The following is a 57,671-nucleotide window of genomic DNA, read 5'->3' as shown; positions in this document are numbered from 1 at the left end:
ATTCTCTACTAATGCGGAAAATAAATTTCTAAAGACAGTTGCTCCCACATCTGTTTCGGGCCAGTTACTCCTGGCTCCTGCGCACTCGCACCCTGGGTGCATGTCTGGAGAATGCAGAAGAGCAGCAGCGCTACCTTCGATATCGTGTCGTACAAACAAGGGGTCGCGCGCGCCAGGCACAGAAGAGACTGGCCCGAAACAGATGTGGGAGCTGGCTTGCCGGCGATGCGCCGCGCGGGCGGCGCTCGGTCTCACAGGCGCAGAAAATGTCGAGACAGGCACCTGGTTGCATTTACCCCCCAGCTAGCCCAAGCTCTGCCCTTCCCGCCGCCCCGGATCGTCCGATGCCCAGACGCAACCGCTACCTGATCGCCCTGCTGCTGTTGATCCTGGTATCGGCCCTGTTCGGCTACCTGTGGCGCGACGCTCCGCCAGCCCCGCCTACCCTGCCTGCGCACAGCTACGCCAAGGCCCTGCGCCAGGCCCATGAGGGCCAACCCGGCGCTGCACGGGTGCTGTACCAGCAACTGCAGCGCACCGACCTGCCGCCCATTCGCCGTGCGGCCTTGTATGCCGAACTGCCAAACTACCCTTCGCCCCAGGCATTGAAACTCGCCCGTCAGGACCTCGAGCATGCCGACCCGCAGGTGCGCCGTGCAGCCATTGCCGGTATTCGCCGCCTGCTGCCGGCGGCGCAGCGCAGCCTGGTACTCGGCCCACTGCTGGACGACGACGAGCAAAGCGTGCGCTTTGCCGCGGTAGATGCCCTGCTCGGCCTTGCTCCGGATGACATCGGCCTTTATTTCGGCCCGCTACAGGTCGCCCTGGAGCAATACCAGCAGGCACTCGAGCAACAACCCGAAGACGCCGACGCCCAAGTCCACCTGGCGCGCCTCTACCTGCACGAAAACGACTACACCCTGGCCGACACCGCCCTGCAGCGAGCCCTGGCGGTAGCGCCAGGCAACCTCGACGCACTGGCGACCCAGGTACGCCTGCTGGAGCGCCAGGGCCATCACGACGCCTCGCGTCAGGTACTGGGCAAAGCCCTGGCGCTAAGCCCCGATTCGGCCTTTCTGCAGTACGAACTGGGGCTCTGGCTGAACCGCCACGAGCAGCGCGAATACGCCTTGCTGGCCTTGTCCCGCGCGGTCGAGCTGGACCCGGACAACGCCGACTACCGCTATACACTGGCAGTCACCCTGCATGAACTGGAACAACTCGACGCCGCGCAAAAGCAACTGGAAACCGTGCTCAGCCGCCAGCCGGCCAATCGCCGGGCACGGGTGTTGCTGATTAAGTACTGGAAGGAAACCGGCCAGTTGCAGAACGTGCAGGTGCTGCTGGCCGAGCTGGAGCGGCAGAACCCGGATGACCCAGTGCTGCAACAGGGCCTGTAGGCAACGTCCGAAAATTTGTTGAACCCTGGGGCTGTGCCCAAGGTCCAGTGGATATCAGACCACCCTGCAGGAGAGTCGTTTTGGCCAGTTCGTTGGCGCTGGACGAACGTGCATTGATCCTGGCGCCCCCGCCAATAGCCGCAGATACTGCTCGCCTGCTCGCTTCTGCGGGCATCGACAGCCTGTGCGCGGTCGACCTGGCCAACCTGCAAGCCTGCCTGGCCGAAGGCGCAGGCCTGGCGATCATTGCCGAGCAAGCGTTCAAACAGGGCCCAAGTGCATTGCTGCAAGAATTCATCGACCAGCAACCGTGCTGGTCGGACCTGCCCATCGTGCTGCTCGGTCAAGGGAGCCAAGCGGCCAAGGGCTCGACCAACCTCCCGGTGGGCAACCTGGTCCTGCTGGTCGCACCATTCGAAAACGCCCAGCTGTTGCGCATGACCCAGTCCGCCCTGCGCAACCGGCGTCGGCAGTATCTGGCACGCGACCAGTTGCAAGACCTGCAGCAACGCCTTGACGCCAAGGCCGCACCTCCCGGCGAAGAGCAGCAACGCAGCGAGTTCGTACGCCACCAGACGCGCAAGATGGAGGCCATCGGCCAACTGGCCGGGGGGGTCGCCCACGACTTCAACAACCTGCTCACCAGCATTGGTGGCAGCTTCGAGCTGATTGACCGGCGCTTGCGCCAGGGTCGCAGCGATGGCCTGGACAACGTGCTGCGCATGGGCCGCGAGGCGGTGTCACGCGCCGCGCGCCTGACCCACCGCCTGCTGGCCTTCTCTTCTCGGCAATCGCTGCACACCCAGCAGGTCGACCTGCTCGACCTGCTCCAGGCAAAACGCCTGAAGGCTTGCGTGACCCCGACCGTGACCCTGCAGGTGCAAATCGCCAAGAACCTGTGGTCGGTCGAAGCCGATGACCAGCAGTTACAGGAAGCCCTCGACAACCTGTTGCTCAATGCCTGCGAAGCCATGCCCAATGGCGGTCAGCTGCGCATCGAGGCAAGTAACCAGCACATCGGCGCCGGGCAATTCGCTGGCGGTGCCCTGTGCGCCGGCGACTATGTACGCCTGCGAGTCATCGATGACGGCCAGGGCATGGCGCAAAGCACGCTGGAACATGCCTTCGAGCCGTTCTTCAGCACCAAGGCGATCGGCCAGGGCATCGGCCTTGGCCTGTCGATGGTTTACGGCTTCAGCAAGCAATCCCAAGGACATGTCACCCTGCACAGCCAGATCGGCCAAGGGACCCGGGTGGACCTTTATCTGCCGCGCCACGTCGACCAGGGCCAGGCACCGGTCAAACCCGTACAACCCGTGCGAGGTTACCAGGGCCATCACGTGCTGGTAGTCGAGGACGACCCCCATGTACGCCAATTGCTCTGCCAGGCCCTGCGCGAGGATGGCTTCGCCTGCCACAGTGCCGCCGACGCCAATGAGGGCCTTAAGGTACTGCGTTCGACACAACCGGTGGATCTGCTGATCAGCGATGTCGGCTTGCCGGGCATGAATGGCCGCCAGTTGGCCGAGATTGCCCGCAACCTGCGCCCACGCTTGCCAGTACTGTTCATCACCGGCTATGCAGAAACCGCCATGGCCCGCGAGGGCTTCCTGGAGGCGGGGATGCACCTGATCAGCAAGCCCTTCGAGCTGAAGCAGCTGCAGGCCCAGGTGACCCAGATACTGGGCAAGCCCTGAACCGCTTCACTCCTCGAGCATGCGTAGCGCCTCATCCACCAGGTCCGCCAGCGGGAACGGCTTGTTCATCAATGCCGTGCCCGGCTGCTCGAGCAACTGCGCTTCGATCGGCTGACCCGCATAGCCGGTGATGAACAGGATCTTCTGCAACGGCAGCTGCATGCGCATGGCCTTGGCCACCTGGCGGCCACTGAAACCACCCGGCAAGCCAATGTCGGTGATCACCAGGTCGAACGGGCCGTCATGGCGGAAGCGCTCCAGTGCGCTATTGGCGTCGCCCACATCAATGACTTCGAAACCACGTTCGGTCAGGTACTCGCACATCACAGCACGCAAACCGAGCTCGTCATCGACCAGCAACAGGCGCTGCCTCCCGGCCATGCGCTGCGTCCGTTGCACAACCGCAGGCGCCTCGGGTACCGGGTCATGCCACCTTGGAAAAAGCATGCAGACCTTGGTGCCCTGGTTCGGCGCCGACTCGATCCAGGCGTAGCCCCCCGACTGGCCGACAAACCCATACACCATCGACAAACCAAGGCCTGAGCCACGCCCGACCGGCTTGGTGGTGAAGAACGGTTCAAAGGCCCTGGCAATGTCCACGGCCGGCATGCCATGGCCATCATCCTCCACATACAACGCAACGTAGTCGCCTGGTGGCAGGCCGCTCTCATCCGGGAAACACCTTGTCAGCCGCTGGTTGATGCTACGCAGCGTGACATTGCCGCGATCAAGGCACGCTTCGCGGGCGTTGGTGCAAAGATTGATCAAGGCATTTTCCAGCTGGGAAACATCAAGGTTCACCGCCCACGGCGTGACATCCAGCTGCCAGTGCAAGCGCATCTCGGCGCCCAGCGTGCTCCGCAGCAGTGGTTCGCTCAAGCGCAATTGCCGGTTGAAGTCCAGCGGCCTGGGCGCCAAAGGTTGATGACGGGAAAACGCCAGCAGGCGATGGGTCAGCTCCATGGCACGCTGCACCGAATCTCGCGCGACCTCGACATACGCCTCCACCCGCTCCAGCCGTCCTTCCTGCAGGCGCCGCTGAAGCAGTTCGAGGCTGCCACCGATGCCGGACAACAAGTTGTTCAGTTCATGGCCCATGCCCCCGGCCAACTGCCCAACCACCTCCAGACGCTCGTTGTTGCGCATCAGCGCTTCGGATTGACGAGCAGCCTCCTCACGTTCCCCGGTGATATCCCGGCCAACGGTAGTCAGCAGGCTGCCATCGAACCGTGCACTCCAGCGAAAACAGTGGTAATGGCCATCGCGGTGGCGCAGGCGCGTCTCTATCTGCTCGGTATCCTGGTACTGCAGGCACCCGGAAACGGCCACCTCAACCTCAGCGCGATCTGCCGGATGTACCAGATCCAGCACCGGAGTGCCCAGTACCTGCTCTTCGGACCAGCCCAGGATGCGATACCAGGCGGGGTTGGCGGCACACACCTTCAGCTCGGGAGTGACCGTCATCATCGCATCACGCGACAGCTGCCAGAACTGCTCGCGCTCCACCAGGTGTCGCTCGACCTGCCGCTGGAATTCTTGCGCCTGCTCCCGCCAGTGGCGATGCGCCTCGACGCTGGCCGTGGTTTCGATCACCGCGTGCAGAAACCCTGCCACGTTGCCCAGTTCATCGTGCAACGGTGTGTAACCGAACGCACACCACAACGGCTCCCCGCCTTGGCCGCAGCCAATACGCAGTGGTGGGTCCTCGACAAAGCTCGAGCGCCCCTCGAGCGCCTTGAACACCCACGGCCCCATCGCCGGCCATTCATCGCTCCACAGCGCATCGAAGGGCATGCCCAATGCATCCGGGGCAACCCGCCGCAATGCCCGATAGCCTTCATTGTGGACCACGCTGAGGTCTGGTCCCCAGACCACGGCACACGGGAACGGTGACAATTGCATCATGTCGACGGCAATGCGCAACGAAGCCGGCCAGCGCGGCAGCGGCCCGAGCGGTGTACGCCCCCAGTCGAACCGTGCAATCCGTTCGCCCATGAGGTCAACCGGTGCCAGCACAGACGGCTGCAGGATGACCATCGACGCAGGCTCGCGCGGCGTACCATTTGTGACCACTGTCGTGACTCCAGCATGATTCAGAAAAAGTACGGGCGCTCCGTGAATGTGGTTCACGTTAGCACAACGCACGCCACCCAATATGGCGTACTGGCACCTGAGAGCTATGCTCATTAGGTTTTCCCTCGGGCCGGGGGAGCAACGGCCCATTCAGGTTGCCGACGGGAGCGTGGTCATGAGCAAGAAAATGCTGGTGGTGCTGACCAATACAGCCAAGTATCCGACCCTCAAGCGGGCGACCGGCTTGTGGCTGGGGGAAGCGGTGCACTTTGTCGAAAAAGTCGAAAAAGACGGTTACGAGGTCGATTATGTCAGCCCGCTGGGCGGCTACGTCCCTGTCGACCCGCATAGCCTGCAGATGGCCCCCGACCTGGACTGGCTGTGGTATGACGACAAGCGCTTCATGACCCGCCTGGGCAACACCTTGAGCCCTGGCCAGGTGAAGGCAGAAGAGTACAGCGTCATCTACTACACCGGCGGGCACGGAGTGATGTATGACTTTCCCGACAACCAGCCGCTGCAAGAGCTGGCCCGCCGGGTGTACGAGCACCACAAGGGCATTGTCGCGGCGGTTTGCCATGGCGTTGTCGGCCTGCTGAACATCAAGCTCAGCGACAACAGCCTGTTGCTCAAGGACCGTCAGGTGACCGGCTTCTCCAATACCGAAGAAAAACTCGTCGAACTGGACAAGGTGGTCCCCTTCCTGACGGAAACCGAGCTGGGTGCCCGCGGTGGTACCTACAGCAAGCATGAAGACCCGTGGCAGCCGTTCGTGGTGGCCGATGATCGGCTGATCACCGGGCAGAACCCGGCCTCCACGGCCCAGTTGGCCGAAAAAGTGCTCGCCAGGCTGAAGCGAGGCTGACAACGAAGTTCTGCTTTTCTGTAAAACCGCAACACTTTTGGCCTACAGCCGGAGCATCATCAAGCACATAGGATCAGCGCTGACCTGTTCAACCCGAACAGCAAGGTTCAACGGAGCGGCGGTCCTATGGCAGCAATACCGAGTCTCGGCATCAACTGGCGGAAGTTACTGTTGATATTGTCCATCGGCGCAATACCGGTACTGTCCGGGTTACTGATGATGAACTATCAACTGGATAGAAAACTTGAGGAGAATGCCAAGGTTTCTGTTCAAGAGGCGATTTTCAGCATCGACCAGGCACTGGGCCGCATGGAAGGCGATCTGGACCTGATCCTGCCATTGGCAGGCAAGCCCTGTGACGAAGTGCTTGGTACGCTGGAGCAGAGAGTCGCCAACAGCCCGCACCTTCGCTCACTGATACTCACCCGCGACCAACAAGCGTATTGTGCGACGGACATGGACCCTTTGGCGTATAACTCGGCTTTTGCCCTGTCCGGACGGCAGACAGAGCTGGCATTCGACGCTCCATCGTCGCCTAACGCGGCGATCATCAAAGTCCAGAGACCGAACAGCGACCCTGGGATAATCGCAACAGCGTACGGTCGGCAGCTGCGTGACGAACTGCGTGCTTTCCAGGACGGCCTGACATTGCTTCTGGAATTCAGCGACCTGTATATCTGGAGCGAGGGAGACAGCCGCGACGCACAACGCCCCTCCCAGGTCGAATTCACCGAGCGATCGGTTTCCCAGAAATATGGTTACGTGGTGATCGGCGGTTACCCCAAAGGATACGCCACCCAGGAGTTTCGCCTATCCCTGCATCAGGTACTGCCCTCGCTGGTATTGGTTGGGGTCGCCAGCATGTTCATCATGTACCTGGGCCTGACCATTTCGGGCAAGAGAAGGGTTGATACCGCCGCCATCGAATCGTGACGGCGGTACCCTGGGGTTACTCGGTGCTCAGCACACCACGACGTACCTGGTCGCGCTCGATGGATTCGAACAGTGCCTTGAAGTTGCCTTCGCCAAAGCCGTCATCCCCCTTGCGCTGGATGAACTCGAAGAACACCGGGCCGAGCAGGGTCTCGGAGAAGATCTGCAGCAGCAGGCGCTTGTCGTCAGGCTGGGAGGCACCATCGAGGAGGATACCGCGTGCTTTCAACTGGTCGACCGGCTCGCCGTGACCTGGCAGGCGCTCTTCGAGCATCTCGTAGTAGGTTTGCGGCGGTGCAGTCATGAAGCGCATGCCGAAGCCCTTGAGGGCGTCCCAGGTCTTGAGCAGGTCATCGGTCAGGAAGGCGACGTGCTGGATGCCTTCGCCGTTAAACTGCATCAGGAACTCTTCGATCTGCCCGGAGCCCTTGGACGATTCTTCGTTCAGCGGGATGCGGATCATGCCATCCGGTGCGGTCATGGCACGCGAAGTCAGGCCGGTGTACTCACCCTTGATGTCGAAATAGCGGATTTCGCGGAAGTTGAACAGCTTCTCGTAGAAGCCGGCCCAGTACGACATGCGCCCGCGATAAACGTTGTGGGTGAGGTGGTCGATGATCTTCAGGCCGGCACCCACCGGGTTGCGGTCCACACCCTCGATGAACTTGAAGTCGATATCGTAGATCGAACTGCCTTCCTCGAAACGGTCGATCAGGTACAGCGGCGCACCGCCGATGCCCTTGATCGCCGGCAGGCGCAGTTCCATCGGGCCGGTTTCGATTTCCACCGGCTGGGCGCCCAGTTCCAGGGCGCGGGCATAGGCCTCATGAGCATTACGCACGCGGAACGCCATGCCGCATACCGACGGGCCGTGTTCGGCAGCGAAGTACGAGGCGATGCTCTTGGGTTCGTTGTTCAGGATCAGGTTGATGTCACCCTGGCGATACAGGTGCACATCCTTGGAACGGTGGGTAGCGACCTTGGTGAAGCCCAGCATCTGGAATACCGGCTCGAGTACGCCAGGGGTCGGCGAAGCCAGTTCGATGAATTCAAAGCCCATCAGGCCCATCGGATTGTCGAAGATATCAGCCATGTTCGTGTCCTCATCTGCAGCGAAAGATTATTGATTGCGTGGGATGTGGAACGGAAATGGCGGGGAGCACGGGATACCCCGCACGCTGCGGGCGAGGAAATCACCTATTATCAGCTTGAACCCATGGTATGTCATATGGACCCATTCTCGGCGGGCTTGATCCTTCGGCATCGAAGGACCTTATTGTTGTATTCGTAAACGGATTCTACATTGCGTAAAATGGTTTGTCGCCCTTTAGTTGCTCACCGGTTCCGACAAGCGGCTATCCTGTCGTAATCCTTTATACAGATCAGGTCAGCATGCCCCTTACCGTCAAACGCCGCGCCGGCCTCGGCTGGCGCACCCTGTTGCCCTGGGTCGTCGGCGTGCTGCCCGTGGCATGCGGCCTGGCCGTGATGAACTGGCAGATCGAGCGTGAAATGCACGCCAGCAGCCAGGCTACCACCCGCCAGGTGGTGGAGCACGTCGAGCGCATTCTCGACAATCTGTCCAGCGCTGCCCATGCTCTGCTGCCGCTTGTCGACAGCCCGTGCGACGAGGTCCAGCTCATGCTGCGCGCCCAGGTCACGCGCAACGCCTTCGTGCGCTCGACCAACCTGTTCCGGCACAACGCCCTTTATTGCACCTCGCTGTTCGGCGCATTCGACGAGCCGGTCAACCCCGGCGACTACATCGACGGCAAGCTGTGGCTGATGGACGGCAACTCGGTCACCCCTGGGCACCCGCTGCTGGTGTATCGGGCCAGCGACGGCGACCGCGGCGCGATCAGTACGGTCGATGGCGAACACCTGCTGACGGCGCTGCGCCTGATCGGCCCCGATGAAGAGCTGCAGATCCGCGTGGGCGATGCCTGGCTGGGCAAGGATGGCATCGTGCACAAGGGCGTGCCTCCTGCCGCGGCCAGTGCAAATGTGCAGCTGGGCTCGACCCGTTACCCGTTCAGCGTGCATGGCGGCTACGGCGCCGACAAGCAGGGCCAGCTGTGGCGCAGCCACTATCCCGCCCTGTCCGGTCTGCTGCTGATACTAGGCGCGGTGGCCGCCCTGGTGTGCCGCTGGCAGGTTCGCCGCGCCACCTCGCCCCGTGCCGAACTGCGCCGGGCCCTGGAGGCCGACGAGTTCCTGCCGTACTTCCAGCCGGTAGTGCGCAAGGGCGACTACCGCTGGGCCGGCGCCGAAGTGCTGATGCGCTGGAACCACCCGCGCGAAGGCCTGGTGCGCCCCGACCTGTTCATCCCCTACGCCGAACACAGTGGGCAGATCGTCGCCATGACCCGTGCGCTGATGATGCACACCGCGCAGAGCCTGGCGCCCTTTGCCGGGCTGCTGGAGGACGGTTTCCATATCGGCGTCAATATCACCGCCGACCACTGCCGCGACTTCAGCCTGCTGGACGATTGCCGAACCTTCCTCCAGCACTTCCCGCCAGGCCGGGTGGTGCTGACCCTGGAGCTGACCGAGCGCAAGCTGATCGAGCCCACGCCGGTGGCCCTGGAGCTGTTCGAGAAGCTCGACGTCATGGGTGTGAAGATCGCCCTGGACGACTTCGGCACCGGCCAGTCAAGCCTCAACTACCTGCGCCAGTTCAAGGTCGATTACCTTAAGATCGACCAGAGCTTCGTGGCCATGATCGGTGGCGATGCGCTGTCTGTGCACATCCTCGAGACCATCATCGAGCTATCGGCCAAGCTGGGCCTGGGCATCGTTGCCGAGGGCGTGGAAACAGAAGCCCAGCGCGACTACCTGGCCCGTCACGAGGTGGACTTCCAGCAAGGCTACCTGTTCGCCAGGCCCATGCCGGCTGCCCAGTTCCTCGAAGCGCTGGCCGCGCGCCCGGCTGCGTCGCGGTTGCCGCAAGCCGCGCCCCCTGAGATCATGCGCGGCTGATCCACCTGCTCAACTCCCTATTCGAGGCATTCGTGTCAAAAGGCATTCTTTCGTCGGTCATGGCGTCCTGTCTGTTCGCCGTGATGTACTTCTATACCTCTCTGCTCTCGCCGCTCGATGGCGAGGAGATCTTTGGCTGGCGCACCCTGTTGACGCTGCCCTGCCTGACCCTGTTCATGCTTGTCTCGAAAGACTGGAAACGGGTGGGCGAACTGCTCGCCCGGGTAAAACATACGCCGCTGCTGTTGCTGGGCATGGTCGGCACCTCGTGGCTGATGGGCGTGCAGCTGTGGCTGTTCCTCTGGGCGCCCCTGCACGGGCGCAGCCTGGAAGTGTCGATGGGCTATTTCCTGCTGCCGCTGGCCATGGTCCTGACCGGGCGGCTGGTGTATGGCGAGCGCCTGTCACGGCTGCAGAAGGTGGCCGTGGCCTGCGCTGCTCTCGGCGTGGGCCACGAGCTGTATCAGCATGGCAGTTTCGCCTGGGAAACCCTGGTGGTGACGATCGGCTACCCGATCTATTTCGTGTTGCGCAAGCGCTGCCGCACCGATCATTTGGGCGGCCTGTGGTGCGACATGTGCCTGCTGTTGCCATGGGCGCTGTATTTCGTGATCCAGGGTCCGCTTTCCCCTGCGGATCTGCAGGCACACCCTGGGCTGTATGCGTTGATCCCGATCCTCGGGGCGATCAGCGCCTCGGCCCTGATCGCCTACGTGCTGGCCAGCCGCCTGCTGCCTTTCAGCCTGTTCGGCCTGCTCAGCTACGTCGAGCCAGTGCTGCTGGTAGGCGTTGCGCTGTTGCTGGGCGAAACCATCGGCCCGGATCAGTGGCTGACCTACCTTCCGATCTGGGCCGCGGTGCTGGTACTGGTGATCGAGGGTTTCAAGCACCTGCTGCGTCAACGTCGCCGTTCGGTGTAAGCCGAACCTGACGCACCCGCCGCTCCTCGACCGCCTCCACGGTCAGCGTCCAGCCATTCCAGGCCAGGCGGTCACCAACCATAGGCAGGCGGTCGAGCAGGCTCATCACCAGGCCCGCGAGGGTCTGGTAGTCCTCGGTGGCGCGGGCGCAGAAGCCGGTACGTGCCTGCACCTGGCTCAGGTTCAACGCGCCGCTGACCACAAAGCCTTCACCTTCCTGAACGATGCCCGGGCCTTCGACCTCGCTGGCATCCGGCAACTCGCCGGCAATCGACTCCAGGATATCGGTCATGGTCAGCAGGCCGGTAAAGTCACCGAACTCGTTGACGACGAAAGCAATGTGCGTCGACTGGCCTCGCATCTGCTCCAGGGCATTGAGGATGCTGAAGCTCTCCAGCAGGTTCAGCGGTACTCGGGCCATGCCTTCCAGATCGGGCTGGTTGCCCGACAGCAGCTCCTTGAGCAGTTCCTTCTTGTGCACGAAGCCCAGTGGCTCGTCCACGCGGCCATCGCGGATCAGCGGCAGGCGCGAGTACGGCGAATTGGCCAGGGCCTGGGCAATGGCGTCGGCCGGCTGCGCCAGGTCGATCACATCGACCTCGGCGCGGGCGGTCATCGCCGTGCGGATAGGCCGCTCGGCCAGGTTCAGCACGCCACTGATCATCACCCGTTCACGGCGGTCGAACAGCACCTGCTCCTCACCGCCTTCGACCAGGTCAGCGATTTCCTCGCCCACCTCGTCAGCCTCGACCCGGCGGCCACCCAGCAGGCGCAGCACGGCATGCGCGGTGCGCTCACGCAGCGGCCGGTGCTGCTGCAGGCTGCGCTTGCGGCGGGCACGGGCCAGCTGGTTGAACAGCTCGATCAGGATCGAGAAGCCGATGGCCGCGTACAGGTAGCCTTTGGGGATATGGAAGCCCAGGCCTTCGGCGGTGAGGCTGAAGCCGATCATCATCAGGAAGCCCAGGCACAGCATGATCACCGTGGGGTGGGCGTTGACGAAGCGGGTCAGCGGCTTGCTGGCAACGATCATGATGCCGATCGAGAAGATCACCGCGATCATCATCACCGACAACTGCTCGACCATGCCAACCGCGGTGATCACCGCGTCCAGCGAGAACACCGCATCAAGCACCACGATCTGCGCAACGATCGGCCAGAACGCAGCATGGCGTACCGTGCCGCTGGCCTGGGCCACGTGGCCTTCCAGGCGTTCGTGCAGCTCCATGGTGGCCTTGAACAGCAGGAACACGCCACCGAACAGCATGATCAGGTCGCGGCCCGAGAAGCTCTTTTCGAACACCTCGAACAACGGCGCGGTCAGGGTGACCATCCACGAGATACTGGCCAACAGGCCAAGGCGCATGATCAACGCCAGGCTCAGGCCAATGACCCGTGCGCGGTCGCGCTGATGCGGCGGCAGTTTGTCGGCGAGGATGGCGATGAACACCAGGTTGTCGATACCCAGCACCAGCTCGAGGACGATAAGCGTCAACAGGCCCAGCCAGGCCGTGGGGTCGGCTAGCCATTCCATTAGCGGGTACTCACGAGGGCAGCGTCACGAGGACGGGTGAAAGAAGGCCGGGAAGACCGGGGACTGGGGGGCTCCGCGAAGGTGCTCATATAGACCTTGTTAGCAAATTGGGAAAATGATCCTACAAGCTCAGCAGCTTTCCGTAATAGCGCCAAACTATTACAAAACCTGTAACAACCTTGTAGGAGCGGCCTTGTGTCGCGATCGGGCCGCACAGCGCCCCCCGGGTTTCAGGAGCGCTGCATTAACAGCTGGGGCCGCTGTGCGGCCCGATCGCGACACAAGGCCGCTCCTACACAAAAATGCGCTGGCCGTGCGTGAGGTACTTTTCTTCAATACCGCAGGCTGTCAATGCCCGAGCATGAAGGCCCACCTCAACCAAACGGATCCCCCTCATGAGCCTGTCCCTGTCCATGGCCGCTTTCGCACTGGCGGCCTCGATCTCCCCCGGCCCGGTCAACATCGTTGCGCTGGGCAGCGGTGCCCGCCATGGTCTGCGTGCCAGCCTGGCACATGTGGCTGGCGCCACGCTGGGCTTCTGCCTGCTGCTGGTGCTGGTCGGGCTGGGCCTGCATCAATTGTTGCTGCGCTGGCCTTTGCTGGGCCTGCTTTTGCACTGGGGCGGCGTGGCGTTCCTGCTGTACATGGCATGGAAGCTGGCCAGCGACGATGGGCAACTGGGCAGTGCCCATCCCACCCAGGCTCCCTCGGCCTGGCACGGCGCGGCGATGCAATGGCTCAATCCCAAGGCATGGCTGGCAGCGGTGGCCGGGGTTGGTGCCTATACCGGCGGTGAGCAGCAGCTGCTGTGGCTGTTTGCCTGGATCTACGGGCCGATCTGCTTCATTTCGGTGGCCAGCTGGGCGTGGGCCGGGAGCGTGGTTCGCCAGTACCTGGGCAACCCACGGCACATGCGCCTGCTGAATCGGGGCTTGGCGCTGCTGCTCGTGGGCAGTGCGGTCTATCTGGTCATTTGAGCCTGGCTGCACCGACCCTATCGCTGACCTCAAGGCCTGCGCAGTACCTGTGGGAGCTGGGTTGCCGGCGATAGGGCCACCACCGCCAAAAATGGCAATTCAACCGAATGCATTGCGGTAATGCCCCGGTGTGGCCGCCAGGTGCTGCTTGAAGGCCCGCTGCAGGTGCGCCTGGTCGGCAAACCCGGCCTCCTGCGCAACCTCGGCAATAGCCCGGCCCTGACGCAATTGCGCCCTGGCCAGCTGCACGCGCTGGTCGAGCAGGTAACCATGCGGCGTCAGGCCGAAGCGTTGGCGGAACGCGCGAATCAGGTAGGAACGCGACAAGCCGCACGCCGCGCAGATGTCGTCCAGGCTCAGCGGGTCGCCACGATGGGCGCGAATGAACGCTGCCGCCGTGTCCAGTCGTGGGTTGCCCTCGTCGTTGACGCTGGCATCGCCGCCAAGCAAACCTGGAAGTACGCCAAACAGCGCCGCCAGGCGCCCTTCCCGGTCTGGCACGCCGGCGTCGAACAGGTCGGCAAAGGCCTGCAACAGGCTCCGGTACAACACCGGCGAGCTACTCCAGGGCCGGGCCGGCAAGGTGAACCCCAGCGCCTGCAACCAAGGCATATCGACGAACATCATCAGGTAGGACCAGTGTTCCCCGTCGATGGGGTTGCAGGCATGCACCACACCTGGGTTCATCAGCACCGTGGTACCGGCAGCCACCTCTATGCACTGGTCACCGTACAGATAGGAGCTGCGCCCACCCGTTATCACTCCGATGGAAAAGCTCTCATGGGAATGCGCGGCGTAGCACACCTGGCGCCCGTCCCCTACCCGCCGGGCCTCGACGAAGGGCAACGCCGGGTCGCGCCAGAACCGTGATACCTCGATCATCCCTCACCCCGCTCGCCGCTGCCATGCGCCTGAATACTACACGCCTATCGCGGAAACAGGTCCAGCGTCCGCTCAACTTCGCCGACATCGATCGTGAAACCATCGCCGTCCGGTATCCCGACCACAAAGCCGAAATGCTGGTGGTCTCGGTCCGTCAGGTACTTGTAGTAGCTGACAAACCGATTGGGCGGCTGCAACGTCAGCAGGCAACCACCGGCCTGCAGTACGTTGACCCCATGCACCAACTGGCTACCCTCCACACCGATTACCACCCTCGCCCCGGCGCAGGCCGCGACGATACTCGGCACATCGGACTTCAGCGGGTTGACGATGCGAAAACCGCGGGTGGCGCGCAAATGCTCCGCCAGCGCCAGCTCATTGCGCAGCAGGCGCAGGTCACCATCGCCACCACGCAGCAGGAACACCCCCGGGTGTGGCGCATGCGGCACATGCGACAGCAACTTGTCGCCCATGGCCCGGTAGCGGGCATGCCGGCTGCGGTTGTTGGCCTGGTCATCGAACAGCACCAGCTCACGGAAAAACGCACTGCGCAGGCGCAGCGGGTTCATTTCCAGCCAGTCTTCATAGGCCGGGGCCTGGGCAAACAGCGGGAATCTGGCCGAGGGCGCGGTGGTTACCGGTATGCCTTCGTTACAGGCCAGCGCATAGGTCGGACAATCCTCCATCAGCCAGGTACCGAACCACGTGTTGCCGTTTTGCGTGCAATAGATGGCCGCGCGGTCGATTTCGTTTTCCACGACGATGCTCGGAAAGGGGCCCGGCTTCAACGACAGCCAATGGCTGGCCTTGCCCTTGTACAACGCCCCGTCGACCAGCCATACGTCCTTGATCAGGTAGCCCCGGGTTGGCCCTTGCAGCGTGCTGATGCCGCCTTCCATGGTACGCGCAGGGTGCACGTAGGGATAGAAACGCTTGCCTTCCCACCCCGTTACTCGCTCCAGCTGGCCTGGCAGGAAAACGGCCGGGGGCGAAACCGTGACTTCCCCCGGGGCAATGTCCCAACTTTTGTCCGCCACGCTCTTGAGGTCGATGCCGCTGTTCCTGCCTAGCCGTTTGCGCGCCATGTAGCGGTAGGCGGCCAGGGTCCAGGTGTGCTGCCTGGCCGCAGGCGATGCACTGAACTTCGAGATGTCGCTTCCCATGAAGCGTCCTCCCTTGATGACAAGGTCAAAAGCCTGGCGCAAGGCGCCAGATCAACGCCTCCTGGCAACCGCTCAGCTGCACATGACCCTTTCCATGGTGGGTGGTGACGGCAGGTTGGCGTAACGGTGACGCAGGCTTTCCACGAACGTTTCGCCCGTACCGTTGCCCCCATAGAAGTAGATCTTGTGCAGGCCGCCAAACACCATTTCCTGGTAGCGGCTGGCAACTTCCTCGTCACTCGCGCCCTCGGGCAACCCCAGGTGCAGCGTGAGCTTGTCGTCTTCGACCGCGAACATCGGTGTGTCCCAGAGGAACTTCGCCGTGCCGGTTCTGGGCAAGCGGACAAACAGGTAGGCATGGTTACCCAGCGAGTCGATATCGCCACCGCGGCGGCGCTTCCACTTCAACAAACCGTCATCCGGGCGCGCCAGGCAAAGGCCAATATCGTAATAGTCGAAGCCCTGCTCCAGTGCCCACTCCAGGGCCATGAAGGTGGTGATCGAATTTACCTCGCGCAACTTCCGTGCATCGGTGAACACCGCCTCGCAATAGCCGAAACGCAGGGTGCTCCAATAACGCTTGCCACCACGCACCACTTCACAGCCCAGGTGGCAGCCGATCACTTCATCGCCCAAGGTGATCAAGTCGAGCCGACCGACGCCCCTGGCAATGCGGAACACTTCTTCAGTGGGAAACTGCGCGGCATGGATACCTTGCCTGGCGCTGGCATAAGGGCGCAGCAGGTAGCGGTCGGCCATGGCGATCTCGTCATCCGACCGGGCCTGGCGCATCTGGTACAGCGGCCGGTTCTTGCGGATGCTGCGCCGCAACTCGCTGTCGTAGCGCGCGGTGATATCCTCCAGCGAGCGCCCCAGCGGCACCACGGCGCTCAGGTAATGCGGTACCGACAATGCCCCCGACGTCGGCATTTCGCTGACCACCACCACGTGGTTGGCTGCTACCGTCGCGCTTGCGCTGTCAACAATTGCAGCATTGCCCGAACCCTTGCCGGCAATCAGCAGCTTGGCCATTTCCCGTTGCTGCTTCCGGCCGATATAGATGATTTCGTAGGGGCTTTCCTGCTGCAACCTGAACCTGGCGATTTCCCAGCGCCAGAAACAGGCACGCGCCATCGCTTCAGACACCTTGCTGGCCAGGTGTCTGATTTCGTAGCGTATGGAGGGCGAGACGAGTTTCCTCGCCGCTGCCGTCAAGGTCGCTTTCATTTCTTCTTCGACGTCCTTTGAGACACAGCATGGTCAATCGGAAAAGGACAGCAATTCAGTAAAAAGCACGTATCATGTTGATATTCGGAAATTATCCAGAAACCCCCATATCAATTAACAATTTAAGGTGCGCCCAAACACTTTATCAAGTGGCACTTTGATTGCATTTCCTTAAAGCTTCCTCACGCCATGTAAAGTTTCATGACGTCAAATTTCCTGCATGAATGACCGATTCAGACAGCGAATTTCCATCGATAGATCCAAGCCGCGTTATCCCATTACCACTCGCCTGTCTGGAATTGACGTTTGATGCCCCCTTTGCCTGAAAGGAGCGTCGACATGCCAGCCATCAACCCCCATCAACCCCTGCTTCAGGCGCAGCTGCCGCACTGGGCTCGCCAGGTAACGCCCAATCAGTGGGCCGCGTTGAAGCGAACCCAGGTCGCCCCGTGGAAGAGGCAGGACTGGTTCGCCAATGCTGCCCCCGACCTGCGTGAAGCAGCGTGTGCCAGCCAGGCGCGCCTGATGCAGGCGCAAGCAGCCTTGGCCAACTCACTCAAAGGCCTGAAACAAATCACAGAATTTGCCGAGCCATTGCTGCAACGGCGTCTTGCCGAACACGGCTTTCACGCGCAGCTGCGCAATAGCCAGCTATTGCGGGTCGAGCGCAGCTGGCACTGGGCCGCCCTGCGCTATCTATCAAGCTATCGACGCGACAACCTGCTGCAGGCCGCGCTGCAGAACTTCGCCAGCGACGAGGTGTTCACTGCTGAAAGTGCCATTGCCCTGGGCGATAACATTCACGTCACGCCGATTCAGATACAAGGCGCCGTCCCCGTTGGCATGCAAGTGCCCATCGCACACTTTCCATTGCAGTCGGAGCACTACCAGGTGGAACGGCTGCCACTCGAACCGGCCGCTTTCGCCACCCTGTGCCGTGACCTGGACCTGGGCAAGGCTTACCAGGCCCACCTGGAACAGCACCTCGCCCAACCCGCCACACGGGGCTTGGCCATCAGGGTGCAGAAAGACCGCCTGCGCCTGGCGGCCGGCCTTGCCTATATGCGGCACCTGCTTGATGGCAGCACCCTTGACCAGATCGAACGGCTGTTGCGGGGGGGCACCGTACAGTGCTGGCAACTGGCGCTGTTCGGCACGCCCCTGCACGAGGTCATGCTGATCGATGCCGGCGGTGCGGGGCTGGCGCTGTATCTGCCCGGCCATGACCCGGCCCTGCGCCAATGCAGCAACCTGGACGCGGTACACGACACGCTGGCGACCTTGCTGCTGGAGCCCGATGCCCGCCAAGCCTTCACGGCCTACATCAGGCAGGACCAGCGCACGCACTTTCTCGACCTGTTGCAGCAGAACCTCGACGCCACAGGCAATACTGCCTATGACCGCCCTTGGCAGCGTGCAGCGCAAGCGGACCTGCGTCCCACACGCGTGGCTATCACAGCCGAGCCTTTCGGCCATTACCAGGACCTGCACCTGGCCCGCCTCAAGCACGAAGCCAGCCTGCTGGCGGTCCCGACAGCAATGGCCGATGCCAACGCGCGGGCCAGGCGCCTGGATGAGTGGGAAAACCTTGGCCTGGATGCTCTGAATATTGCTGCGTTCTTCATTCCAGGTGCTGGCACCCTGATGCTGGCCGTCACGGCCTGCCAACTGCTCGGCGAGGCCTTCGAAGGCTACCAGGCCTGGCATGAAGGCGACCGTCACCTGGCGCTGCGCCACCTGGAGGCGGTCGGCCTGAACCTGGCCCTGATCGGCGGCTTCGTGGCGGCGGGCAAGGTGGTACCCAAGCTGTTCAACAGCCCGTTGATGGAAAGCCTGCAGCAGGTACGCGGCAGCGACGGGCGCTACCGGCTCTGGAATGAAGACCTCGCGCCCTACCGCAGTGCCGTGACACTGCCGCAAACCCTGCAGCCCAATGCACTTGGCCAGTACCTGTACCAGGGCCGGTATTTCATCCGCATGGACGGCCAGCTCTTCGAACAACGCTTTGACCACAACCTGCAGCAATGGCGGGCCATTCACCCCGACACGCCCGATGCCTGGCAGCCACCGCTGGCGCACAATGCCCAAGGTGCCTGGCGCGGCCAGCATGAACAACCCGGCCAGTGGCCATTCGCGAAGCTGGCGCGCCGTCTTGGCGAGGCGTATGCCGCGTTCACACCAGAACAGCTGGCCAAGGCAGGGCGCCTCTGCGGCATCGACACCGCGCGCTTGCGCCGGGTGCACCTGGAAGGCCAACCAACGCCCCCGCTGTTGCTCGATACCCTGCAACGCATGACGGCACAGGCCGAGGTAGAGGCGTTGGCCGACAACGCCTCGCCAGGCCTGTTCGAGCGGCTCTACAATGGCAGCGCGCCCGCCACCCCGGCAACGCAGAAGCTGCTCGACGCCTATGCGCGGCTGTCCCCTGCCTTGGCCAGACGCTTGCTGGCGCCGCTGAGCGAGGCCGAAACGTTCGCCTGGCAAGAGCACAGTCAGTTGCCCACACAGGTTCGCCAGTTGCTGGAGCAGGTGCACAGCGAGCTGCCGCTGGTACGTGCACTGGAAGGTGTGCTTCAGCCAGCCCGGGCCAGCAGCGACAGCGAACGCTTGCTGTTCAGCGCCCTGGATGCCATGCCCGACTGGCCCGCGGACCTGCGCCTGGAGCTGCACGGTGCAAGCCCCATAGGCCCTTTGCTGGAGCATGTCGGCCGCGAACAGGCCGGCACCCTGCGCCGTGTGATCAAATCGGTCGAAGGCTATGAGGTCGACCGGGGCGAGCGCCCTGCACCTGCACCGCTTGATCCAGACCTCTGCCGCGCCATCGAGCAGGCACTGCCGCGCCCGCATCGCGATACGCTGGGCATCACGACGGCCGATGGCAGCTCGCTACGCCAGCGCGTACTGGGTTGGGTCGACCACCACAGGGAGGTACTCGCCCAACGGCTCTGGGGGCATCGCGCGCTGTTGCGCAAGCCCATGGGCAGCTTGCGCGGCGGTCGGCCGCTTGACCCCGAACCGCCTCAGCCGCGCCTGGCAAGCTCCCTGGCCGGGGCTTATCGCCGCTTGTTCCCTGACGCCACCGACTGGGAATTCGAAAACTGGCTAGGCAACGACGAGGACAACCTGTACGTCGATGACATTCGCTCACCCACACAGCGCCTGCATGACCTGCAGCAGCGTCTGGAAACTTTGCGCCGCGACCTGCATGAATGGGCGCGGCCCGATCCCCAGCGCCCTCACCAGCGACACCTGGCCATCCGCCCCATCCTCAACGCCTGGCGACGGCTGTCGACAATAGCGCTTGAAGGGGGTGGCCGCCTGCACAGCCTGGACCTTTCCGGCCTGGACCTGGACAACCAGGCCCTGGCCAGCCTGGCCTTGCCGGACGACTTCACCCATGTGCAGCACCTGTCGCTCAGCTACAACCGTTCGCTCAGCCAGTTGCCGGCCGAATTCCACGAACACTTCCCCAACCTCAATCGCCTGCTGCTGACCGACTGTCGGTTCGACACCGTGCCCCACCTGGGCAGCCCTGAGCAGCTCGCCTGGCTGGACCTGGAAGGCAACCGCATCACCTGGAGTACCCAGGCCCAGCAGGCACTGAACCGCTGCTCCGGGCTCAACGTACTGGACCTTTCGGGCAACCCGCTGCTAGAGGCCCCGGACCTGCGCGGGCTGGGCTACCTGAGGACACTGTTCCTGAACGACTGTGCGCTCAGCGAATTGCCGCAAGGCCTGGACCAGATGATCGAGCCCATCATCCTGGACATTGGCGACAACCAACTGCTGCGGCTGCCTGACGGTTTCAACGTACCACGGCCAGTCGCAAACGCCCTGCGTCTGGAAAGCGAATGGCTGGGTTCACCAGTGCTTGCGCAGATCGAGGCCTACAACGCGATGCACCAAGTGGACCTGCTGGTGTGCGAAGGCGACTACCTGGAATTCTTCGAACAGACCGGCCCGGCCGAAATGGCCCTGTGGCAGCGATTGCCGCTGCAGTATCGGCGCGACCTCAGGCCCTTGCTTGAACTTGAACCGTTCGTGTCCCGCCCACGGCAAGCCCGTGCAGAGTTCTGGCGGCGCCTGGCCCTGATCGACGCAGACCCGGCCCTGCGCCAGCAATGGTTGACGCACCCACCCTATGACCTGTTCAACCTCCCGCTTTGACAGGGATACCGATGCCTGCCTGTCCAACAGGCAGGCGCGGGTGGTCATGTTAAGCCAGACTGGTGTTTTTCCGGCGAGCGGTGCATGCTCGCTGCTGAAGCGTTTCACCCAGCTCGAAACCCACCCAGCAATGTGAGGTGCAGTACCCATGGACCGTCTGCTCGATTCACTCTTCCCCAGCGCCGAGGACATCCCGGAAACCTGGCGCCTGGAAGCCCCCCTGGAACAACGCGACTACCTGGTGAACGGTGAGCTCAGGCGGTGGGACGGCCCACTGGCCACAGTGCGCAGCCCGGTCTGGCTCAAGGAAGGCGACGATGAGCACCAGGTGGTGTTGGGCAGCGCTCCACTGCTCGATGCCGACACCGCGCTCACCGCCCTCGATGCCGCCGTGCAGGCGTACGACAAAGGCCGTGGCGCCTGGCCGAACATGCGCGTGGCCGAGCGAATCCAGCATGTCGAAACCTTCCTGGCGCGCATGCGCGAGCAGCGCCAGGCCGTGGTCAAGCTGCTGATGTGGGAAATCGGCAAGAACCTCAAGGACTCGGAAAAGGAATTCGACCGCACCTGCGACTACATCGTCGATACCATCAACGCCCTCAAGGACCTCGACCGCCGTTCCAGCCGCTTCGAGCTGGAACAGGGCACGCTCGGCCAGATCCGCCGAGCACCGCTGGGCGTGGCCCTGTGCATGGGCCCATACAACTACCCGCTGAACGAGACCTTCACCACGCTGATCCCGGCGCTGATCATGGGCAACACCGTGGTGTTCAAGCCGGCCAAGTTCGGCGTGCTGCTGATTCGGCCGTTGCTCGAAGCCTTCCGCGACAGCTTCCCGCCGGGGGTGATCAACGTCATCTACGGCCGTGGCCGGGAAACGGTGAGTGCGCTGATGGCCAGCGGCAAGGTCGATGTGTTCGCCTTCATCGGCACGCACAAGGCCGCCAGCGACCTGAAGAAACTGCACCCGCGCCCGCACCGGTTGCGCGCCGCGCTGGGGCTGGATGCCAAGAACCCGGGCATCGTGCTGCCCCAGGTGGACCTCGACAACGCCGTCGAAGAGGCCGTCACCGGTGCGCTGTCGTTCAATGGCCAGCGCTGCACGGCGCTGAAAATCCTGTTTGTCCATGAAGACGTAGTCGATGCCTTCCTCGACAAGTTCCAGCGCAAGCTGGCCGCCCTCAAGCCCGGCATGCCGTGGGAGTCTGGCGTAGCACTGACACCGCTGCCAGAGCACGGCAAGGTCGACTACCTCGACGGCCTGGTCGCCGATGCCACCGCCAAGGGCGCACGCGTGCTCAACGAAGGTGGTGGGCACAGCCGTGGCTCGTTCTTCTACCCCGCCGTGCTGTACCCGGTGAAGAGCGACATGCGCGTGTACCACGAGGAGCAGTTCGGCCCGCTGGTGCCGGTAGTGCCCTACCGCGACCTGCAGACGGTGATCGACTATGTGCTGGACTCTGACTACGGCCAGCAACTGAGCCTGTTCGGCAATGACCCGGCGACCATCGGCAGCCTGGTCGACATCTTTGCCAACCAGGTCGGGCGCATCAACATCAATGCGCAATGTCAGCGCGGCCCCGACACCTACCCGTTCAACGGCCGCAAGAACAGCGCCGAAGGCACCCTGTCGGTACACGACGCCCTGCGAGTGTTCTCTATCCGCACGCTGGTCGCGACGCGCTTCCTGGAGGCCAACAAGGAACTGATCAGCGAGATCATTCGCAACCGGCAGTCGACCTTCCTGACCACCGACTACATCTTCTGACCGCCACGCTTATAGAGAATCGATCTATCACCCCTGTCGATTTTCCATCTGCGCAAACGACTCTAAGCAAAAGGGCGCCAACCGGCGCCCACTTCCAAGGAGAGTCGAACATGGCAGCCAAACCCATTCCCGAAGGCCAGCACAGCATTACGCCCTACCTGGCCATCAACGACGCCGCCAAGGCCATCGAGTTCTACAAGAAGGCCTTTGGCGCGGTGGAAATGTTCCGCCTCGATGCCCCTGGCGGCCGCGTTGGCCATGCCGAGCTGAAAATCGGCGATTCGTCGCTGATGCTGGGCGACCCCTGCGACATGGAAGGCGGCCTCACCGCCAGCCAGAAGCTCAGCGGCGCCAGCGTAGGCCTGCACCTGTATGTCGAGGACTGCGACAAGGTCTATGCCCAGGCCCTGACGGCCGGCGCCACCCAGCTGCGTGCAGTGACGGACCAGTTCTACGGCGACCGCAGCGGCACCCTGAAAGACCCCTTCGGCAACATCTGGTTCGTTTCCACCCACAAGGAGGACCTGACCCCCGATGAAATTTGCGCCCGTGCTGCGAAGATGTTCGCTGGCACTGCGCAGTAAGTTGAAAGCGGCGCCACTTTGCTTGAAGCTTGGGGCTCGTAGCTGGGAGCTGCTTCATGCGAATCATCGACAAAACCGCCGCACAGGTCCGTAGCCTGACCCCTGCAGAAGAAGAGCTGCTGGTCGGCTTTGCCACCGGCAGCCTCACCGGCCCGCGCCTGCTGCAGGCCAACCAGTTGCTGATGAAGGTGCGCAACGCCAACCAGTGGCTGGCCTGCGATTGCCGCAACGATGCCTTGCCGGTACTGAATGTCACCCTCAACGGCAGCACCGGTACGCTGTTTCTCAAGAACAACCCGGGAACTGCCGAACACGCGCCTGGCTGCCCGTTCACCAAGGACGAGCGCGAAGCGACCGAGCGCGAGAACGACCCCGCACCACCTGCTGCCTGGCTACCGCCCGACACACCGTTGCGCCTGATTGGTGATTTCCGCAGCAGCACCACCAGCAGTGGTGGCGACGGCAGCGAACGGCGTGAACAACAGCGCCTGCTGTCACTGTTGCTGACCTGGATCGAGACCAGCGGCCTGAACCTGTATGCCACGCACCTGAAAAAGGACCTGACCGGGCAGTTTGCCGAGTTGCGCAGCGTTGCCAGCCGCTATCCGCTGCTGGAACGGGTGCCCGCAAGCAACTACCTGGAAACCCGCCTGGACATGAAGCACATGATGATGCTCAAGTCCCGCCTGCGTGAAGCCACGGTGTTCGGCAACCACCGCCGCCACGGCCTGCTGCTGGATTGCGTGGACCAGATCAAAGGGCGCAAGCTGTTCAATAACCGAAGTGAAGACGGCTTCGACTTCCAGGGGCACCACCTCTACTGGGGCGGCAACCGCACCAGCGGGCCATTGCTGGCGCTGATGCTCTATTCACCGACCAGTGCCGGCAGCCATTACTACGAACTGATCCATGTGGCCAGCGTGCCGGTGCTATCGCGTGCTCATCTGTTCCCGGTTTACCGCGATGAAGAACGCGAGCCGCTCAAGGCCCTGGTGTCGCTGGTCGACTGGATGGCCGGCAAAGGCGTGAAAGTGCAGATGCGCCGGCCGGTGATCGGCGGCCAGGTGATGGACGAACTGGTAATGACCTCGGACCAGGACCGGGTGTTGTCGGTATCGTTGCTGGAGCAGCCAATCGGCCCCGAACCGGATACCGAGAACTTCAAGCGCTACGCCGACTTCAAGAGCCTGGAAACCTTCCGCAAATTCGTCGCCGGCTTCTTCATGCGTGAGCGCTGAGCACCCTCTACCTTGTGGCGCGATGGGCTGCGAAGCAGCCCCGGCAATTCATGCACGAGTGCTGAAACCCAGGGGCCGCTTCGCGGCCCATCGCCGGCAAGCCAGCTCCCACCTGGACCGCACCAACCTCAAGCCATGCGCCGTCCCTGTGGGAGCGGGCGTGCCCGCGAAGAGGCCCATACAGGCTGCATGAGGTTTGCGTATCAACCCAGGAACAGCTTGTAAGCCGGGTTGTCGGTCTCATCCCAGTACCGGTACCCCATCTCATCCAGCGCCAGCGGCAACCCCGCCAACTCATCCCCCGGTACTTCCAGCGCCGCAAATACCCGTGCTTCTGCCGCGCCATGGTTGCGGTAATGGAACAAGCTGATATTCCAGCGCTTGCCAAGCCGTTCCAGAAAGCCCAGCAAAGCACCCGGGCGCTCGGGGAATTCGAAGCGCAGCACCCGCTCGTCAGCCCCGGGCGCGGCATGGCCGCCAACGGTATGGCGCACATGCAGCTTGGCCAGTTCGTTGTCGGTCAGGTCCAGCACGCTGTAGCCCTGCTCATGCAGGCTGGCCAGCAACTGCTCACGCGGGTCGTGCAGTGGGTGTGTCTGCACCCCAACGAACAGCCGCGCCTCCTTGCCAGGGTAATAGCGGTAGTTGAACTCGGTGATCTGCCGCTTGCCCAGGGCCTGGCAGAAGGCGCGGAAGCTGCCCGGCTGCTCCGGAATGGTGACAGCGATGATCGCCTCGCGCTGCTCGCCCAGTTCGGCACGCTCGGCCACATGGCGCAGGCGGTCGAAATTGACGTTGGCCCCGGAGTCGATGGCCACCAGGGTCTGCCCCTGCACGCCGTCGCGCGCCACATATTTCTTGATCCCCGCCACGGCCAGGGCGCCTGACGGCTCGGTGATCGAGCGGGTATCGTCGTAGATGTCCTTGATCGCCGCGCACAGCTCGTCGCTGCTCACGGTCACCACTTCATCAACGAAGTGCCGGCACAACTCGAAGCAATGGGCGCCGATCTGCGCTACCGCCACGCCATCTGCGAAGGTGCCGACCTGCGGCAGGATCACCCGCTCACCGGCCGCCATGGCAGCCTGCAGGCAGTTGGAGTCCTCCGGCTCGACGCCGATCACCTTCACCTCCGGGCGCAGGTACTTCACATAAGCGGCAATACCCGCGATCAGACCACCACCGCCCACTGGCACGAAGATGGCGTCCAGCGCACCCGGGCGCTGGCGCAGGATTTCCATGGCCACGGTGCCCTGCCCGGCGATCACATCCGGGTCGTCGAACGGTGGCACGAAGGTGGCGCCTTCGCTGTCGGCCAGTTTCAGCGCATGGGCCAAGGCATGGGGGAAGCTCTCGCCGTGCAGTACTACATGACCACCGCGCGAGCGTACACCCTCCACCTTCAGCGACGGCGTGGTGGTAGGCATGACGATGGTGGCCTTCATGCCCAGGTGCGATGCCGCCAGGGCCACGCCCTGGGCATGGTTGCCCGCAGAGGCGGTGATCACCCCGCGCTCGCGCTGCACGGTACTCAGCCGTGACAGGCGGGTATACGCACCGCGGATCTTGAACGAAAAGGTAGGCTGCAGGTCTTCCCGCTTCAGCAATACCTGGTTGCCCAGGCTGGCAGACAACGCAGGCGCAACTTGCAAAGGCGTTTCGATGGCCAGGTCGTACACCGGGGCGGCAAGAATGCGCCGCACCTGCTCCGACAGCAGTTGCTGGGGGGTGACGGTAGAACGAGGGCTGACGAAGCTGGTCATCGATGACTCCTTGGCTGTGTTCACGTTGCCCAGGAGTCAGAGAGAAGAAACCCGCCTCCAGGGCGGGTTCGGTGCACGTACGCGCTAGCCCGCCAAACTGATAATGGCGGTAATAATAATGGCGTTGACGTGCTGGAAAGTTTTCATGGGGTAGGAACTTAGCCGGTAGCGCAGCACAAAGTCAACACTTGGCCTGCTGCGCCGAAAGCGGCACATCGAATACCTTGTCGAAGCCCCACTGGAAGACAAACGCGTAAGCGAAGAAGAACACGAACAACGCCAGGTTGGTCAGCAACGCCGCCCACAGGCTGACATCCAGCCAGTACGCCACCAGCGGCAGCAGGATCAGCACCAGCCCGCCCTCGAAGCCCAGCGCATGCAGCAGGCGCCGCAGGAAAGTGCGCTCACGCCGGTGCTGGCGCGCTTCCCAGCGTTCGAACACCCAGTTGTAGGCCATGTTCCAGCTCATCGCGATGCCCGACATCAGCACCGACAGCACGGTCGACTGCGCCATGCCGGCACCGAACGCCAGCTCCAGCGCGGGCGCCACGCAGGCGACGGCGATGGCCTCGTAAAGGATGGCCTGGACGATCTTGCGTGCCTTGCCTTGCATGTTCAGCTCCCTGGGTAAACGACCTGTAAAACTACAAGAAGTGGCCCACAAGAAAAAGCCTGAAATTTGGACAACCCCGCGTTCGGCTGCTTGTATCTATCCAGTACAAACGGCAGCAAGTCGTACAACTTCGTCCAGGGAATCGAACGAGGATAAAGACGATGGCCCACCCCTTCCTGTCGGTGACCGGCAAATGAGCCTGGTATTCATCGACTTCCTCACCTACGTGCTGTTCGGCCTGAAGATCCTCGCGATCATCCTGGCCTCGCTGATGTTCCTGCTGGGTCTGGATGATCTGTTCATCGACCTGTGCTACTGGGGCCGCAAGCTGATCCGGCGCTTTCGCATCTACGACAAGTACGAGAAAGCCGACGAAAAACGCCTGTTCGAGGTACCGGAGAAACCGCTGGCCATCATGGTCCCGGCCTGGAACGAAGTGGGCGTGGTGGGCGAGATGGCGCGCCTGGCAGCCTCGACCATCGACTACGAGAACTACCAGATCTTCGTCGGCACCTACCCCAACGACCCGCAAACCCAGGCCGATGTCGACGCCGTGTGCCTGCACTACCCCAACGTGCACAAGGTGGTCTGCGCCCGCCCCGGCCCCACCAGCAAGGCCGACTGCCTGAACAACATCATCGACGCGCTGCTGCGCTTCCAGCAGGACGCCGGCATCGAGTTTGCCGGTTTCATCCTGCACGACGCCGAAGACGTGATTTCGCCCATGGAGCTGCGCCTGTTCAACTACCTGCTGCCGAACAAGGACATGATCCAGATCCCGGTGTACCCCTACGCACCGGAATGGAAAGGCTTCACCGCCGGCCACTATGTCGACGAGTTCGCCGAAAACCACGGCAAGGACGTGATCGTGCGCGAGGCCCTGACCGGCCAGGTGCCCAGCGCCGGGGTCGGCACCTGCTTCAGCCGCCGCGCCATCAGCGCGCTGCTCGAGGACGGTGACGGCATCGCCTTCGACGTACAGAGCCTCACCGAAGACTACGACATCGGCTTCCGCCTGAAGCAGAAGGGCATGAAGTGCATTTTCGCCCGCTACTCCATCACCGACCCGGCGCTGACCCTGAAGCAGGAATGGCGCCCGGGCATGAGCCGCGAATTTTCCCAGGTGATCTGCGTGCGCGAGCACTTCCCGCGCGACTGGCAGCATGCCATCCGGCAAAAGTCGCGGTGGATCGTCGGCATCGTGTTCCAGGGCACCAGCAACCTCGGCTGGAGTCGCAAAGGCGCGCTCAACTACTTCCTCTGGCGCGACCGCCGCGGCCTGTTCGCCTACCTGCTGAGTTTCCTGGTCAACCTGTTGCTGCTGGTGTTGCTGGCCATGTGGCTGGTCACGGTGATTGCGCCGGAGTCGTGGCGCTTCATGTCGATCCTCAGCGACAGCTGGCTGCTGACCACCTTGCTGTGGCTGAACGGGCTGATGCTGTTCAACCGACTGTTCCAGCGCGCCTGGTTCGTCACCCGCTTCTATGGCATCGGCGAAGGGCTGCTGTCGGCACCGCGGATGATGTGGAGCAACTTCGTCAACTTTTTCGCCAACCTGCGTGCCCTGCGCCAGGTGATGGAAATGGGTGACTCGCGGCGCGTGGCCTGGGACAAGACCACCCACGAATTCCCCGCCATCGCTGCCCCCGCCCGCACGCCGCTGGGTCAGCGCCTGGTGGCCAAGGGCCTGATCAGCGACGAACAACTGCAACAGGCGATCACCAGCCCGGTACGCCGGCGCCTGGGCCGCGAGCTGCTGCTGCGCGGCTGGCTGAACAGCGAACAGCTGGTCGCCACCTTGGCCGAGCAAATGGACCTGCCCTGGGCACCGCTCAACCCGTTCAAGCTCGACCCGCAGCTGATCGCCAAACTGCCGCGCAAGCTGGCGACGCACTATGGCGTGCTACCGGTGGCCGAAGACGGCGACACGCTGGTACTGGCCAGCGAAAGCCCGGTCAGCCAGGTGTCGCTGGGGGTAATCAGCCGCCACCTGAAGCGCCCGGTCAGCGCCCGCCTGGCGCCCCAGGGCCGGGTGACCCTGGGCCTGCGCTACCACTACCCAAGCCCCTGGCAGAAGCCGGAAACCCGCGACATGCTGGCCATCCTCGAGCGCCACCAGGACGACGAAGTGCTGCTGGAACAGGTCAGCCATCACCAGGTAATGCTCGGCGCCCTGCTGCAGGTGCGCGGCATGGTCCCGGTCACTTTGTTCAACCAGGCGCTGATCGACTTCGACCCGGAACACCAGAGCCTCGGCGAGCACCTGATCGCCCGCGGCATCATCACCGAGCAGGTGCTGCAGCAGGCCCTGATCGAACAGGCCAGCGAACAGCAGGCCGCCTTTGACCTGACCCGGGAGGTGGCATGAAGCCGCGCTTTTCCCTCACCTTCACTGGCTTGTTGCTGTGTTCCGCCGCCCTGCCCTGCGCCGCTTCGGCGCCGATGACCGACTTTCAGCGGTTCACCAGCTACCCGTTCATGGAGCGCAGCTACCGCGAAGCGAAGAAGGACAACTGGGCCGAGGTCGAACGCCTGACCCGCCACGTGCTGGGCCGGGTGCCGAACAACGACGAAGCGCGTGCACTGCTGGTGGAGGCGCTGGCTCACCAGCGCCGCTACAAGGAGGCCGAAGCCCTTGCCGAACAACTGGGTGACAGCCCCGAACACGCCAACGCCCTGCTGGAACTACGCTTGACCTGGATCGAACAGGACCCACCGCCGGCCAGCCAGGTGGAACAATGGCTGGCCAGCAGCGACGGCGCTCAACGGGTGCGCCTGTGGCAGGCCTATAGCCTGAGCCTGGCCAGATTCGGGGGTGCTGCCAGGGCGCTGGACTGGCTCAATCATCTGCCGGCACAGGGGGACGGCCAGGTTCTGCGCCTGGCCCGGGCCAACTTCGCCGAACAACTGCGCAACTGGAAGGAGACCATCGAACAGCTGCAGCCGCTGGCCGAGCAGGGCCAGTTGCCGGCGCAAGACTGGCAACGCCTGGCCAATGCCTACATCCAGCAAGTGGATGAGAAAGGGCTGAAAGCACTGCTGCCCAGCGCCCCCTCCCCCGGCGCAGCCAACCAGGCTCGCCTGGCCATGGCCAACCGCGCCATTGCCGTCGGCCATAACCAGCAGGCACAGCGTTGGCTGCAGGCGTTGCCCACCGCAGAGCTGAACCAGCCCGAGCAGCGCCAGCAACTGTGGGAGCTCGCCCGCGAAGGCGACGACGCACCGCTGGTACAGCGCCTGAGCAACGAACTGCAACGGCCCTGTCTGGAAACCGTGGACTGGTTGTCGCGCCACGACCCGCAGTTGGCGCGCGAGCAGTTCAAGGGCTGCACGGCCAGCACTGACCCAAAGGCCTACGCCGTGCTCAAGCAACGCCTGTACGGCGACCCGCCCCAGCCCCCGCAACCACGTACCGCCGCCGAGTGGGAGCAACGCTATCGACAGAGCGGCGATATGGCCGCACTGGAGCAAACCACCTTCCTGCTGATGCAGCAAGGCCATGACGAACACGCCCGGCAATTGCTGGAGCAGGCCTACGACCGCCACCAGGGCCGCCTTGCACCGTCGCTGCTGCAGCGCCTTGGCAACCTGTATGCGCGTAACGACGGCCCGCTGGACGCCCGCCGCATGCTCGGCCTGGTCCCTCGGGTCGACGCCACTACCCGGGCCCAGTTGCTCGGCCGCCTTGCCGAGGCTGGCCAGTGCGATGCCGTGCGCCAGGCAGTACCGGCAACCCCGAGCGAACCTGGCCAGTACCGCGCCCTGGGCCGCTGCGCCATGCCCGACCACCCAGGCGAAGCGGTGGTCTACTACCAGGCCGCCGAGCGCCTGGGCGACAGCGGGAGCCGCCTGCCCCTGGCCTATGCCCTGGAAGCCGCTGGCGACTCCGAAGCGGCCCTGCCCATCTGGCGCACCCAGCCCGACAGTGCCTGGACCGACAACGCCCGCCTCACTGCCGCTCGCGGCGCGTTGAACGCCGGCGACGCACAAGCGGCCCGGCGCTATTGGGACGCCGCCGCGCACGATAGCGCCGACGATTGGGCCCTGGGTGCCGCCATCGCCCAGCGCCAAGGCGAATACCAGGCGGCGCTGGGCTTCCAGCGCCAGGCCCTGGCACACAACCCGCGGGCCGACCACTACTACGCGGCCTCCAGCACCGCGCAACTGGCTGGCGACAGTGCCCAGAGCAGCGCCTGGCTGGCAGAAGCCGTGCGCCTGGCTCCCGACCAGCCACGCTACCGCGCCGACTACGGCATGCGCCTGGCCGGCTCGACGGACAAGGCCCAGCGCCGCCAGTCGATCCCCTACCTGGAACGCGCCACCCACGACTTCCCCGAGGACTACCGCCTTGGCGAGACGCTGGCCTTGCGCTATGACGAAGCCGAAGACAGCGCTTCGGCGCGCCGCGAACTGCGCCGCATCCTCGATGTGGAGCAGGACCTGGTCGACGGCGACGACGAATACGGCAGCCTGGAAGCGCGCAAGTACCGCCAGCGCCGCGCCCACGAAAGCCTGTCGCGGCGCGACACCATCACCCTGGCCAGCACCTGGTCGCCGGCCGGTACCTCGACCAACGACAAGTTCCTCGACAATGGCCAGCGCAGCGGCACTTCGCGCCGCGCGCAATCGCAGAACGTGCAACTGGCCATGTGGGACCACGCCCTGGGCGAAGAGCCCAGCCGCAACGGCAGCACCCTGTCTGTGTATGGCCGCGTGCTGTTCGGTGGGCAAAGCCGCACCGACTACGCGCAAAGCATGGGTACCGGTGTCGGCCTGCGCTACAAACCATTCGGCCAGGCCAACCTCAACCTGTATGCCGAGCTGTACCACCAGCGTCAGATCGACGAGGAACACTACCGCGGGCTGAGCCTGGGCCAACTGCTTAGCCCCGCCAAGGTCGGCGGCAACTGGGGCGACCTGCGTCACCACGCCGAATCGAGCAACGACCTGCTGTTGCGGGCCACCGCTTCTTTCCTCGACCAGGGCGACTGGCGCAACGACTGGCGGGTCGATGAAGACGACTGGAACGAACGCTTCCTCTACCTCGACGACGCCTGGTGGACCCGTGCCGGCGACCACGCCTGGCTGTCGCGCTACCAGCAAGGCCACGCCTGGAAGCTGCCGGGCAGCTCACCGCAAACCATCATGCCCTATGGTTTTGTCGAGTTTTCCAGCCAGGACCCGAGCAACGACTGGCGCCAGGACGCTCGGGCCGGGGTGGGCGTGCGCTGGCAGTGGTGGTTCGATGATGACCGCTACAACGCCTACCGCGGTTCGCTGAAAGTGCGTGCCGAGTACCAGCAATCGCTGGGCGGCAATCTATACGAGCGCGCCAATGGCGTGCTGGTCGGTGCGGAGATGACCTTCTGATGCGTACGTTCCTGGCCCTCTGCCTGGTTGCCCTGTGCCTGCCAGCCAGCGCCGACCAGCGCCTGTTCTACCAACCCCTCAACCGCGACGCCAATGTCACCCCCGCCCAGTGGCAGCAACTGTGGCATGCCACCGTGGCCCAGGGCGGCAAAACCCTGATCGTGCAGTGGAGCGCCTATGGCGACAGCGATTTCGGCGGTGCCCGGGGCTGGCTGGCCGACAGCCTGCGCAGCGCGCGTGCCCAGGGCCTGCAACTGGTGCTGGGGCTGTACATGGACCCGGCCTATTACCAGCGCATCGACGAGCTGGACGGTGAAGGCCTGAACAGCTACTGGAAGGCGCAGCTGGGGCGCTCGCTCAGCCAGTATCAGCAACTGCGCCAGGCGTGGCAGTTGCCGGTGGACGGCTGGTACCTGCCCATGGAGCTGGACGACCATCACTTTCGCGAGGCCGAGCGCCGGGATGCCCTGCGCAGCCAGTTGCAGGCCTTCAACCGGCAACTGGACAAGCCTTTGCACATCAGTGCTTTCAGCGCCGGCAAACTCTCACCGCGGGTCAATGCCGCATGGCTGGATCAACTGGCCGGGTTGGGCTTGACTGTGTGGTGGCAGGATGGCACCGGGACCGGGCGCTTGCCCGCGCTGGTGCGCCAGGGTTACGAGCAGGCCTTGCCGTGCCGGGTTGGCGTGGTGCGCGAGGCGTTCCGCCAGGTGAGCGCGCCAGGCCAGGCGTTTCGGGCTGAGCCTGCCCAGCCGAAGCTGGGCGCCGGGTGCCATGCCGAGGCGGTGTTCGACCTGCGTTACCGGCCATGGGCCCGGGGTGTTCTGCCCACCAATTGAGTCTCCAGTACCGGCCTCTTCGCGGGCACGCCCGCGAAAGGGCCGGGCCTGGCATAGCAGTACTCACAGGAGCCCGAATGTTCAAGACCATCGAAGCCCACGTTCGCAAACAGGTCGCCCCCGCCGCCCTGCGCGCCGAATTCCGCCAGCACGAATTCGAGCTCATGCGCCCGTTCTGCCTGCTGGTATTCTGCGTCAGCATTCTGATCTGGCTGGTCTTCGACCTGATCGTCAGCTTCCTCGGCGGCCAGGGTTTCACCTGGCTGTCCTATCTGTTCATCACCCTGCTCGGCAGCCTCACCGTGGTACTGCGGTTCACCCGTCGCAGCCATCACTTCGATGTACTCAACCTGCTGTTCATCGCCGCCATCACCCTGGGCATGCGCCTGGTGATCGAAGGCATCCCGGTGGCCCAGCGCCCGGTATGGCTGGTGCTCGGGGTGTCCACCGTGCTGTATGCCGTTTCGGTGCTGCCGGTGCGGCGCTGGTCGTTCTTCTGCGCCATGGCCATCACCTGGGTGGTGCTCAACCCGTTCTACCACACCCGTATCGGGCCGGACGAACTCGAAGGCGCCATGCTGATCAGCTACGCGGTGTTCCTCAGCGGCCTGGTCATCTACAGCTACCTGCAGATGCGCAAGGCCAAGCTGCACAACTTCTACCTGTCCAAGGTGCTGCTGGACCAGGCCTATGTCGATGCCCTGACCGAAATCCCCAATCGCCGCTCGTTCATGGCCCAGGCCGGCCACCAGCTGCGCCTGGCCACGACCGAGCAGTACCTGGCGATGATCGACATCGACAACTTCAAGCGGGTGAATGACCGTTTTGGCCATGACGTTGGCGATGAAGTACTCAAGCGCGTGGCCCTGCATATCAAGGCGAGCATGGCCGGTTACGAGTTTGCCCGACTGGGTGGTGAGGAATTCGCGATCTTTTTCCAGGGGCTGGACCAGCAAGGCGCCGAGCAACGAGTGGCGGCGCTGTGCCAACGAGTACGTGAAGATGTCGGCGAACACCCGGTAACCATCAGCATTGGCCTCGCCCGGGTGGACCAGGGCGACAGCCTGACCACGGCGCTGGTGCGCGCCGACCAGGCGCTGTACGAGGCCAAGCACAGTGGCAAGGACCGGTTTGTGCTGTGGTCCGCCCGGCTGGCAGAAAGTGATTAGCAAGCCCGGCCCTTTCGCGGGTAAACCCGCTCCCACAGGTGCTCCACAATGTTTGAAATCTGTACGGCTCTTGTAGGAGCGGGTTTACCCGCGAAAGGGCCGGCACAGGCACCCAATCACCCGGCAGGCAAGCGAATCCGGAACTGCGCGCCACCCAGCGCCGACTGCGCCACGGTCAAGGTGCCACCCTGCCCCTCGATCGCCCGCCGGCTGATCGCCAAGCCCAGGCCAAACCCTCCGGTATTGCGGTCACGGCTACGGTCCAGGCGGTAGAACGGCTGGAAAATCCGCTCGCGCTCCTCCACCGGAATCCCAATCCCGTCATCCTCCACCGTCACCAGGCAGGCGCCATCGTCTTCCAGGCGCAAGCGCAGCAACAGGCTCTCGTCGCAGTAACGCATGGCATTGCGCACCAGGTTCTGCACCGCCCGTGCCGTCAGCCGTGGGTCCAGCACAAAACGCGGCAAATCTCCCTCGGCCCGCACCTCCCACTGGATACCCCGGCCATCGAGTTCCTCGGCAAAGCCGCCGAGTACACTGTCGACCAGCTCCAGCAACGAGACCTCGACCCGCTCGCGGGCCTGGTCGGCGTTGTACAGCCGGCTGTAGGACAACAGCTCCAGCACCAGCTCATCCAGCTCACGCACATGCCCCACCAGCTCCAGCAGGCGCTTGCGGCTGGCCGGCGGCACTTCGTCGAACAGCAGCACCAGACCGAAATCCAGCCGGGTCAACGGCGTGCGCAACTCGTGCGACACCGCATTGAGCAGCTCGCGCTGCTGGTTCACGTGGCGTTCCAGGTCACTGGCCATGGTGTCGAACACCCCGGCCAGTTCACCGATGTTGGAGTGCGGCGAGATGTGCGTACGCTCGGCCATCTGCCCCTGACCCAGGCGCCGGGCGGTTTCCTTGAGGCGCTCCAGGTCGCGCCAGTGCGGCCATACCCACAGCAACAGGCAACCGAGCATCGCTGCACCGATCAGGACGGTCACACCCCACGACAGCACATTGATATCCAGCGGGTCTGGCGGTGAGTGCAGACGCACCAGCCATTCCTTGTCCAGCGGCGCCAGCACCGTCTCGTAGTAGCCCCATTCGGCAATGCGCACGGCGTACAGGCCGTGCTCCAGGCGCGCCTGCTCGTCCTCGCTCAGGTCAGCCTGGTCCATGCGCAGCAGTTGCAGTTCCAGCGGTGCGAAATCACTGGCCAGCTCTTGCTCCACCGCCGGCCACTGCTCGCGCGGGGCCTGGCGGAACTGGCGCACGATCAGCGACTGCACGCCTTTGGCCTGGTCCAGGTTGTAGGCCATGAAGCGGTCCTGGAACAGGCCGACGATGGTGTCGGGGATGAACAACAGTGCACCGGCATAGGCAACGATGATCACCAGGTACAGCCGCACCAGAATCTTCAGCATGGGCGGTCAGCACTCCCACTCGACACGGCTGAACAGATAGCCCTTGCCCCACACGGTCTTGATCTTGCGCGCTTCGCCGGCGTTATCGTCGAACTTGCGCCGCAGCTTGGAGATGGCCACGTCCACCGAGCGGTCGGTGCCGTTGAACTCGATACCCCGCAGTTGCTGCAGGATGCGGTCGCGGTTCAGCACTTCGCCGGCATTGCGCGCCAGTACCACCAGCAGGTTGTACTCGCCGCTGGACAGCTCCACCTCTTCGCCACGCCAGCTCACGGTGCGCTCGGCCAGGTCGATGCGCAGGCCACCGATCAGGATCAGGTCGTTGTCCAGGCGCGGCTCGTTGACGCTGCTGCGACGCAGCAGGGTACGCACGCGGGCCAGCAGCACACGCGGCTCGCAGGGTTTGGTCACGTAGTCGTCGGCGCCCATTTCCAGGCCCAGGACCTGGTCGTGGCTGTCGTCACGGGCGGTCAGCATCAGGATCGGCAGGCCCTGCGACTCCTGGCGCAGCAGGCGGCACAGCTGCAGGCCGTCGATGCCCGGCAGCATCAGGTCCAGGATGACCAGGTCGGGCTTTTGCCGGCGGTACTCGTCAAGCACATGATCGCCACGGGCGATCACCTGGACATGGAAGTCGTTGCGTTGCAGGTAGCTGGCGATCAGTTCGGACAGGGCGCTGTCGTCTTCGACCAGGAAAATATTCGGCATAGGTGCTTGGGAATCTGGGTTGGGGTAAGACCTCACCGGCCTCTTCGCGGGCTTGCCCGCTCCCACAGGGACCCAACAGCACTTGAAAGCTGTGCAGTCCCTGTGGGAGCGGGCAAGCCCGCGAAGAGGCCGGCACAGGAATACTCAGGATATAGAACACTACAGGCAGACAGGATTGTTCTTCACACTTTTTCACACTCGTCCTACAGGTATTAACAGCCACGCAAGGAACGCCTGCCGTAGCATACCGGCGGTCATCATCGGAAGATCCGTATGTCTACTACCCTCCCCCCGCGCCTGCGCCGTTTGGCGCTTCTGGCGCTCCTGAGCCTGTCCGTGGCCGGCTGCGACGACAGCGCCGAACAGGAAGAACAGGCCCCCACCCCGCAAGTGCGGGTGGAAACCCTGCAACTGCAGCCACTGGCCATCAGCAGTGAGCTCAGCGGCCGCATCCTCGCACCGCGCACCGCCGAAGTGCGCGCGCGCGTCGCGGGCGTGGTGCTCAAGCGGGTGTATCGCGAAGGCAGCGACGTCAAGCAGGGCGATGTGCTGTTCCTGATCGACCCGGCACCGTTCAAGGCCGACCACGACAGCGCCCGCGCCACCCTGGCCAAGGCCGAGGCCACCCTGTACCAGGCACGCCTGCAGGAACAGCGCTACCGCGAACTGGTCGACGACAAGGCCGTCAGCCGCCAGGAATACGACAACGCCAAGGCCAGCTACCTGCAGGCCGATGCCGCAGTGGCCGAGGCCAGGGCCGCCCTGGAACGCGCCCGCCTGAACCTCGGCTACGCCACCGTGACCGCGCCGATTTCCGGCCGTATCGGGCGCGCCCAGGTCACCGAAGGTGCGCTGGTCGGGCAGAACGAGACCACGCCCCTGGCGACCATCCAGCAGCTGGACCCGATCCACGCCGATGTCACCCAGTCGACCCGCGAGCTCAACGCCCTGCGCCGCGCCATGCGTGCCGGCGAGCTGCAGCAGGTGGGCGACGGCCAGGCCCGGGCCACGCTGATCCAGGACGATGGCAGCACCTACCCGTTGCCGGGCAGACTGCTGTTCTCCGACATCAGCGTCGACCCCAGCACCAACCAGATCACCCTGCGCAGCGAGTTCCCCAACCCGGACCTCGACCTGCTGCCCGGCAGCTACGTGCGCGTGCGCCTGGAGCAGGCCGTGCAGCCCAAGGGCCTGAGCGTGCCGCAGCGCGCCATCCTGCGCGACAGCGCTGGCGTGCCCAAGGTGCTGGTGGTCGACCCGCAGGCCCGGGTCAGCGACCGCCAGGTAGTCCTGGGCAGTGCCCAGGGCGACCGGTGGATCGTCAGCGAAGGCCTGGCCCCCGGCGAGCGGGTGGTGGTCGAGGGCCTGCAACACGTCAAGGCCGGTGACCAGGTGCAGGTCGACAACGCATCAGGGGCATCGCCCATCGCACAGCACACTGGCCAGTGAGGGCCTGATTCATGCCGCAATTCTTCATCGACCGCCCGGTATTCGCCTGGGTGGTCGCCCTGTTCATCCTGCTGGCCGGTGCCCTGGCCATCCCGCAGCTGCCGGTGGCCCAGTACCCCAACGTGGCCCCGCCGCAGGTGGAAATCTACGCCGTGTACCCGGGCGCCTCGGCGGCGACCATGGACGAGAGCGTGGTCAGCCTGATCGAGCAGGAGCTCAACGGCGCCGACAACCTGCTGTACTTCGAGTCGCAGAGCAGCCTGGGCAGCGCCACCATCACCGCCACCTTCGCCCCAGGCACCAACCCGGACCTGGCCCAGGTCGACGTGCAGAACCGCCTGAAGGTGGTCGAGTCGCGCCTGCCGCGCCCGGTGACCCAGCAAGGCCTGCAGGTGGAAAAGGTCTCCACCGGCTTCCTGCTGCTGGCCACCCTCACCTCCGAAGACGGCAAGCTCGACGAAACCGCCCTGTCGGATATCCTTGCGCGCAACGTGATGGACGAAATCCGCCGCCTCAAGGGCGTCGGCAAGGCCCAGCTGTACGGTTCGGAACGCGCCATGCGCATCTGGATCGACCCGCGCAAGCTGATCGGCTTCAACCTCACGCCCAACGACGTGGCCGAGGCCATCGCCGCGCAGAACGCCCAGGTGGCCCCCGGCAGCATTGGTGACCTGCCCACCCGTGGCACTCAGGAAATCACCGCCAACGTGGTGGTCAAGGGCCAGCTGAGCACCCCCGAGGAGTTCGCCGGGATTGTCCTGCGTGCCAACCCGGACGGTTCCACGGTGACCATCGGCGATGTCGCCCGGGTCGAGATCGGTGCCCAGGAGTACCAGTACGGCACGCGCCTGAACGGCAAGCCGGCCACCGCCTTCAGCGTGCAGCTGTCGCCGGGCGCCAACGCCATGGAAACCGCCACCCTGGTGCGGGCGAAGATGCAGGACCTGGCACGCTACTTCCCCGAAGGCGTCAAGTACGACATCCCCTACGACACCTCGCCATTCGTCAAGGTGTCGATCGAGCAGGTCATCAACACCCTGTTCGAAGCCATGCTGCTGGTGTTCGCGGTGATGTTCCTGTTCCTGCAGAATCTGCGCTACACCCTGATCCCGACCCTGGTGGTGCCGGTGGCCCTGATGGGCACCTTCGCCGTGATGCTGGCCATGGGCTTCTCGGTCAACGTGCTGACCCTGTTCGGCATGGTGCTGGCCATCGGCATCCTGGTCGACGATGCCATCGTGGTGGTGGAAAACGTCGAGCGGATCATGGCCGAGGAAGGCCTGCCGCCCAAGGAGGCTACGCGCAAGGCGATGGGGCAGATCAGCGGCGCGATCGTCGGCATTACCCTGGTGCTGGTGGCGGTGTTCCTGCCGATGGCCTTCATGCAAGGCTCGGTGGGGGTGATCTACCAGCAGTTCTCGCTGTCGATGGCAGTGTCGATCCTGTTCTCGGCGTTCCTCGCCCTCAGCCTGACCCCGGCGCTGTGTGCCACCCTGCTCAAGCCGGTGGCCAAGGGCGAGCACCACGAACGCAAGGGCTTCTTCGGCTGGTTCAACCGGCGCTTCGAGGGCATGAGCAACGGTTACCAGCGCTGGGTGGTGCAGGCGCTCAAGCGCAGCGGCCGCTACCTGCTGGTATACGCGTTGCTGCTGGCAGTGCTGGGCTATGGCTTCAGCCAGCTGCCCACGGCGTTCCTGCCCACCGAAGACCAGGGCTACACCATCACCGACATCCAGCTGCCGCCAGGCGCCAGCCGCATGCGCACCGAACAGGTGGCGGCACAGATCGAGGCGCACAACGCCGAAGAGCCCGGCGTGGGTAACACCACCTTGATCCTGGGTTTCAGCTTCTCGGGCAGCGGGCAGAACGCGGCACTGGCCTTCACCACGCTCAAGGACTGGTCCGAGCGCGGTGCCGACGACAGCGCCCAGTCGATCGCCGACCGCGCGACCATGGCCTTTACCCAGCTCAAGGACGCCGTGGCCTATTCCGTGCTGCCACCGCCAATCGACGGCCTTGGCGAGTCGACCGGCTTCGAGTTCCGCCTGCAGGACCGCGGCGGCATGGGCCACGCCGAGCTCATGGCCGCCCGCGACGAACTGCTGGCAAATGCCGGCAAAAGCAAGGTGCTGACCAACGTGCGCGAAGCCTCGCTGGCGGAAAGCCCGCAGGTACAACTGGAAATCGACCGCCGCCAGGCCAACGCCCTGGGCGTATCGTTTGCCGATATCGGTTCGGTGCTGGACGTGGCCGTGGGTTCCAGCTACGTCAACGACTTCCCCAACCAGGGCCGCATGCAGCGGGTGGTGGTGCAGGCCGAAGGCGACCAGCGCAGCCAGGTCGAAGACCTGCTGAAGATCCACGTGCGCAACGACAGCGGCAAGATGGTGCCACTGGGCGCCTTCGTCCAGGCCAGGTGGGTCAGCGGCCCGGTGCAGCTGACCCGCTACAACGGCTACCCGGCGGTGTCGATTTCCGGCGAACCGGCAACCGGCTACAGTTCGGGCGAAGCCATGGCCGAGATCGAGCGCCTGGTGGCCCAGCTGCCGGCCGGTGCCGGCCTGGAATGGACTGGCCTGTCGCTGCAGGAGCGGCTGTCCGGCAGCCAGGCACCGATGCTGATGGCGCTGTCGTTGCTGGTGGTGTTCCTGTGCCTGGCAGCGCTGTACGAAAGCTGGTCGATCCCCACCGCAGTTCTGCTGGTAGTACCGCTGGGCGTGCTCGGTGCGGTGCTGGCGGTGACCCTGCGCGGCATGCCCAACGACGTGTTCTTCAAGGTCGGCCTGATCACGCTGATCGGCCTGTCGGCGAAGAACGCCATCCTGATCATCGAGTTTGCCAAGAGCCTGGTCGACCAGGGCGTCGATGCCGTCGACGCCGCCGTGCAGGCCGCGCGCCTGCGCCTGCGCCCGATCGTGATGACCTCGCTGGCGTTCATCCTGGGCGTGGTGCCACTGGCCATTGCCAGCGGCGCCAGCTCGGCCAGCCAGAAGGCGATCGGTACCGGGGTGATCGGCGGCATGCTCAGCGCCACCCTGGCGGTGGTGTTCGTGCCGGTGTTCTTCGTGGTGGTGATGCGCCTTGCCGGGCGACGCCAGGCGGGTAATGCCGACACGCAGGCCGTGACCAGCGACAGCTGACTGGACAAGCCCCGCGTGAAATGGGAGGGTTCCCGGCATTGACTGCCCGGAACCCTTTTTCATGCCTGATGCCCTGCCCCCCTGCTCCATCCTCATTCTCGCCGGTGGCCGCGGCCAGCGCATGGGCGGCCGCGACAAGGGCCTGGTCGACTGGCAGGGCGAACCGCTGGTGGCGCATGTGCAGCGCGTGGTACGGCCGCTCAGCGATGACCTGGTGATTTCCTGCAACCGTAACCAGCAGGCCTACCGGGCGTATGCCGACCAGTTGGTGGGCGATGCCGAGGCGGACTACCCCGGGCCGTTGGCGGGGGTGATTGCCGGGCTCAAGGTGGCGCGGCATGAATGGGTGGTGCTGCTGGCCTGTGATGCGCCGCTGGTTGACCGGGGGTTGATCGAGGACCTGCTGCACCTGGCGGTGACCAGTGACAGTGCGGCCATGGTGCGCCAGGGTGGGTACTGGCAGCCGATGTTCAGCGTGCTGCCACGCCGGGTGTTGCCGGTGCTGGAGCAGGCCTGGGCGACGGGCGAGCGGAGTTTGCAGAAGGCCTTGCTGCGTGAAGCGGTGCAGGGGCTGGAATGTGCCGACGATGATCGCAGGTTGAGCAACTTCAACAGCCCGGAGTTGCTGCAGGGCTGAGGTCATCTGCTGCCTGTGTTGGCCTCTTCGCGGGCACGCCCGCTCCCACAGGTATGTCACAGGTCTGACGGGTAGTGAATTTCCTGTGGGAGCGGGCGTGCCCGCGAAGAGGCCAGCACAGGCGACACATCACCCGGCAGACAATTCCTCGACACTAATCTCGCGCATGCGGAACTTCTGCACCTTGCCGGTCACCGTCATCGGGAACTCATCGACAAAGCGGAAGTACCGCGGCACCTTGAAGTGCGCAATCCGTGCCCTCGCCCACTCGCGCAACTCCTCCGCGCTGGCCGTATGCCCCGGGTGCAGCCGCACCCAGGCCACGATCTCTTCACCGTACTTGCTGCACGGCACACCAATCACCTGCACATCGGCCACCGCCGGGTGGGTGAAGAAGAACTCCTCCAGCTCGCGCGGGTAGATGTTCTCGCCGCCGCGAATGATCATGTCCTTGCTGCGCCCGACAATACGCACATAGCCCTGCTCGTCCATTACCGCCAGGTCGCCGGTGTGCATCCAGCCTTCCTCATCGATGCTTTCGGCCGTGGCCTTGGGGTTGTTCCAATAGCCCAGCATCACGCTGTAACCCCGCGTGCACAATTCGCCGATCTCGCCCCGCGGCAGCGTGTTGCCATCAGCATCGATCACCTTGTTCTCCAGCCTTGGCTGGGTGCGCCCGACGCTGGTCACGCGGCGCTCCAGGTCGTCGCTGGCGCCGGTCTGCAGCGACACCGGGCTGGTTTCAGTCATGCCGTAGGCAATCTGCACCTCGGCCATGTGCATCTCGCCGATAACCCGGCGCATCACTTCGATCGGGCAGGTGGCGCCGGCCATGATCCCGGTGCGCAGGCTGGACAGGTCGAACTCGTCACGCTGCGGGTGGTCCAGTTCGGCAATGAACATGGTCGGCACACCGTACAAGGCAGTGGCCTTTTCTTCCGCCACCGCACGCAGGGTGGCCAATGGGTCGAAGGCGTCGTTGGGGTAGATCAGGGTGCTGCCGTGGGTCATGCAGCCGAGGTTGGCCATGACCATGCCAAAGCAGTGGTACAGCGGCACCGGCACCACCAGCCGGTCATGCTCGGTCAGGCCCAGGCTTTCACCGACCATGTAGCCGTTGTTGAGGATGTTGCTGTGGCTGAGGGTGGCGCCTTTCGGGAAGCCGGTGGTGCCCGAGGTGTACTGGATATTGATCGGGTCGTCGCAGCGCAGCTGCGCCTGGCGCTCGGCCAAGGCTTCGCGGCTGATGGCCGCGGCACGGGCCTGCAGCTGGTGCCAGGCGAGAAAGCCCGCCGGTGGCGCAGCGGCCAGGCTGACCACACCGCGCAGTTCGGGGAAGCGTTCGCAGATCAGGGCGCCCGGCTGGCTGCTGGCCAGGCCCGGAACCAGGCCCAGCAACATGGCGTGGTAGTCGGATGTCTTGAACGCGTCGGCGCAGATCACCCAGCGGCAGCCGGACTGGCCCAGGGCGTAGTCCAGCTCGCTGGAGCGGTAGGCCGGGTTGATGTTGACCAGGATCGCGCCCACCTTGGCGCTGGCGAACTGGGTGATGCACCACTCTGCGCAGTTGGGTGCCCAGATGCCGAGGCGGTCACCGGGCTGCACGCCCAGGGCCATTAGCGCACGGGCATGCTGGTCGACGGCTTCGGCCAGTTGCTGCCAGGTGTAGCGCAGTGCCTGGTGGCGGACGACCAAAGCGTCACGGTCGGGGAAGCGGGCGACGGTGGTGTCGAAGGCGTCGCCGATGCACTGGGTAAGCAGGGGTTTGTCCTGGTTGCCCTGGGAGTAGCTTGGCTGGGGCATGGGCGGTCTCTTGTTGTTCTTGTGTTGTCTGTACCGGCCTCTTCGCGGGCTTGCCCGCTCCCACAGGTACCACACAGGTTTCCAGGCCTGTGCAGCCCCTGTGGGAGCGGGCAAGCCCGCGAAGAAGCCAACACCGGTTTAACGGATGAACACCTGCGGCGTAGTGGTGGACATGTCCCCACCCGGCAACTTGATGTTCTTCACTTTCTCCAGCGTATCCGGGTTGAACACCGCCAGGTCGTTGAAGGTGCCGCCCAGGTACAACTTGTCGCCCTTCTTGTCGAAGGCCACGCAGTAGTAAGTGTGGTCCAGATTCGCCGCCTTGATCAGCTTGCGCTGTTTGAGGTCGTACTTGGCCAGGCGGTTGAGCACGCCGTAGATCTGGTTCGGGTCTTTTGGCGAACGCAGCCCGGTGAAGTACAGCTCGGTCAGGTCGGCAAATTCCTGGGTGTGGGTCTTGCCGGTCTTCAGGTCGACGCTCAGGTAGCCATACAGCAGATCGGCGGTGGCCGGGTCCTGCTTGTCATCCTTGAACCTGGCAATGGTGTACAGCATCGAAAACTCGTGGCGCGGGCTCTGGTGCGGCCAGAAGTACAGCACGTCCGGGGCGCTGTAGCCTTTGCGGTTCCAGTTGCGCAGCGGCAAGGCCACCGTGTACTTGCCGGTCTTCACGTCCATCTTGTAGATGTCCGGCCCGGCGACGTACAGGCTGCCATCGTCCGCCGCACGCATCAGGTACACCTGGCGCGGCATCGGGAAGGTGCGCACCGGCTTGGCCTCCAGGCCATCGGCGGTGCTGAACACTTCCAGCCGCGGCGGCTTGACCACGTAGTGGTCGTTCAGGCGCTGGGTCGGGTTGACCGTGGCGTACACTTCCTTGCCGTCCGGGCTGATGGCGAACGAGTACATCGACCGGCCCACCTCACCCGGCACACTGGACAGGTTGGCGTGGAAGGTGTTCTTGCAGGTGTCCAGGTCGATGCCGTAGATGTCGCCGTAGTGGTTGTTGAGCACGTAGGCGGTGCGGTTGTCCGGCGCCATCATCGCGGTGCCGGGGCCGAACTTGTCGGGCATCACGCAGCTCTTGTACACCGTGTCACTGGCCACATCGACCACGTGCAGGTTGTTCGGGTAGTTGGTCACGATCATGTATTCGTGGCCAGCCTTCAGCGCAGGCCCGGTGTCGGCGGCCTGTACCAGCCCGGCACACGCCGTGGCGGCGATGGTGAGCGCGAGTGACGCGCAGCGTCCAGCTTTCATGCGGTTTCCCCTTGTCATTCTTGTTGGGCCGGTCACTTGTCTTTCGGGAACACGGTGCCGAGGTTGCGCCAGTCTTCCGCCGAGTTGCTCGCCTGGGCGTTCCAGTCCTGGTAGGTGCTCATCATGTCCGGCACCTGGGCCGGCCACCAGCAAGGGTCGGAGCAGCCATACAGGTCGGCCTCCATCGGCTGGCACAGCGAGCTCACGCCACCAAAGGCGTCCACTTCCCAGCCCGGGTCGGTGGTGGCGGTGCAGCCCGCCACTGCGCTCATGGCCATGACTTCTTCGACGCGGTCTTCGGCGGCGGCCTGCTCGAGGATGCGCGCCTTGTTGTTCAGGGGCTTCAAGTGCTTCATGTCAGTGCGCCTTCCGCGGGGTGATGTAGCGATCGATGAAGGCCGGGTTGGCGGCCATGATGCGGCTGTAGACTTCGATGCCGAAGTCGACCCAGTCGCGCATCAGTTCGCAATAGTGGTAGGTCGGGTGCTGCGGGTCGCCATAGCGGGCATAGCTTTCGTGGTAGCAGCCGCCGGAGCACAGGTTGCGGATGCGGCAGCTGTCGCAGCCGGTGTTGCTGCGGTCCAGGCGCTGCGACAGGAAGTCGTTGAGCTGCGCCTGCTTCACGCCCTGGTGCACATTGCCGAAGGTCGGCAGGCTGGAGCCGGTGAAGCGGTGGCACAGGTTCAACTCGCCCTCATGGTCCACGGCCAGCATCTTCAGCCCGGCGCCGCACGGCAGGGCCTTCTTGTGGCCTTCGTGGATGTCGGTGATCAGCTGGTGCAGGTTGGAGAAGCCGATGTTGCGGTGCTCCAGCGCAGCCTCCAGATAACGCCGGCCCAGCGCCTTCATGTTGGCGAACACCTGCACCAGCTCTTCGCCGGTCAGGTTGAAGTTGGCCATGTCGCCGGAGGTGACCGGGGCAAAGCCGACTTCAGCGAAGCCCAGTTCGTTGAACAGGTGGTTCCAGATGGTCTCGACATCGGTGATGCCACGGGTCAGCGTGACCCGCGCGCCCACCGGGCGGCTGTGGTAGCGCGACAGCAGCATGTCGACCTTGCGCCGCACCACGTCATAGGTGCCCTGCCCGCCCACGGTGATGCGGTTGCGGTCGTGCACGGTCTTGGGGCCGTCGATGCTGATCGACAGGCCGAAGCGATGGGCATTGAGCCAGTCGACGATCTCTTCGTTGAGCAAGGTGGCATTGGTGGTCATGATGAACTCCACCTGCTTGCCCGCCTCGGCGAAGCGCCGCTCGCAGTAGGCGACCATGTGCTCGATCAGTGGCCGGTTGGACAGCGGCTCGCCACCGAAGAACACCACGCTGTAGCGCTGCTCGTCGGGCGACTCCTTGAGCAGCATCTCCACCGAAGCCTCGGCGGTGGCAGTACTCATCTTCTTGCCCGCGGACGGTTTGTCCAGGTCTTCCTTGTAGCAGTAGGTGCAGCTGAGGTTGCAGCCGGTGTTGACGTTGAGCACCACGGTGTTCAGCGCCGTGCGCTCGACCTGCTTGAGGGCGATTTCCGGGGTCAGCGGCGAGCCGTCGCTGACCAGTTCCAGCGCGATCAGCTCGCGCAGGGTGTCCTGGATATCGCTGCCGGCAAACCGCTGGCCAAGGCGCTGCATCAGCTCCTCGGCCGAGCAGCCTTGCTGGCGCAGGGTGTCGATGATGCCGCCGGTCACCGCGTCGGCGGTGAACAGCGAACTGCTGGGGATATGGAACAGCATGCGGTCGGCGTCGACCTGCACTTCATGCAGGTTGCGTTCGACCAGGTTCAGTAGCGCGCCCATGGCGACCTCCCGATAATCGATCCGTTGGAAAACCGTAAGCCCCCTGCCGTTACGGCAGCGGCGGGTTGTTCCAGCGCTGTACGGTGACGATCATGTGCCCCTCGCCAGTCTGGCCACCGTCGGCCAGGGTGGCGATGACCTTCAGGTTGCCGGCGTTGTTGGTCATCATCTTGCGCTCCGGGTTGGGGCCAGCGCCGCCTGGCACGAACACGCCATCGGCCTGCATCTTCCCGGCGAACTTCACGTCTTCGTCCTCGATCGCACGCTCGTTGAACGGCTCGACCTTCCAGCTGGCCGGCAAGTAGCCGATGCGCAGCGGCTGGCCATTGGCGTCCTTGCCCCAGGCTTCGGCCTCGAAGCGGCCCTGCACCTTGGGCACCGAGGCACCGTTTTCGCCGATGCGGGCGATGGAGAACGCCGGCACCACTTTCACTTCCTCGACTTTGTCGTACACCGCCAGGTTGACGCCCTTGAGCGCCCCTACGGCGACTTCGCGCTGGCCAGGCTTGGCATCGGCCGCGGCGCGGGCCTTCACCCGTACCAGGGTTGGGGTCTGCTCCAGTACCTCGGTCACTTCCACGCCAGCGCCCAGGTCCGGTTTGCCGGCCAGGCCGCTGCCGACCAGGGTGATCTCGCTTTCGCCACCGGCCTTGATGAATGCCGGTTGTACCGCCAGCAGGCGCGCCTTGCCCTCCTTCACTGCGGTGAAGTCCAGGCCACGCTCGTCGTGCTCGGCCTCGAACATGCGGCCCTTCATTTCGCCATCCAGCGCGGCGAACACCTGGCGCAGGTTGGCGTCGCCGACCTTGACGTTGCCACGCCACTCATAGCCGTTGTAGAGGATCGCCGACCCGCTGCCATTGAACGGCGTGCCGTCGGCATAAGCGCCCTTGACCTCGACCTTGAAGGTGTCACCCTGGTCAGGCGTGACGCTCATCACCCCGCGCACATCGCCCTTGGCCAGCATGTGGCCGCTGAATGCCCACTGGCCCGGCAGCGCATTGGCCTTGGGCCTGGCTTTCTGCCATTCGGCCCACGCCGCGCTTTCCAGCGGGTAGCGCTTGGCCAGGTCCGGCACCACTTGTTGCAGGGCGATCGGCAGCCAGTCGCGGTCACGCGCCTGGGCCTGGTATTCGAGGGACGGCCACTGGCCGAGATGGAAGTTGACCAGGTGCTCCCACTCCTTGGCCGGGCGCCGCTGCAAGGCGACACGGGCACCGGAGTGGCAACGGCCACAGGTTTCGCTGAGCTGGGTGTCGAACTGCTCGACGGTGTTCAGCCGACGCTCCATGGCATACCGCACGCCATCGGTTTCGCTGGGCGCCAGGCCCTGCTTGTCGGCCAGGTACTTGACCAGGGTGCGGCGGTCGTCGTCGCTGATCTGCAGGCCGTGCATCACCTGCATGCGGGCGATGCTCATCAGCCAGCCTTCCGGCGTCTTGCGCTGGTGGCTGATGCGGCTGTAGGTGTCGTTGCCTTCGGGGATATGGCACCCAATGCACTTGTTCTGCAACAGGCTCGGGCCCTGCTCGGCCGCCATGGCCTGGGTGCTCAGCAGCGCGGCGGCGACCAGCGCCAGTTTGCCCGCATGCCGCCGGAGTCGAGTCGTCTTCAAGGTCAGACCTCCACGGTTGTTGTTCTTATCGTTTTCGCACGCTTTGGTACAGCAGGTGTGCATGTGACGGTTGTGATACAGGAACTGTGCCAGGTGCTGTAAAAGCGTTTTCTTTCAACCTGTTAGCCGGTTTTTCGGCCTTGGCCAGGAGCAGGTATGGCCAATTGCAGCGTGCCATTTCGCGACAGGGGTGTTTCATCCTGAGACAGGGGCCTGCTGCGCAGGCCAATCGCCGGCAAGCCAGCTCCCACAGTTACAGCACAGGTCTTCAAGGCAGTGTTTAACCTGTGGGAGCTGGCTTGCCGGCGATTGGCCCTTGATGCCACTGTTTCACCACCGTCTCACACCGTCTCAATGTGCAACAGCGCAACCCTGCAATCCCAACCTTGCACCAGGACAAAAACCAACCCGCTCAAGGGTTTGCGGCCATCTATCGACCTTGGCACGCCCATTGCGCCTATGCCTGTCACATCCAATGACAAGAGGCACCGTCCCATGCTTTCCGAACTGCCCATCCTGCCCGCCACCCGCGCCTTTCTCGAACGCAAGCTGAAGATGCGCATCGGCGCCGACTGGCAGGACGCCGCCAGCGGTCGCACCCTGTCGTTCCGCAACCCGGCCACTGGCGAGGTACTGGGTGAAGTGCCCGCCGCCGAGGCCGAAGATGTCGACCGCGCCGTGCGCGCCGCTCGCCAGGCCTTCGACGATTCGCCGTGGAGCCGCCTGCGCCCACGCGAACGGCAGAACCTGCTATGGCGCCTGGCCGACCTGATGGAGCGCGACGCCCGCCAGCTGGCCGAACTGGAATGCCTGAACAACGGCAAGAGCGCCGCCGTTGCCCAGGTGATGGACGTGCAACTGGCCATCGACTTCCTGCGCTACATGGCCGGCTGGGCCACCAAGATCGAGGGTAGCACCGTCGAAGCCTCGATGCCGTTGATGCCCAACGACCAGTTCCATGGTTTCGTGCGGCGCGAGGCAGTGGGCGTGGTCGGCGCCATCGTCGCCTGGAACTTCCCGTTGCTGCTGGCCTGCTGGAAGCTCGGCCCGGCCCTGGCTACCGGTTGCACCGTCGTGCTCAAGCCCGCCGACGAAACACCGCTGAGCGTGCTCAAGCTGGCTGAGCTGGTGGACGAAGCCGGCTACCCGGCAGGTGTGTTCAACGTAGTCACCGGCACCGGCCTGAACGCCGGCGCCGCACTCAGCCGCCACCCCGGCGTGGACAAGCTGACCTTCACCGGCTCCACCGAGGTCGGCAAGCTGATCGGCAAGGCGGCCATGGACAACATGACCCGCGTCACCCTGGAACTCGGCGGCAAGTCGCCGACCATCGTCATGCCCGACGCCAACCTTCAGGAAGCCGCCGCCGGCGCCGCCACGGCGATCTTCTTCAACCAGGGCCAGGTGTGCTGCGCCGGGTCCCGCCTGTACGTGCACCGCAAGCACTTCGACAACGTGGTGGCCGACATCGCCGGCATCGCCAACGGCATGAAGCTGGGCAGCGGCCTGGACCCTGCGGTGCAGATGGGCCCGCTGATCTCGGCCAAGCAGCAGGACCGCGTCACCGGCTACATCGAGCTTGGCCGCGAGCTGGGCGCGACCATCGCCTGTGGTGGCGAAGGCTTCGGGCCGGGCTACTTCGTCAAGCCGACGGTGATCGTCGATGTCGACCAGCGCCACCGCCTGGTACAGGAAGAGATCTTCGGGCCGGTGCTGGTGGCGATGCCGTTCGATGACATCGACGAAGTGATCGGCATGGCCAACGACAACCCCTATGGGCTGGGTGCGAGCATCTGGTCCAACGACCTGGCCGCCGTGCACCGGATGATCCCGCGCATCAAGTCGGGGTCGGTGTGGGTCAACTGCCACAGCGCCCTCGACCCTGCCTTGCCGTTTGGCGGCTACAAGATGTCCGGCGTCGGCCGTGAGATGGGGGCGGCTGCCATCGAGCACTACACCGAGCTGAAATCGGTGTTGATCAAGCTCTGATCATTTTCCTGCACCGGCCTCTTCGCGGGCTCGCCCGCTCCCACAGGTATTGCACTCCTTTCACGACCTGAGGAAATCCTGTGGGAGCGGGCAAGCCCGCGAAGAGGCCGGTACAGGCAACCCCAAAAACAACAAAAACATGGAGCACACCATGAGGCACAAACTCGCCTGCACATTGGCCCTGCTGTTCGCCGCCCCGGTCACCCAGGCCTACGAGCTGTACAACCACGACGGCACCACCCTCAACGCCGACCTCGAAGCCCTGTTCGGCGCCTTCCACAGCGACGAAAGCTTCAACCTGGCCGGCAACCGCAAGCCCGGCAGTACCGCCTGGCAGGAAGGCTACGTCAAATATGGCCTCAGCGGCAGCCAGGCCCTGGCTGACAGCGGCGCGCTCTACGGCGCCTTCAACCTGCTCAGCTCCGCCACCTGGGGCGACGGCGATGCCGCCGGCCTGACCCTGGGTGACGAGCGCCGCACCGCCATCGAAGACCTGTACCTGGGCTGGCGCTCGGCCAACCTGTTCCCGGCCCTGGGCGAAGACGGCGTGGACATTTCCGGCGGCCGCCAGGTGTTGACCCTGGGCGACGGCTTCCTGATCCAGGGCGACCCGGTGAACCTGGGCAAGGTCGACCTGGGCGCCAACTTCGACCGCGGCGGCGCCTACTACCTGGCCGCACGCAAGGCCTTCGACCGCACCGCCGTGCTGCGCCTGGGCGGCAAGCAAGGCTGGCGCAGCGACCTGATGTGGCTGAAGTCCGACAACCACTACCAGGCCGACACCTCGCTGGCGGTGGCCAACCTGGAGCACGTCGCCGACGCCGGCACCGTCGGCCTGAGCTGGATCCGCGGCCTCGACGTGGACCAGCGCTACGCGCAGATCATGGGCCTGGAACACCGCGACGGCATGGACACCGCCAGCCTGCGCGGGCGTGGCAACCTGGGGGTGAAAGACCTGGAGCTGGCCGCCGAGTACGTGACCCAGGACAAAACCGGCGGGCGGGAGAACGCCTGGTACCTGGAAGGCAACTGGACCTTCTCCGAACTGCCCTGGTCCCCCACCGCCACCTACCGCTACAGCCGCTTTTCCGAAGACTTCGACCCGCTGTTCTATGGCCTGAGCCGTGGCTATGGCACCTGGTTCCAGGGTGAGGTAGCGGCGAACTATGCCGGGCCGTTCAACAGCAACAGCCAGGTGCACCACGTGGCGCTGAAAGGCAAGCCACGGGACAACCTGACCGTCGGCGCGCTGTACTTCGACTTCGATACGCTGGACACCGACCAAGGCAACCTGGGCGGACGGGAGCTGGACCTGTACGTGGAATGGATGGTCAACGACCATCTGCTGATCAGCCCGCTGGTAGGGTTCTACAAACCGGAGCGCAGCGCGGCCAATGGCGGGACGCAGCTGGGCGGGCGGGATACCGGGACCTATATGCAGCTGATCGTCGGGACTTTCTTCTGATTCAAGGGCCCTATCGCCGGCAAGCCAGCTCCCACAAGTACAGCACATGCCTCTGGCTCTGTGGCAACCTGTGGGAGCCGGAACGCAGCGCGGCCAATGGCGGGACGCAGCTGGGTGGGCGGGATACCGGGACCTATATGCAGCTGATCGTCGGGACTTTCTTCTGATTCAAGGGCCCTATCGCCGGCAATCTCAAGCCAAGCCCTGCTCCAACAACCACCGCCGCACCATCATCTGCTGCTCCCCTGGCAGGCCTGACAACACTGCCTCGAGAGGTCGGCCGCTACGCAGCCCCCGCACCACCGACGCCAACTCCACCCCCTGCAAATGCCACACCCCCAACGGCTGATCCGCCGTCACCACCACCTCGGCCTCATCCACCAGCCCGTCACGCAACACCGGCCGCCGCTCGACCCTCACCGCGCTCCAGTCCGCCGCCACGTGCAATGCCTGCATGTCCGGCCAACCCTGCCGACGCGCCCAGAACGGCTGCCCCACCCGACCCTGCTCTTGCCCATAGAAATCCCGCCCGATTCGGGCAAAACGCAAAAACAGCTGTTCGATCCGCTGCTGGTGAAACTGCCGCGCCAACCCGGCCCGCTCGGGCCTGCGCAGCAAGGTATTGATCACCACCGGCGCCTGCAGCGCCGAAGACAGCGACTGGAAGATCCCGTTACCCGATAGCGGGTCAACGGCCATCGCGGCATCGCCCACGCGTATCCAGTCCTGCCCGACGCACTCACCGGCCAGAATCGCGGTACTGCTGCGCGCATGCACCTCTGCCGGCGCCAAGGCCCTGGCATCGAACAGCTCGGCCACCAGCACGCTGCCGGCTCGCCGCGCCGCACAGTAATCCGCCAATCCGGCCTTGCCCGGCAGCCCGACGGCGTCCAGGGTGACTTGCCAGTAGCAGCGGCCGTCCTCCAGGCGCGCCATCCACGCCCAGCCATCTGCCAGGCTCTCCACCGCCGACGCTGGCGCCCCGGGGGCGGCCTGCCAGACATTCAACAAGCTGACCGTCTCCGGCCCGCGCAGGCGGTCGGCGGCCAACGGGGCCTGGCGGCCTCGGGCTTCGACCAGGAAATCGGCCTGCAGTACCTGCCCGTCGTCCAGGCGAATATCGTGGCCGCCTTCGCGTACGACCTCACGCACCCGTCCCTCGACCACGCTCACACCCGCGCACTGAAGGTCATCGCGCAGCGCCCGGTCAAACATTTGCCGATCGAGCAGAAACTCCTGGTTCAGGTGCAACTGCTGGCCGTTCCAGTGCACTTGCCGAGTCGCCGGCATCGCCGCCTGGCGCAACGCCCCACCAAGGCCGGCATGGCGCAGCCCGTCCAGCACCCGCTGCGAAACCCCTTCGACCGCCGCGAACCGGCGCCACTCGGACACCACCGTCACCGCATAACCCAGCCGCCGCAGGCCAATGGCCGTGGCCGCACCCGCAGGGCCTGCCCCCAACACTACAATGCGCGGTTCAGCCATGGCCGACACCTCGTCGCTCTGGGCCGGTAAACGCCGCGTGGTGGCGCAACCAGTCATGAACCTGCTGGTGGTCCATGCCCGGCTCGTCACGCAGCAACGCAGCGATCCTGCCACTCAGGGCCGCACAGCCCAGGCTCGCGCCCGCCCTGCCGCCCGCCCCTACATAACCGCCAAAGTCCGCCTGCCGGGTACCCAGCCAGGACCACTGGCCAGGCGCACAGCGGGCGTCGCCTGTGACCCGTATCACCCCGGGGTAGCTGGCCGGATACACTGGCCCGCCCTGGGCCGGGCTGGAGGCGCACATCAGCACACCCGCAGCCAAAGCCTCGGCACAGGCCTGGTGCAGCACAGGCCGGTCCTGCTGCAGGCCAAGGCTGAGGTTGACCAGCGTAACCCCCGCCTCCACCAGCCACAGCAGCGCGGCCGCCACCTGCAAGGCACTGGTGCTGGCCTGGGCGCCGAAAACCTGGGCCAGCAGCACAGGCACCGGCCCGGCCTCCCGCTGCAAGCCGGCGAGCACCGCGCTACCGTGCCCGAGCTGGTCGGGCAGCATGTCACCTTCGCGCAACTGGCCGTCCTCCAGCCAGAAGCGGCGTGCGCCCAGCAAGGCGCTGGCCTGCTCCGGCGTGCAACCACTGTCGATCACGCCAACACGCACGTCAGTGCCCATGCTTGATCACCTCCTCGGGCAGCACCTGCAACTGGCCAGCGTGCAGCTGCAGGTGCAGGTCGGCATCGGCCAGGGTCGAAGCGCGATGGCTGATCAGGATGCGCGTGCGACCGGCGAACAACTGGTCGATGGCCGCGATCACTTCGCGCTCGGTGGCTTCGTCCACCGCCGAGGTGGCCTCGTCCAGCACCAGGATCGCCGGCGCCTGCAGCACCGCGCGGGCGATGGCTATGCGCTGTTTCTGCCCGCCGGACAACTGCTGGCCACGCTCACCCAGCAGGCCGTCCAGGCCCAGCGGCAGGCTGTCGACCAGGCTGTCCAGCCGCGCCAGGCGCACCACCCGCTCCAGTTCCTCACGGCTGGCCTCGGGCACGCCGTAGGCCAGGTTCTGTGCAAGGGTGCCGCGGAACAGCACGATATCCTGGCTGACCACCGCAATGCGCCGGCGCAGCGCAGCCAGGTCCAGTTCGCGCAGGTCGGTGCCGTCCAGCAGGATGCGCCCGGCGTCCGGGTCGTAGAAGCGCTGCAGCAGGTCGATCAGGGTCGACTTGCCCACCCCCGAGGCACCGCTGATGGCCACCTTCAGGCCACCCGGCACGCACACCTGCACGTCGTTCAGCACCGCGCCCTGGCGCCCTTCATGGGCAAAACTCACCCCCTCGAGGCGCAATTCGCCCGGCCCGTCGGGCACCGGCTGCGGGTTGGCTGCCGGGCGCACGGCCACGGCCTCCTGCTTCAGTTCCATCACCCGCCCCAGGCTCACCGCCATGCGCTGCACCGCCACGTACAGGCCCAGCAGGCTCTGCACCGGCCCTACCGCCATGCCCATGTAGGTGGAAAAGGCGATCAGCGCACCCAACTGCCAGGTCCCCTGAATCACCCACCAACCGCCGACCAGGAACGCGCAGGCGCGGCACCAGGAGGTCAGCGTGCCGGGGATGGCCTGGGTGAAGAATTCGGTCACCTGCACCTTGAGCAGCTGGCGCATGTAGCCCTGCCCCAGCTGGTCCAGGCGCCCCGCCTCGCGGCCTTGCTGGCCGGCGGCCTGGATGAACTTCATTGCCGGCAGGGTTTCAACCAGGAACGACGACACATCTGCCGAGCGTTCGCGCAGGTTGCGTACTTCGCGCTCCACCTTGCGCCGCATCCAGCGCAGCCACAGCACTTCTATCGGTACCAGCAGCGCCAGCAGCAGCGACAGTTGCCACGACAGCATCAGCATCAACACCACCGCGCCCACCAGGCCGATCACCGCCGACACCGCCGAAAACAGCGAATCCACGGCAAAGCGCTGGATTTCCGCCACATCGCCATCCAGCCGCGAAAGGATGTCGCCGATGCGCCGCCGCCCGTAGAACGTCGGTGACAGCTGCTGCAGGTGGCGGTAAAGGTCATCGCGCAGGGCAAACAGGATGCGCCCCGACAAGCGCGTGTGCAGGTACCGGTTGACCCCGGCCAGCACGGTACCCAGCAGGCCCGCGCCGATCATGATCGCGGCCATGTGCCAGAGGGTCTGGTAGTCCTTGGCCAGCAGCCCCTCGTCGATCAGCGTCTTGACCAGCCAGGGTTGCGCCAGCGCCAGCAATGAGGCGCCCAGCGACAAGCCGAGCAACAGGCCGATGGCGCGTCGATGGGGGCGCACGAAACCATACAGCCAGGCCAACGCCTGGCGCATGAGCACAGGGTCGCTGGACTCCACCAGCCGGGCGAACAGGCCGCCCACGTCAGCCGCGCAACTGTTTGAGCTTGCGGTACAGCGTCGCCCGGCTGATACCCAGCGCCTCGGCCGCCGCGGACACATTGCCCTGATGGCGCGCCAAGGCGCCACGGATCAGTTCCAGTTCGTTGTCCTTGAGGCTGCCGGAAGGCGCCGTGCCACTGGCCAGTTCGTCCAGCAGGCAGTCGGTGAGGTGGTCCAGGGTCAGCACCTGCTCGCCGTCCTCGCGCATGGCCAGCGCGGTGCGCACGACCATTTCCAGCTGGCGGATGTTGCCCGGCCAGTCGAAGCCTTCGAGCAACGCGGTCAGGGCCGGGTCCAAGGTCACGCCCCGGGCATCGGACTTGTCCAGCAGCCCCTGGATGATCGCCGCCAGGTCATCACGCTCGCGCAGTGCCGGCAGGCGCAGCGACACGCCGTTGACCCGGTAGTAAAGGTCTTCGCGGAAGTGCTGCTCCTGCACCAGGCGCTTGAGGTCGCGGTGCGTGGCACAGATCAATGCCACGTCGATGTCCTGCTCGTCGCCCGCCCCCAGCGGTGCCACTCGCCGTTCCTGCAGTACCCGCAACAAGCGCGCCTGCAGCGCCAGCGGCATGTCGCCGATTTCGTCGAGGAACAGCGTGCCGCCATGGGCCTGCATCAGCCGGCCGACCATGCCGCCCCGGCGCGAGCCGGTGAACGCACCTTCACGGTAGCCGAACAGTTCGGACTCGATCAGCCCTTCGGGGATGGCCGCGCAGTTGACGGCCACGAACGGTTTGTCGGCGCGCGGGCTGGCCTGGTGCAGGGCCCGGGCGACGACTTCCTTGCCAGTACCGGTCTCGCCCAGCAGCAGCACCGGCAGGTCATTGCCCAGCCCCTGGCGGGCCATGCGCAGGTTGCGCGCCAGGCGCGGGTCGCCACCGGCCAGCGCGTCGAGGGCCGGCGACTGCTTGCCCGGCGCCGGCTTGCTCACCGGCGTGCTGCCGTTGACCCGGCCATGGCGCGGCAACTGCAGGGCGCGGAAGTAGAACTCGCCCTTGGCCGTTTGCACGCTGCTCACCCCGCCCTGCCACAGGCGGGCGATGAAGGCCGGTGACCGTTCACCCAGCAGGTCGCTGCTGCGCCGGCCCAACAGCTCATGGCGCGGCACCTGCAACAGCTGGCAGGCACTGTCGTTGGCAGCCAGCACTTCACCGTCCAGGCTCAGCGCCAGCAGGCCATGCCAGGCGCTGTTGAGGTATTGCGGGCGGCTGTGGAAGGCCAGCACCAATTGCTCCGGGTGGCACAGGCCAAACATACGGCTTTCGATGTTGCCGGCCGCCAGCATCAGCGTCGACAGGCTGTCCTGTGGTTGCGCCATCACCCCTTCACGGGTGATGTCGAGCACGCCGATCACCTCGCCGCGCGGGTCGCGCAGGGGTACCGAAGTACAGGAGAACGGGCTGAGGCGGTCGAGGTAATGTTCGCCGCAGTTGATCAGCGTCGGCCGGCCTTCCACCACTGCCGTGCCGATGGCGTTGGTGCCGCGCAGTGATTCGCTCCAGCAACTGCCCGGGTGCAGGTCGCGCAGGCCCTCGCGTTGCAGCACGTGCTTCTGCCCTTCGATGGCCAGCACGTTGGCCTGGGCGTCGCCGAGGATGACGATGCCGGCCTTGCCCTGACGCGCGACCAGGTAGTCCAGTTCCGGGGTAACGGCGTCGACCAGCAGGCGGTTGCGCTCCAGCAGCATGCGCAGGTCGTGGCCCTGCTCCAGGCCCAGGCCGACCTGCTCGCCCTGCAGGCAATCCAGGCCATGGCCCAGGCTGCGGCGCCAGGAGGCATCGATCTCGTCGCGCAGCATGCCCAGTGGCAGCTCGCCTTCGCTGGCCAGCTTCAGGCGGGCCTGGCGGGATTCGTGCAGCGGGTCGTGGGCGTTTGTTATTAGTTGTCGCGCCATTTTCTACTCCGGCTGTGCCCCGCAAGGTGGCGGAGAACGGGCTTGGGAATTTTCCGCAGTGTGCGGGAGAAATCCCTGGCCGTCATCAGGCTGAGGTAGAAGGTGGCATATGGTGACGTTTACGTAAAGGGACAGGCAGGAGCACCGCCTTGCTCAAGATCTGAAAGCTTGCGCAAGCTTTGTGGGAGCGGGTTCCACGAGGTCGATCACGGCTGCCGCTTGATTTCAACAAAGCCCAGGTGCCCGCCAGACACCCGGCACCGGCCCATTCGCGGGTAAAACCGCACACAGGGACGGCGTCGCACTTGAGATCACGCGGTACTTGTGGGAGCAACTGTCTTGCTCAATTTCAAAAAGCTGGCGCGATCCCTGTGGGAGCGGGCTTGCCCGCGAACACGGGCGAAGCCCGTGCCATCCACCACGGTGTTGGCTTCGCGGGCAAGCCCGCTTC

Annotated in this window: 39 protein-coding genes; 20 read left to right on the top strand and 19 right to left on the bottom strand. The window is 64.6% G+C overall.

Features of this window, described 5'->3' with window-relative positions; genetic code table 11:
- Positions 1 to 344 precede the first annotated feature (344 nt).
- Together ACLCGK_RS16065 and ACLCGK_RS16060 are read left to right on the top strand one after the other, a co-directional pair.
- Positions 345 to 1,400 carry a tetratricopeptide repeat protein gene (locus ACLCGK_RS16065; protein ID WP_410952396.1) on the top strand — a complete coding sequence of 352 codons (1,056 nt, stop codon included), beginning with the start codon at positions 345 to 347 and terminating at the stop codon, positions 1,398 to 1,400.
- A gap of 80 nt (positions 1,401 to 1,480) precedes the next feature.
- The gene (locus ACLCGK_RS16060) at positions 1,481 to 3,097 is read left to right on the top strand and encodes a response regulator (protein ID WP_410952395.1); all 1,617 of its coding nucleotides are present in this window, start codon (positions 1,481 to 1,483) and stop codon (positions 3,095 to 3,097) included.
- Between the two features lie 6 nt (positions 3,098 to 3,103).
- Here the strand turns inward: ACLCGK_RS16060 and ACLCGK_RS16055 are convergent, their stop codons facing one another.
- Complete coding sequence (locus ACLCGK_RS16055) at positions 3,104 to 5,134, bottom strand: ATP-binding protein (RefSeq protein WP_410952430.1); 2,031 nt, start codon at positions 5,132 to 5,134, stop codon at positions 3,104 to 3,106.
- A 211-nt stretch (positions 5,135 to 5,345) separates the two neighbouring features.
- Here ACLCGK_RS16055 and ACLCGK_RS16050 point away from each other — a divergent pair, with 211 nt between their 5' ends.
- Both ACLCGK_RS16050 and ACLCGK_RS16045 read left to right on the top strand, forming a co-directional pair.
- Positions 5,346 to 6,035, top strand: coding sequence for a type 1 glutamine amidotransferase domain-containing protein (locus tag ACLCGK_RS16050; RefSeq protein WP_410952394.1), 690 nt, complete (start codon positions 5,346 to 5,348; stop codon positions 6,033 to 6,035).
- A 126-nt stretch (positions 6,036 to 6,161) separates the two neighbouring features.
- Entirely contained in the window at positions 6,162 to 6,968 is an 807-nt protein-coding gene (locus ACLCGK_RS16045; RefSeq protein ID WP_015270547.1) for a CSS-motif domain-containing protein, read from the top strand.
- 16 nt (positions 6,969 to 6,984) lie between these two features.
- Here ACLCGK_RS16045 and hppD read toward each other — a convergent pair whose 3' ends face one another.
- Positions 6,985 to 8,061, bottom strand: a complete 1,077-nt coding sequence (gene hppD, locus ACLCGK_RS16040) for a 4-hydroxyphenylpyruvate dioxygenase (RefSeq protein WP_013972820.1) — start codon at positions 8,059 to 8,061, stop codon at positions 6,985 to 6,987.
- A gap of 299 nt (positions 8,062 to 8,360) precedes the next feature.
- On the opposite strand from hppD, the gene ACLCGK_RS16035 reads away from it, so the two are divergent.
- Together ACLCGK_RS16035 and rarD are read left to right on the top strand one after the other, a co-directional pair.
- Positions 8,361 to 9,947, top strand: a complete 1,587-nt coding sequence (locus tag ACLCGK_RS16035; protein WP_410952393.1) for an EAL domain-containing protein — start codon at positions 8,361 to 8,363, stop codon at positions 9,945 to 9,947.
- Between the two features lie 32 nt (positions 9,948 to 9,979).
- On the top strand, positions 9,980 to 10,867 hold the full coding sequence (gene rarD / locus ACLCGK_RS16030) for an EamA family transporter RarD (RefSeq protein ID WP_085720355.1): 888 nt from the start codon (positions 9,980 to 9,982) through the stop codon (positions 10,865 to 10,867).
- On the opposite strand, the gene ACLCGK_RS16025 is transcribed toward rarD, so the two are convergent.
- Positions 10,830 to 12,401 (bottom strand): TerC family protein, encoded by a 1,572-nt coding sequence (locus ACLCGK_RS16025; protein ID WP_410952392.1) that lies wholly within the window; start codon positions 12,399 to 12,401, stop codon positions 10,830 to 10,832. The two genes, rarD and ACLCGK_RS16025, sit on opposite strands and share 38 nt — an antisense overlap.
- Before the next feature lie 395 nt (positions 12,402 to 12,796).
- Between ACLCGK_RS16025 and ACLCGK_RS16020 the strand changes: the two genes are divergently transcribed.
- A complete protein-coding gene (locus ACLCGK_RS16020) occupies positions 12,797 to 13,378 on the top strand; it encodes a LysE family translocator (protein WP_085720359.1) in 582 nt (193 codons plus the stop codon).
- 99 nt (positions 13,379 to 13,477) lie between these two features.
- On the opposite strand, the gene ACLCGK_RS16015 is transcribed toward ACLCGK_RS16020, so the two are convergent.
- The 3 genes from ACLCGK_RS16015 to ACLCGK_RS16005 all read right to left on the bottom strand — a co-directional run bounded on the left by ACLCGK_RS16015 (position 13,478) and on the right by ACLCGK_RS16005 (position 16,650).
- Positions 13,478 to 14,260 (bottom strand): helix-turn-helix domain-containing protein, encoded by a 783-nt coding sequence (locus tag ACLCGK_RS16015; protein WP_410952391.1) that lies wholly within the window; start codon positions 14,258 to 14,260, stop codon positions 13,478 to 13,480.
- 44 nt (positions 14,261 to 14,304) lie between these two features.
- Positions 14,305 to 15,423, bottom strand: coding sequence for a glycosyltransferase family 61 protein (locus ACLCGK_RS16010; protein ID WP_410952390.1), 1,119 nt, complete (start codon positions 15,421 to 15,423; stop codon positions 14,305 to 14,307).
- 72 nt (positions 15,424 to 15,495) lie between these two features.
- Positions 15,496 to 16,650 carry a hypothetical protein gene (locus ACLCGK_RS16005; protein ID WP_410952389.1) on the bottom strand — a complete coding sequence of 385 codons (1,155 nt, stop codon included), beginning with the start codon at positions 16,648 to 16,650 and terminating at the stop codon, positions 15,496 to 15,498.
- Positions 16,651 to 16,989: 339 nt separating this feature from the next.
- On the opposite strand from ACLCGK_RS16005, the gene ACLCGK_RS16000 reads away from it, so the two are divergent.
- From ACLCGK_RS16000 to ACLCGK_RS15985, 4 genes are all read left to right on the top strand, one after another.
- On the top strand, positions 16,990 to 20,817 hold the full coding sequence (locus ACLCGK_RS16000; protein WP_410952388.1) for a dermonecrotic toxin domain-containing protein: 3,828 nt from the start codon (positions 16,990 to 16,992) through the stop codon (positions 20,815 to 20,817).
- A gap of 148 nt (positions 20,818 to 20,965) precedes the next feature.
- Positions 20,966 to 22,585, top strand: a complete 1,620-nt coding sequence (locus tag ACLCGK_RS15995) for an NADP-dependent glyceraldehyde-3-phosphate dehydrogenase (protein ID WP_410952387.1) — start codon at positions 20,966 to 20,968, stop codon at positions 22,583 to 22,585.
- A 110-nt stretch (positions 22,586 to 22,695) separates the two neighbouring features.
- On the top strand, positions 22,696 to 23,169 hold the full coding sequence (locus ACLCGK_RS15990) for a VOC family protein (protein WP_410952386.1): 474 nt from the start codon (positions 22,696 to 22,698) through the stop codon (positions 23,167 to 23,169).
- 56 nt (positions 23,170 to 23,225) lie between these two features.
- Complete coding sequence (locus tag ACLCGK_RS15985; protein ID WP_039614693.1) at positions 23,226 to 24,407, top strand: hypothetical protein; 1,182 nt, start codon at positions 23,226 to 23,228, stop codon at positions 24,405 to 24,407.
- A gap of 203 nt (positions 24,408 to 24,610) precedes the next feature.
- Here the strand turns inward: ACLCGK_RS15985 and ilvA are convergent, their stop codons facing one another.
- Complete coding sequence (ilvA, locus tag ACLCGK_RS15980) at positions 24,611 to 26,170, bottom strand: threonine ammonia-lyase, biosynthetic (protein ID WP_410952385.1); 1,560 nt, start codon at positions 26,168 to 26,170, stop codon at positions 24,611 to 24,613.
- Between the two features lie 181 nt (positions 26,171 to 26,351).
- Positions 26,352 to 26,783 (bottom strand): PACE efflux transporter, encoded by a 432-nt coding sequence (locus tag ACLCGK_RS15975; protein WP_025339342.1) that lies wholly within the window; start codon positions 26,781 to 26,783, stop codon positions 26,352 to 26,354.
- Positions 26,784 to 26,976: 193 nt separating this feature from the next.
- On the opposite strand from ACLCGK_RS15975, the gene nrfB reads away from it, so the two are divergent.
- The 4 genes from nrfB (at position 26,977) to ACLCGK_RS15955 (ending at position 34,161) form a co-directional block, all read left to right on the top strand.
- Positions 26,977 to 29,151 (top strand): cyclic di-3',5'-guanylate-activated glycosyltransferase NrfB, encoded by a 2,175-nt coding sequence (gene nrfB, locus ACLCGK_RS15970; protein ID WP_013972834.1) that lies wholly within the window; start codon positions 26,977 to 26,979, stop codon positions 29,149 to 29,151.
- On the top strand, positions 29,148 to 32,153 hold the full coding sequence (locus tag ACLCGK_RS15965) for a phage receptor (protein WP_410952384.1): 3,006 nt from the start codon (positions 29,148 to 29,150) through the stop codon (positions 32,151 to 32,153). The genes nrfB and ACLCGK_RS15965 overlap by 4 nt, the downstream gene beginning before the upstream one ends.
- Positions 32,153 to 32,992, top strand: a complete 840-nt coding sequence (locus ACLCGK_RS15960) for a DUF4434 family protein (RefSeq protein ID WP_410952383.1) — start codon at positions 32,153 to 32,155, stop codon at positions 32,990 to 32,992. The genes ACLCGK_RS15965 and ACLCGK_RS15960 overlap by 1 nt, the downstream gene beginning before the upstream one ends.
- A 77-nt stretch (positions 32,993 to 33,069) precedes the next feature.
- Positions 33,070 to 34,161, top strand: coding sequence for a diguanylate cyclase domain-containing protein (locus ACLCGK_RS15955; RefSeq protein WP_410952382.1), 1,092 nt, complete (start codon positions 33,070 to 33,072; stop codon positions 34,159 to 34,161).
- A gap of 116 nt (positions 34,162 to 34,277) precedes the next feature.
- Here ACLCGK_RS15955 and ACLCGK_RS15950 read toward each other — a convergent pair whose 3' ends face one another.
- Together ACLCGK_RS15950 and ACLCGK_RS15945 are read right to left on the bottom strand one after the other, a co-directional pair.
- A complete protein-coding gene (locus ACLCGK_RS15950) occupies positions 34,278 to 35,576 on the bottom strand; it encodes an ATP-binding protein (protein ID WP_013972839.1) in 1,299 nt (432 codons plus the stop codon).
- Between the two features lie 6 nt (positions 35,577 to 35,582).
- Complete coding sequence (locus tag ACLCGK_RS15945; protein WP_003259958.1) at positions 35,583 to 36,284, bottom strand: response regulator transcription factor; 702 nt, start codon at positions 36,282 to 36,284, stop codon at positions 35,583 to 35,585.
- Between the two features lie 273 nt (positions 36,285 to 36,557).
- Here ACLCGK_RS15945 and ACLCGK_RS15940 point away from each other — a divergent pair, with 273 nt between their 5' ends.
- The 3 genes from ACLCGK_RS15940 to mobA all read left to right on the top strand — a co-directional run bounded on the left by ACLCGK_RS15940 (position 36,558) and on the right by mobA (position 41,510).
- Entirely contained in the window at positions 36,558 to 37,733 is a 1,176-nt protein-coding gene (locus ACLCGK_RS15940; RefSeq protein WP_410952381.1) for an efflux RND transporter periplasmic adaptor subunit, read from the top strand.
- A gap of 11 nt (positions 37,734 to 37,744) precedes the next feature.
- On the top strand, positions 37,745 to 40,873 hold the full coding sequence (locus ACLCGK_RS15935; RefSeq protein WP_410952380.1) for a multidrug efflux RND transporter permease subunit: 3,129 nt from the start codon (positions 37,745 to 37,747) through the stop codon (positions 40,871 to 40,873).
- Between the two features lie 61 nt (positions 40,874 to 40,934).
- A complete protein-coding gene (gene mobA / locus ACLCGK_RS15930; RefSeq protein WP_410952379.1) occupies positions 40,935 to 41,510 on the top strand; it encodes a molybdenum cofactor guanylyltransferase MobA in 576 nt (191 codons plus the stop codon).
- Positions 41,511 to 41,639: 129 nt separating this feature from the next.
- Here the strand turns inward: mobA and ACLCGK_RS15925 are convergent, their stop codons facing one another.
- The 5 genes from ACLCGK_RS15925 to peaA form a co-directional block, all read right to left on the bottom strand.
- The gene (locus tag ACLCGK_RS15925) at positions 41,640 to 43,313 is read right to left on the bottom strand and encodes a fatty acid CoA ligase family protein (RefSeq protein WP_410952378.1); all 1,674 of its coding nucleotides are present in this window, start codon (positions 43,311 to 43,313) and stop codon (positions 41,640 to 41,642) included.
- Between the two features lie 138 nt (positions 43,314 to 43,451).
- Entirely contained in the window at positions 43,452 to 44,573 is a 1,122-nt protein-coding gene (gene peaD / locus ACLCGK_RS15920) for a quinohemoprotein amine dehydrogenase subunit beta (RefSeq protein ID WP_015270567.1), read from the bottom strand.
- Between the two features lie 32 nt (positions 44,574 to 44,605).
- Positions 44,606 to 44,929 (bottom strand): quinohemoprotein amine dehydrogenase subunit gamma, encoded by a 324-nt coding sequence (qhpC, locus tag ACLCGK_RS15915; RefSeq protein ID WP_004375838.1) that lies wholly within the window; start codon positions 44,927 to 44,929, stop codon positions 44,606 to 44,608.
- Position 44,930: 1 nt separating this feature from the next.
- Positions 44,931 to 46,361, bottom strand: a complete 1,431-nt coding sequence (peaB, locus tag ACLCGK_RS15910) for a quinohemoprotein amine dehydrogenase maturation protein (RefSeq protein WP_015270568.1) — start codon at positions 46,359 to 46,361, stop codon at positions 44,931 to 44,933.
- Between the two features lie 49 nt (positions 46,362 to 46,410).
- The gene (peaA, locus tag ACLCGK_RS15905; RefSeq protein WP_410952377.1) at positions 46,411 to 47,976 is read right to left on the bottom strand and encodes a quinohemoprotein amine dehydrogenase subunit alpha; all 1,566 of its coding nucleotides are present in this window, start codon (positions 47,974 to 47,976) and stop codon (positions 46,411 to 46,413) included.
- A 495-nt stretch (positions 47,977 to 48,471) separates the two neighbouring features.
- Here peaA and ACLCGK_RS15900 point away from each other — a divergent pair, with 495 nt between their 5' ends.
- Together ACLCGK_RS15900 and ACLCGK_RS15895 are read left to right on the top strand one after the other, a co-directional pair.
- Complete coding sequence (locus ACLCGK_RS15900; RefSeq protein WP_046614337.1) at positions 48,472 to 49,965, top strand: aldehyde dehydrogenase family protein; 1,494 nt, start codon at positions 48,472 to 48,474, stop codon at positions 49,963 to 49,965.
- 151 nt (positions 49,966 to 50,116) lie between these two features.
- Complete coding sequence (locus tag ACLCGK_RS15895; RefSeq protein WP_410952376.1) at positions 50,117 to 51,430, top strand: hypothetical protein; 1,314 nt, start codon at positions 50,117 to 50,119, stop codon at positions 51,428 to 51,430.
- A 192-nt stretch (positions 51,431 to 51,622) separates the two neighbouring features.
- Here the strand turns inward: ACLCGK_RS15895 and ACLCGK_RS15890 are convergent, their stop codons facing one another.
- The 4 genes from ACLCGK_RS15890 to ACLCGK_RS15875 are packed head-to-tail and all read right to left on the bottom strand — an operon-like array spanning position 51,623 to position 57,220.
- Positions 51,623 to 52,915, bottom strand: a complete 1,293-nt coding sequence (locus ACLCGK_RS15890) for an NAD(P)/FAD-dependent oxidoreductase (protein ID WP_410952375.1) — start codon at positions 52,913 to 52,915, stop codon at positions 51,623 to 51,625.
- On the bottom strand, positions 52,908 to 53,585 hold the full coding sequence (locus ACLCGK_RS15885; RefSeq protein ID WP_410952374.1) for a S8 family serine peptidase: 678 nt from the start codon (positions 53,583 to 53,585) through the stop codon (positions 52,908 to 52,910). The genes ACLCGK_RS15890 and ACLCGK_RS15885 overlap by 8 nt, the downstream gene beginning before the upstream one ends.
- Positions 53,575 to 55,308 (bottom strand): ABC transporter ATP-binding protein, encoded by a 1,734-nt coding sequence (locus ACLCGK_RS15880; RefSeq protein WP_085665547.1) that lies wholly within the window; start codon positions 55,306 to 55,308, stop codon positions 53,575 to 53,577. The genes ACLCGK_RS15885 and ACLCGK_RS15880 overlap by 11 nt, the downstream gene beginning before the upstream one ends.
- A gap of 1 nt (position 55,309) precedes the next feature.
- On the bottom strand, positions 55,310 to 57,220 hold the full coding sequence (locus ACLCGK_RS15875) for a sigma-54-dependent Fis family transcriptional regulator (protein ID WP_410952373.1): 1,911 nt from the start codon (positions 57,218 to 57,220) through the stop codon (positions 55,310 to 55,312).
- Between the last annotated feature and the right edge of the window lie 451 nt (positions 57,221 to 57,671).

This window comes from Pseudomonas sp. S1(2024) (assembly GCF_046557535.1).
This window is presented reverse-complemented; position numbering and strand designations above follow the sequence as displayed.

Bases quoted from the DNA above. Each gene is read 5' to 3' on its own strand.
- ACLCGK_RS15940 (WP_410952381.1), top strand. From the start codon at position 36,558: ATGTCTACTACCCTCCCCCCGCGCCTGCGCCGTTTGGCGCTTCTGGCG.
- ACLCGK_RS16035 (WP_410952393.1), top strand. From the start codon at position 8,361: ATGCCCCTTACCGTCAAACGCCGCGCCGGCCTCGGCTGGCGCACCCTG.
- ACLCGK_RS16065 (WP_410952396.1), top strand. From the start codon at position 345: ATGCCCAGACGCAACCGCTACCTGATCGCCCTGCTGCTGTTGATCCTG.
- ACLCGK_RS15900 (WP_046614337.1), top strand. From the start codon at position 48,472: ATGCTTTCCGAACTGCCCATCCTGCCCGCCACCCGCGCCTTTCTCGAA.
- ACLCGK_RS15895 (WP_410952376.1), top strand. From the start codon at position 50,117: ATGAGGCACAAACTCGCCTGCACATTGGCCCTGCTGTTCGCCGCCCCG.
- ACLCGK_RS15925 (WP_410952378.1), bottom strand. From the start codon at position 43,313: ATGCCCCAGCCAAGCTACTCCCAGGGCAACCAGGACAAACCCCTGCTT.
- ACLCGK_RS15965 (WP_410952384.1), top strand. From the start codon at position 29,148: ATGAAGCCGCGCTTTTCCCTCACCTTCACTGGCTTGTTGCTGTGTTCC.
- ACLCGK_RS15945 (WP_003259958.1), bottom strand. From the start codon at position 36,284: ATGCCGAATATTTTCCTGGTCGAAGACGACAGCGCCCTGTCCGAACTG.
- ACLCGK_RS15995 (WP_410952387.1), top strand. From the start codon at position 20,966: ATGGACCGTCTGCTCGATTCACTCTTCCCCAGCGCCGAGGACATCCCG.
- qhpC (WP_004375838.1), bottom strand. From the start codon at position 44,929: ATGAAGCACTTGAAGCCCCTGAACAACAAGGCGCGCATCCTCGAGCAG.
- ACLCGK_RS16050 (WP_410952394.1), top strand. From the start codon at position 5,346: ATGAGCAAGAAAATGCTGGTGGTGCTGACCAATACAGCCAAGTATCCG.
- ilvA (WP_410952385.1), bottom strand. From the start codon at position 26,170: ATGACCAGCTTCGTCAGCCCTCGTTCTACCGTCACCCCCCAGCAACTG.
- ACLCGK_RS15875 (WP_410952373.1), bottom strand. From the start codon at position 57,220: ATGGCGCGACAACTAATAACAAACGCCCACGACCCGCTGCACGAATCC.
- ACLCGK_RS15885 (WP_410952374.1), bottom strand. From the start codon at position 53,585: ATGGGCACTGACGTGCGTGTTGGCGTGATCGACAGTGGTTGCACGCCG.
- ACLCGK_RS15890 (WP_410952375.1), bottom strand. From the start codon at position 52,915: ATGGCTGAACCGCGCATTGTAGTGTTGGGGGCAGGCCCTGCGGGTGCG.
- ACLCGK_RS16015 (WP_410952391.1), bottom strand. From the start codon at position 14,260: ATGATCGAGGTATCACGGTTCTGGCGCGACCCGGCGTTGCCCTTCGTC.
- ACLCGK_RS15950 (WP_013972839.1), bottom strand. From the start codon at position 35,576: ATGCTGAAGATTCTGGTGCGGCTGTACCTGGTGATCATCGTTGCCTAT.
- hppD (WP_013972820.1), bottom strand. From the start codon at position 8,061: ATGGCTGATATCTTCGACAATCCGATGGGCCTGATGGGCTTTGAATTC.
- nrfB (WP_013972834.1), top strand. From the start codon at position 26,977: ATGAGCCTGGTATTCATCGACTTCCTCACCTACGTGCTGTTCGGCCTG.
- ACLCGK_RS15960 (WP_410952383.1), top strand. From the start codon at position 32,153: ATGCGTACGTTCCTGGCCCTCTGCCTGGTTGCCCTGTGCCTGCCAGCC.
- ACLCGK_RS15985 (WP_039614693.1), top strand. From the start codon at position 23,226: ATGCGAATCATCGACAAAACCGCCGCACAGGTCCGTAGCCTGACCCCT.
- ACLCGK_RS16025 (WP_410952392.1), bottom strand. From the start codon at position 12,401: ATGGAATGGCTAGCCGACCCCACGGCCTGGCTGGGCCTGTTGACGCTT.
- peaB (WP_015270568.1), bottom strand. From the start codon at position 46,361: ATGGGCGCGCTACTGAACCTGGTCGAACGCAACCTGCATGAAGTGCAG.
- ACLCGK_RS15975 (WP_025339342.1), bottom strand. From the start codon at position 26,783: ATGCAAGGCAAGGCACGCAAGATCGTCCAGGCCATCCTTTACGAGGCC.
- peaD (WP_015270567.1), bottom strand. From the start codon at position 44,573: ATGAAAGCTGGACGCTGCGCGTCACTCGCGCTCACCATCGCCGCCACG.
- ACLCGK_RS16045 (WP_015270547.1), top strand. From the start codon at position 6,162: ATGGCAGCAATACCGAGTCTCGGCATCAACTGGCGGAAGTTACTGTTG.
- ACLCGK_RS15990 (WP_410952386.1), top strand. From the start codon at position 22,696: ATGGCAGCCAAACCCATTCCCGAAGGCCAGCACAGCATTACGCCCTAC.
- ACLCGK_RS16005 (WP_410952389.1), bottom strand. From the start codon at position 16,650: ATGAAAGCGACCTTGACGGCAGCGGCGAGGAAACTCGTCTCGCCCTCC.
- ACLCGK_RS15935 (WP_410952380.1), top strand. From the start codon at position 37,745: ATGCCGCAATTCTTCATCGACCGCCCGGTATTCGCCTGGGTGGTCGCC.
- ACLCGK_RS16000 (WP_410952388.1), top strand. From the start codon at position 16,990: ATGCCAGCCATCAACCCCCATCAACCCCTGCTTCAGGCGCAGCTGCCG.
- mobA (WP_410952379.1), top strand. From the start codon at position 40,935: ATGCCTGATGCCCTGCCCCCCTGCTCCATCCTCATTCTCGCCGGTGGC.
- ACLCGK_RS15955 (WP_410952382.1), top strand. From the start codon at position 33,070: ATGTTCAAGACCATCGAAGCCCACGTTCGCAAACAGGTCGCCCCCGCC.
- ACLCGK_RS16055 (WP_410952430.1), bottom strand. From the start codon at position 5,134: ATGGTCATCCTGCAGCCGTCTGTGCTGGCACCGGTTGACCTCATGGGC.
- ACLCGK_RS16010 (WP_410952390.1), bottom strand. From the start codon at position 15,423: ATGGGAAGCGACATCTCGAAGTTCAGTGCATCGCCTGCGGCCAGGCAG.
- ACLCGK_RS16020 (WP_085720359.1), top strand. From the start codon at position 12,797: ATGAGCCTGTCCCTGTCCATGGCCGCTTTCGCACTGGCGGCCTCGATC.